At 70.7% G+C, this 55,766-nt stretch carries 53 protein-coding genes and 3 pseudogenes (1 of these 56 cut by a window edge); 32 read left to right on the forward strand and 24 right to left on the reverse strand.

The features are described from left to right. Positions 1-402 precede the first annotated feature (402 nt). Positions 403-1,359: a recombinase family protein gene (locus tag ACWEN6_RS24105; RefSeq protein ID WP_452572947.1), complete on the forward strand. Its 957-nt coding sequence runs from the start codon at positions 403-405 to the stop codon at positions 1,357-1,359. 393 nt (positions 1,360-1,752) lie between these two features. Here ACWEN6_RS24105 and ACWEN6_RS24110 read toward each other — a convergent pair whose 3' ends face one another. The 3 genes from ACWEN6_RS24110 to ACWEN6_RS24120 all read right to left on the reverse strand — a co-directional run bounded on the left by ACWEN6_RS24110 (position 1,753) and on the right by ACWEN6_RS24120 (position 4,899). Next, positions 1,753-2,568 (reverse strand): endonuclease domain-containing protein, encoded by an 816-nt coding sequence (locus ACWEN6_RS24110; protein ID WP_452572949.1) that lies wholly within the window; start codon positions 2,566-2,568, stop codon positions 1,753-1,755. An 85-nt stretch (positions 2,569-2,653) separates the two neighbouring features. Continuing rightward, on the reverse strand, positions 2,654-3,499 hold the full coding sequence (locus ACWEN6_RS24115; RefSeq protein ID WP_452572951.1) for a hypothetical protein: 846 nt from the start codon (positions 3,497-3,499) through the stop codon (positions 2,654-2,656). 344 nt (positions 3,500-3,843) lie between these two features. Continuing rightward, positions 3,844-4,899: a LacI family DNA-binding transcriptional regulator gene (locus ACWEN6_RS24120; RefSeq protein WP_452572953.1), complete on the reverse strand. Its 1,056-nt coding sequence runs from the start codon at positions 4,897-4,899 to the stop codon at positions 3,844-3,846. An 83-nt stretch (positions 4,900-4,982) separates the two neighbouring features. On the opposite strand from ACWEN6_RS24120, the gene ACWEN6_RS24125 reads away from it, so the two are divergent. From ACWEN6_RS24125 to ACWEN6_RS24135, 3 genes are all read left to right on the forward strand, one after another. Continuing rightward, complete coding sequence (locus ACWEN6_RS24125; RefSeq protein ID WP_452572955.1) at positions 4,983-6,179, forward strand: MFS transporter; 1,197 nt, start codon at positions 4,983-4,985, stop codon at positions 6,177-6,179. 400 nt (positions 6,180-6,579) lie between these two features. Then, a complete protein-coding gene (locus ACWEN6_RS24130; protein WP_452572957.1) occupies positions 6,580-7,179 on the forward strand; it encodes a hypothetical protein in 600 nt (199 codons plus the stop codon). Positions 7,180-7,272: 93 nt separating this feature from the next. After that, entirely contained in the window at positions 7,273-7,497 is a 225-nt protein-coding gene (locus tag ACWEN6_RS24135) for a hypothetical protein (protein WP_452572959.1), read from the forward strand. A gap of 404 nt (positions 7,498-7,901) precedes the next feature. On the opposite strand, the gene ACWEN6_RS24140 is transcribed toward ACWEN6_RS24135, so the two are convergent. The 3 genes from ACWEN6_RS24140 to ACWEN6_RS24150 form a co-directional block, all read right to left on the reverse strand. After that, positions 7,902-8,513 (reverse strand): CGNR zinc finger domain-containing protein, encoded by a 612-nt coding sequence (locus tag ACWEN6_RS24140; protein WP_452572961.1) that lies wholly within the window; start codon positions 8,511-8,513, stop codon positions 7,902-7,904. 181 nt (positions 8,514-8,694) lie between these two features. Next, positions 8,695-9,684 carry a quinone oxidoreductase family protein gene (locus tag ACWEN6_RS24145; RefSeq protein ID WP_204060250.1) on the reverse strand — a complete coding sequence of 330 codons (990 nt, stop codon included), beginning with the start codon at positions 9,682-9,684 and terminating at the stop codon, positions 8,695-8,697. Between the two features lie 637 nt (positions 9,685-10,321). Beyond that, the gene (locus ACWEN6_RS24150) at positions 10,322-10,657 is read right to left on the reverse strand and encodes a hypothetical protein (protein WP_452572963.1); all 336 of its coding nucleotides are present in this window, start codon (positions 10,655-10,657) and stop codon (positions 10,322-10,324) included. Positions 10,658-11,056: 399 nt separating this feature from the next. On the opposite strand from ACWEN6_RS24150, the gene ACWEN6_RS24155 reads away from it, so the two are divergent. The 7 genes from ACWEN6_RS24155 (at position 11,057) to ACWEN6_RS24185 (ending at position 18,055) form a co-directional block, all read left to right on the forward strand. After that, complete coding sequence (locus ACWEN6_RS24155; RefSeq protein WP_452572965.1) at positions 11,057-14,662, forward strand: hypothetical protein; 3,606 nt, start codon at positions 11,057-11,059, stop codon at positions 14,660-14,662. Between the two features lie 280 nt (positions 14,663-14,942). Beyond that, positions 14,943-15,326 carry a DUF6313 family protein gene (locus tag ACWEN6_RS24160; protein ID WP_452572967.1) on the forward strand — a complete coding sequence of 128 codons (384 nt, stop codon included), beginning with the start codon at positions 14,943-14,945 and terminating at the stop codon, positions 15,324-15,326. An 11-nt stretch (positions 15,327-15,337) separates the two neighbouring features. After that, a complete protein-coding gene (locus ACWEN6_RS24165; RefSeq protein WP_452572969.1) occupies positions 15,338-15,607 on the forward strand; it encodes a DUF6313 family protein in 270 nt (89 codons plus the stop codon). Positions 15,608-15,745: 138 nt separating this feature from the next. Next, a complete protein-coding gene (locus ACWEN6_RS24170) occupies positions 15,746-15,979 on the forward strand; it encodes a helix-turn-helix domain-containing protein (protein WP_452573122.1) in 234 nt (77 codons plus the stop codon). Positions 15,980-16,176: 197 nt separating this feature from the next. Next, on the forward strand, positions 16,177-16,578 hold the full coding sequence (locus ACWEN6_RS24175; protein ID WP_452572971.1) for a hypothetical protein: 402 nt from the start codon (positions 16,177-16,179) through the stop codon (positions 16,576-16,578). Between the two features lie 254 nt (positions 16,579-16,832). Continuing rightward, positions 16,833-17,054 carry a helix-turn-helix domain-containing protein gene (locus ACWEN6_RS24180; RefSeq protein WP_452572973.1) on the forward strand — a complete coding sequence of 74 codons (222 nt, stop codon included), beginning with the start codon at positions 16,833-16,835 and terminating at the stop codon, positions 17,052-17,054. A gap of 191 nt (positions 17,055-17,245) precedes the next feature. Continuing rightward, on the forward strand, positions 17,246-18,055 hold the full coding sequence (locus tag ACWEN6_RS24185; RefSeq protein WP_452572975.1) for an aminoglycoside phosphotransferase family protein: 810 nt from the start codon (positions 17,246-17,248) through the stop codon (positions 18,053-18,055). A 45-nt stretch (positions 18,056-18,100) separates the two neighbouring features. On the opposite strand, the gene istB is transcribed toward ACWEN6_RS24185, so the two are convergent. Next, positions 18,101-18,826 (reverse strand): IS21-like element helper ATPase IstB, encoded by a 726-nt coding sequence (istB, locus tag ACWEN6_RS24190; protein WP_452572977.1) that lies wholly within the window; start codon positions 18,824-18,826, stop codon positions 18,101-18,103. A 65-nt stretch (positions 18,827-18,891) separates the two neighbouring features. Next, positions 18,892-19,161 (reverse strand): hypothetical protein, encoded by a 270-nt coding sequence (locus ACWEN6_RS24195; RefSeq protein ID WP_452572979.1) that lies wholly within the window; start codon positions 19,159-19,161, stop codon positions 18,892-18,894. A 144-nt stretch (positions 19,162-19,305) separates the two neighbouring features. On the opposite strand from ACWEN6_RS24195, the gene ACWEN6_RS24200 reads away from it, so the two are divergent. The 5 genes and pseudogenes from ACWEN6_RS24200 to ACWEN6_RS24220 all read left to right on the forward strand — a co-directional run bounded on the left by ACWEN6_RS24200 (position 19,306) and on the right by ACWEN6_RS24220 (position 24,093). Further along, positions 19,306-20,211: a hypothetical protein gene (locus ACWEN6_RS24200; RefSeq protein WP_452572981.1), complete on the forward strand. Its 906-nt coding sequence runs from the start codon at positions 19,306-19,308 to the stop codon at positions 20,209-20,211. A 327-nt stretch (positions 20,212-20,538) separates the two neighbouring features. Further along, positions 20,539-21,908: pseudogene (locus ACWEN6_RS24205) on the forward strand (transposase). 695 nt (positions 21,909-22,603) lie between these two features. After that, a complete protein-coding gene (locus ACWEN6_RS24210) occupies positions 22,604-23,395 on the forward strand; it encodes a carbon-nitrogen hydrolase family protein (protein ID WP_452572983.1) in 792 nt (263 codons plus the stop codon). A 265-nt stretch (positions 23,396-23,660) separates the two neighbouring features. Continuing rightward, on the forward strand, positions 23,661-23,807 hold the full coding sequence (locus ACWEN6_RS24215) for a hypothetical protein (protein WP_452572985.1): 147 nt from the start codon (positions 23,661-23,663) through the stop codon (positions 23,805-23,807). Then, the gene (locus tag ACWEN6_RS24220; protein WP_452572987.1) at positions 23,800-24,093 is read left to right on the forward strand and encodes a hypothetical protein; all 294 of its coding nucleotides are present in this window, start codon (positions 23,800-23,802) and stop codon (positions 24,091-24,093) included. Before ACWEN6_RS24215 ends, ACWEN6_RS24220 begins: the two co-directional genes overlap by 8 nt. Before the next feature lie 283 nt (positions 24,094-24,376). Here the strand turns inward: ACWEN6_RS24220 and ACWEN6_RS24225 are convergent, their stop codons facing one another. After that, positions 24,377-25,207: a PHP domain-containing protein gene (locus tag ACWEN6_RS24225; protein WP_452573124.1), complete on the reverse strand. Its 831-nt coding sequence runs from the start codon at positions 25,205-25,207 to the stop codon at positions 24,377-24,379. A gap of 173 nt (positions 25,208-25,380) precedes the next feature. Then, a pseudogene (locus tag ACWEN6_RS24230) lies at positions 25,381-26,501 on the reverse strand (DUF4158 domain-containing protein). A gap of 278 nt (positions 26,502-26,779) precedes the next feature. On the opposite strand from ACWEN6_RS24230, the gene ACWEN6_RS24235 reads away from it, so the two are divergent. Continuing rightward, entirely contained in the window at positions 26,780-28,027 is a 1,248-nt protein-coding gene (locus ACWEN6_RS24235) for a glycosyltransferase (RefSeq protein WP_452572989.1), read from the forward strand. A gap of 122 nt (positions 28,028-28,149) precedes the next feature. Here ACWEN6_RS24235 and pdxR read toward each other — a convergent pair whose 3' ends face one another. The 3 genes from pdxR to ACWEN6_RS24250 form a co-directional block, all read right to left on the reverse strand. Then, positions 28,150-29,700: a MocR-like pyridoxine biosynthesis transcription factor PdxR gene (pdxR, locus tag ACWEN6_RS24240; RefSeq protein WP_452572991.1), complete on the reverse strand. Its 1,551-nt coding sequence runs from the start codon at positions 29,698-29,700 to the stop codon at positions 28,150-28,152. Between the two features lie 133 nt (positions 29,701-29,833). Further along, the gene (locus ACWEN6_RS24245) at positions 29,834-30,733 is read right to left on the reverse strand and encodes a LysR family transcriptional regulator (protein ID WP_452572993.1); all 900 of its coding nucleotides are present in this window, start codon (positions 30,731-30,733) and stop codon (positions 29,834-29,836) included. A 56-nt stretch (positions 30,734-30,789) separates the two neighbouring features. Continuing rightward, positions 30,790-31,431, reverse strand: a complete 642-nt coding sequence (locus tag ACWEN6_RS24250) for an NAD(P)-dependent oxidoreductase (RefSeq protein ID WP_452572995.1) — start codon at positions 31,429-31,431, stop codon at positions 30,790-30,792. Between the two features lie 102 nt (positions 31,432-31,533). Here ACWEN6_RS24250 and ACWEN6_RS24255 point away from each other — a divergent pair, with 102 nt between their 5' ends. From ACWEN6_RS24255 to ACWEN6_RS24270, 4 genes are all read left to right on the forward strand, one after another. Beyond that, entirely contained in the window at positions 31,534-31,923 is a 390-nt protein-coding gene (locus tag ACWEN6_RS24255) for a winged helix-turn-helix transcriptional regulator (RefSeq protein ID WP_380828656.1), read from the forward strand. Between the two features lie 223 nt (positions 31,924-32,146). Continuing rightward, on the forward strand, positions 32,147-32,335 hold the full coding sequence (locus ACWEN6_RS24260) for a hypothetical protein (RefSeq protein WP_452572997.1): 189 nt from the start codon (positions 32,147-32,149) through the stop codon (positions 32,333-32,335). 261 nt (positions 32,336-32,596) lie between these two features. Further along, positions 32,597-33,193, forward strand: coding sequence for an RNA polymerase sigma factor (locus ACWEN6_RS24265; protein WP_452572999.1), 597 nt, complete (start codon positions 32,597-32,599; stop codon positions 33,191-33,193). After that, positions 33,190-34,149 carry a CU044_5270 family protein gene (locus ACWEN6_RS24270; protein ID WP_452573001.1) on the forward strand — a complete coding sequence of 320 codons (960 nt, stop codon included), beginning with the start codon at positions 33,190-33,192 and terminating at the stop codon, positions 34,147-34,149. The genes ACWEN6_RS24265 and ACWEN6_RS24270 overlap by 4 nt, the downstream gene beginning before the upstream one ends. Positions 34,150-34,485: 336 nt before the next feature. On the opposite strand, the gene ACWEN6_RS24275 is transcribed toward ACWEN6_RS24270, so the two are convergent. Next, positions 34,486-35,661: an MFS transporter gene (locus ACWEN6_RS24275; protein WP_452573003.1), complete on the reverse strand. Its 1,176-nt coding sequence runs from the start codon at positions 35,659-35,661 to the stop codon at positions 34,486-34,488. 55 nt (positions 35,662-35,716) lie between these two features. Here ACWEN6_RS24275 and ACWEN6_RS24280 point away from each other — a divergent pair, with 55 nt between their 5' ends. Further along, positions 35,717-36,460 (forward strand): AraC family transcriptional regulator, encoded by a 744-nt coding sequence (locus ACWEN6_RS24280; RefSeq protein WP_452573005.1) that lies wholly within the window; start codon positions 35,717-35,719, stop codon positions 36,458-36,460. A gap of 82 nt (positions 36,461-36,542) precedes the next feature. On the opposite strand, the pseudogene ACWEN6_RS24285 reads toward ACWEN6_RS24280, so the two are convergent. Beyond that, positions 36,543-36,967: pseudogene (locus ACWEN6_RS24285) on the reverse strand (Tn3 family transposase); the annotation flags it as partial. A gap of 331 nt (positions 36,968-37,298) precedes the next feature. After that, positions 37,299-37,673, reverse strand: coding sequence for a hypothetical protein (locus ACWEN6_RS24290; RefSeq protein WP_452573007.1), 375 nt, complete (start codon positions 37,671-37,673; stop codon positions 37,299-37,301). Between the two features lie 519 nt (positions 37,674-38,192). Here ACWEN6_RS24290 and metE point away from each other — a divergent pair. Continuing rightward, complete coding sequence (gene metE / locus ACWEN6_RS24295; protein ID WP_452573009.1) at positions 38,193-40,532, forward strand: 5-methyltetrahydropteroyltriglutamate--homocysteine S-methyltransferase; 2,340 nt, start codon at positions 38,193-38,195, stop codon at positions 40,530-40,532. 170 nt (positions 40,533-40,702) lie between these two features. On the opposite strand, the gene ACWEN6_RS24300 is transcribed toward metE, so the two are convergent. After that, positions 40,703-41,224, reverse strand: coding sequence for an N-acetyltransferase family protein (locus ACWEN6_RS24300; RefSeq protein WP_452573011.1), 522 nt, complete (start codon positions 41,222-41,224; stop codon positions 40,703-40,705). Between the two features lie 303 nt (positions 41,225-41,527). After that, the gene (locus tag ACWEN6_RS24305; RefSeq protein WP_452573013.1) at positions 41,528-43,768 is read right to left on the reverse strand and encodes a BTAD domain-containing putative transcriptional regulator; all 2,241 of its coding nucleotides are present in this window, start codon (positions 43,766-43,768) and stop codon (positions 41,528-41,530) included. 333 nt (positions 43,769-44,101) lie between these two features. Here ACWEN6_RS24305 and ACWEN6_RS24310 point away from each other — a divergent pair, with 333 nt between their 5' ends. Then, entirely contained in the window at positions 44,102-44,980 is an 879-nt protein-coding gene (locus ACWEN6_RS24310; protein ID WP_452573015.1) for an alpha/beta fold hydrolase, read from the forward strand. A gap of 63 nt (positions 44,981-45,043) precedes the next feature. Here ACWEN6_RS24310 and ACWEN6_RS24315 read toward each other — a convergent pair whose 3' ends face one another. Beyond that, positions 45,044-45,898, reverse strand: coding sequence for an SDR family oxidoreductase (locus tag ACWEN6_RS24315; RefSeq protein ID WP_452573017.1), 855 nt, complete (start codon positions 45,896-45,898; stop codon positions 45,044-45,046). Between the two features lie 273 nt (positions 45,899-46,171). On the opposite strand from ACWEN6_RS24315, the gene ACWEN6_RS24320 reads away from it, so the two are divergent. The 3 genes from ACWEN6_RS24320 to ACWEN6_RS24330 all read left to right on the forward strand — a co-directional run bounded on the left by ACWEN6_RS24320 (position 46,172) and on the right by ACWEN6_RS24330 (position 48,489). After that, on the forward strand, positions 46,172-46,888 hold the full coding sequence (locus ACWEN6_RS24320) for an ABC transporter permease (RefSeq protein WP_452573019.1): 717 nt from the start codon (positions 46,172-46,174) through the stop codon (positions 46,886-46,888). Next, a complete protein-coding gene (locus ACWEN6_RS24325; RefSeq protein ID WP_452573021.1) occupies positions 46,872-47,018 on the forward strand; it encodes a winged helix-turn-helix domain-containing protein in 147 nt (48 codons plus the stop codon). Before ACWEN6_RS24320 ends, ACWEN6_RS24325 begins: the two co-directional genes overlap by 17 nt. A gap of 286 nt (positions 47,019-47,304) precedes the next feature. Next, on the forward strand, positions 47,305-48,489 hold the full coding sequence (locus ACWEN6_RS24330) for an AbrB family transcriptional regulator (protein WP_452573023.1): 1,185 nt from the start codon (positions 47,305-47,307) through the stop codon (positions 48,487-48,489). A gap of 51 nt (positions 48,490-48,540) precedes the next feature. On the opposite strand, the gene ACWEN6_RS24335 is transcribed toward ACWEN6_RS24330, so the two are convergent. Next, positions 48,541-49,254, reverse strand: a complete 714-nt coding sequence (locus ACWEN6_RS24335; protein ID WP_452573025.1) for a FadR/GntR family transcriptional regulator — start codon at positions 49,252-49,254, stop codon at positions 48,541-48,543. A gap of 206 nt (positions 49,255-49,460) precedes the next feature. On the opposite strand from ACWEN6_RS24335, the gene ACWEN6_RS24340 reads away from it, so the two are divergent. The 4 genes from ACWEN6_RS24340 (at position 49,461) to ACWEN6_RS24355 (ending at position 53,233) form a co-directional block, all read left to right on the forward strand. Further along, positions 49,461-50,000, forward strand: coding sequence for a gluconokinase (locus ACWEN6_RS24340; protein WP_452573126.1), 540 nt, complete (start codon positions 49,461-49,463; stop codon positions 49,998-50,000). Beyond that, complete coding sequence (locus ACWEN6_RS24345) at positions 49,997-51,376, forward strand: GntP family permease (RefSeq protein WP_452573027.1); 1,380 nt, start codon at positions 49,997-49,999, stop codon at positions 51,374-51,376. The genes ACWEN6_RS24340 and ACWEN6_RS24345 overlap by 4 nt, the downstream gene beginning before the upstream one ends. Before the next feature lie 207 nt (positions 51,377-51,583). After that, entirely contained in the window at positions 51,584-52,066 is a 483-nt protein-coding gene (locus tag ACWEN6_RS24350; RefSeq protein WP_452573029.1) for a cation:proton antiporter regulatory subunit, read from the forward strand. Positions 52,067-52,072: 6 nt separating this feature from the next. Then, positions 52,073-53,233, forward strand: coding sequence for a cation:proton antiporter (locus tag ACWEN6_RS24355; RefSeq protein WP_354926361.1), 1,161 nt, complete (start codon positions 52,073-52,075; stop codon positions 53,231-53,233). Between the two features lie 40 nt (positions 53,234-53,273). On the opposite strand, the gene ACWEN6_RS24360 is transcribed toward ACWEN6_RS24355, so the two are convergent. From ACWEN6_RS24360 to ACWEN6_RS24375, 4 genes are all read right to left on the reverse strand, one after another. Next, on the reverse strand, positions 53,274-54,509 hold the full coding sequence (locus tag ACWEN6_RS24360; RefSeq protein ID WP_452573031.1) for an RNA polymerase sigma factor: 1,236 nt from the start codon (positions 54,507-54,509) through the stop codon (positions 53,274-53,276). Next, a complete protein-coding gene (locus ACWEN6_RS24365) occupies positions 54,506-54,829 on the reverse strand; it encodes a YciI family protein (protein WP_452573033.1) in 324 nt (107 codons plus the stop codon). Before ACWEN6_RS24365 ends, ACWEN6_RS24360 begins: the two co-directional genes overlap by 4 nt. A gap of 53 nt (positions 54,830-54,882) precedes the next feature. Next, on the reverse strand, positions 54,883-55,158 hold the full coding sequence (locus ACWEN6_RS24370) for a dihydrofolate reductase family protein (RefSeq protein WP_452573128.1): 276 nt from the start codon (positions 55,156-55,158) through the stop codon (positions 54,883-54,885). A 244-nt stretch (positions 55,159-55,402) separates the two neighbouring features. Next, positions 55,403-55,681 carry a helix-turn-helix domain-containing protein gene (locus ACWEN6_RS24375; protein WP_452573035.1) on the reverse strand — a complete coding sequence of 93 codons (279 nt, stop codon included), beginning with the start codon at positions 55,679-55,681 and terminating at the stop codon, positions 55,403-55,405. A 69-nt stretch (positions 55,682-55,750) separates the two neighbouring features. Here ACWEN6_RS24375 and map point away from each other — a divergent pair, with 69 nt between their 5' ends. Next, positions 55,751-55,766 carry the start of a type I methionyl aminopeptidase gene (gene map, locus ACWEN6_RS24380; RefSeq protein WP_452573037.1) on the forward strand. Its footprint extends 752 nt past the window's final position, so the window shows 16 of its 768 coding nt (coding positions 1-16); its start codon is at positions 55,751-55,753; its stop codon lies off the right edge, out of view.

Consider the following 55,766-nt stretch of genomic DNA (forward strand, 5'->3'; position numbering starts at 1 on the left):
TCGGGGACCTCCTGCACCGCTACAACAGCGGCGACAGCGGTTACGTCTTCACCGCCGAACTCGGGCGACCGTTGCGCCCACAACGCGTCGGCGACCAGTTTTCCTGCTCGCCTGCCAGGCAGGGCTCCCGCCTACGGCATGTGGAGTTCGACCGCACGCCGGGCTATGCGTTGACCGCCGTACGTGAAGCCCGGATCGTAATGCGAGAACTTCCGTGATCATGGCTCGATGGTTGCTGCGTCTTCGTCGTAGGAGTATTGGTCTCGTAAACGGCCCATTCTGAGAGAAAGATCAACATGGCGTCGCTGGCGGGCGGCAGGCACCGGATCTCTTCTCAGAACCCGTTCTCACCCAACAACCGGCGCAAGCTGTTCTGCGAGATGTTTGTGAGAAGATCTCGGCATGAGCAAGCCGGGACCCGCCGCCATGTCCGACGCCGATGAGGTGGAACGGCACCCGTGCCCGCGCTGCGCGGTCGAGCCCGGCTCGCCGTGCCGGTCGCGCTCCGGCACGGTCGCCGGGACTTACCACACCGGCCGGTTCACCAAGGTGCCGCGGCTGGCGAAACTGCTGCGCGTGCCGACCCCGGCCGACCGCGGGCCAGGACAGCTATGGCGGCCGGGCACCCCACCGCCGGCGCCGATCGCCACCGACACCCCGGCCACCGACATCCGCGTCGGCTACGCCCGCTGCTCCCACCTCACCCAAGAACTCCAGTCCCAGCTCGACGCCTTGGCCGCACACGGGATCCCCCGCGAGAAGATCTTCGCCGAGAAGGTCTCCACCCGCGTACGGGTACGGCCTCAGTTCGAGGCCGCTCTGGAGGCGTGCCGCCAGGTCAAGGCCCATGCCCCGCACTGCCGGGTCATCCTCACCGTGTACGAGATGAAACGCCTGGGCCGCGACTCAGCCGAACTCACCGCGCTGGCCGACCACCTCACCGCGCACGGCATCGCCCTAGAAATGCTCGCCGGCCCGCTGACCGGCATCTACGACCCGACCGGCACCGGGCGGGTGCTGTTCGCGTTCTTCGCCGCGATGGCCGAGACCGAACGCGAGAATATCCGCGAAGCCACCCTCGAAGGACTCAACGCCGCCGCACGCAAGGGACACCACGGCGGCCGGCCACCGGTCATCACCGACGACATGCTGCACACCGTGCTGCGCCGCCGCGCAAGCGGCGAGTCGGTAGAGGACATCCGCCCCGACCTGATCATCCCCACCGGCAAGCGCAGAGGAAAGAACCCGAGCCTGGCCAGCATCTACCGCGCCCTCGCCGAGCACGCCAAGACGCAGGCTTACCCCGAAGCCGTCGACCAGGCCCACGCCGAGTTCACCACGCTCCCGACCAGAACCTGACACAAGCTCACCGCAGGTCAGCGGTATCCGCCCGATTTCCGGCGAGTACTACGGCGACCCCTCTATGGCTCACCCGGCTGAGCTGCACAAACATGCTCGTTTGGGCTTGATGACACGTTTCTTACCGACACCCCTACAAGTCCCCCGACCCGGCCGACCTGCACCGCCTGCCCCCAGGGCAGCACATCGGCGCGCGGTTCCACCCCGAGGGTGACGCCGAGCTCGACCGGCTTGAGTACGGTAGGTACGACGATGTTCCCCGTCCGGCACAAGCCTGATGATCTTCTCGGTGGGAGCGGCTTGTAGGTAATCGCCCACTGCGGCGCGCGTCAGTTGATCCTCGCCGGTACTCGCCTTGGCGATGGCGCACCGCTCATTCACTGGCACCGGACTTCACCGAGTTGGTCGGCTGATCGATCCGCTGGCTATTCGGCTCACGGCTGCCCGTGGATAGCGCAGGCCCAGTGGCGCGGCCGGTGGATTGTTGAGGTAGTCACCCCACCGGCACCCGGTGAGGTGTGGGCATTCCTCCAGATGGGTGTTGCAATGGCGGCAGACCAGCCCGCGGACCAGCATCGTGGCCGGGTCATGGTCGACGAAGACGCCGAGTGCTGCCCTGCACGCCTGGCAGGTCGCACCCAGTGCTGTGGTGAGGGCATCAACGATGGGCGCCAGGAGGGCGCCGTGATAGGGCGGCCAGTCACCGTGGGCCTCCCGGCTGGGGCAGCGCCGGCGTTTGGGCACCAATGCGGGGTCGCTGGGATCTCCGATGGGCACGACCGCCCAGCGGACCTCGGGCGATCCGTGGTGTCCGGTGTCCATCTCGACCTCCCGAGGCGGATTGACCCGGTAGTGGTGCCCATCAGCGGTCCACCAGGAGCACCACTGTCGGTGGGGTACCGCTGCGGCGGCGGGTCGACGACGTCCGGGCCAGGGATCTGCGCAGATGAATCGTCCTGCCACCTGCAGGTGGAAGCGGCCGTCGTCACCGGGGACGGCCAGGCGATCGGATGTGACCTCGACGCCGGCGGCTGCCATCATGCAGGGGCGCGTACAACGCGCTGCTACCAGTGCGGCCAGTGCGGCCAGTGCCACCGGATCCTCGGTCTGCGCCTGCCACGCATAGCGCCTCAACAGCGGCCCACGCCGCAGCTCGGGGAAGTCTTGCGCGCCCAGCCAGGGAATCACCTTCGCGCCCTTCGTGTCCATGGCCCAGTGCAGAACTTCCGGCCCTGGTCGCATGACGCCATCCCGTCATACTCAAGAGTTCTCCCGGCATGCCCATACCGACCGATCAGCTCCTCACCTTGGGGCAATCCGGCACGGCAACCGGCGGAGTCCCGGCAGGAAGCGGAATCTGATCAAGCTGCACCATGAGCTGATCTCCATCCGGGCCGGGAAGCAAGAAACGCCGATCCTTCGTGGGGGTCTCATGTTCTGGCAGGTCACGTACGGCCTCAACCAGGGCGGCAACCCGCTTGTGCGGGATCAACCGGACGCGTTCCTCAGGCAGAGAGCTGACCAGGATGCTGACTACCGCTGAAGCTACGTTGACACCACGGCGGCGGTAGCTCGCCGCGCTGGCGCGCGGCACCGGGTGATCCAGTAGGACGGCGGTTGTTTGCTCCGGTGCCAGCGTGTAGGTCAGCCGCAGGTTGCCACGCTTGACCACGATATGTTCCGGCGCGCCGTCCCCACGGCGCCTACTGATGGCATCGGCGACGATCGGCCCCTCCTGCAGGACGGCGATCTCGCTGAACTGCTCGGCAGTGACGTCGACCAGATGCCTCAGAGTCGGCAGCCACACCACGGTGTGCCCGTGGATCATGTCATCTTCCCATCGCGGGATCAGGCTGCCATGGGTGACGCTGGACTTGTTCACGGTGTCGGTGACGACGAGTTCCGCCGCCCGTACCTGCGCCGGGATGGCGAACTGGGCGTAGGCGTGCAGCAGAATCATGCAGTCGTCCAGGCACCGTTCGGCCGGTGCCAGCCACTCGGCCGCAGCCACGTCCATGAACAACGGCAACAGAGTCGGGACCTGCATCGGGTCAGAGGGCGCCCGGTAGGCCACCACCCCGCCAATGCGCGCCGCCGCACGCTCGACCCGGTCGCTGTGCTCGGCAACCTTCTGCGCCATCGCGCGGCGTCGAGGGTCACCGGACCGGCTGACGCCAGGGGTACTCGGCCGGGATCTGCGGCCCCGGTACTTCGCCACTGCAAAACGGTACCCCGCCCAGAGCCGCCGGGTCAGCTCATGGACTTGTGCGGCGGCAACTCCAGGCCGACACAGCGAGTGCGGTGCGTGGCCCGCAGACGGAACGGCCGGTGGCGGAGCAGGCAATCGACGTCCTCCCGGCACGGCACCGAGCTAAAGGCCTTCGGGGAGGATCAGACCGGACTTTGGCGCTATCACTGCAGCCGCCAGAGGAAGCCGGACCCGGTCGGGCCAGGTCCCCTGCTCGGAGCGCGCGCTGACCGTGGTCATCGCCGGGTGGAGTCGCGCAGGACCAGGCGCCATTCGATCGGATCGGTCTCAGCTGCCGCTTCCTCGCCTAGGACCAACTGCGCGCAGCGGGCTCCCTGGGCGCGCAGGTCCTGCGCGACGGTCGTCAGCCCGGCGGCGGCGGCCGCGTCGGTGCCGTCCCAGCCGGTGACGGCGAGGTCGCCGGGGATGGCGAGACCGGCATGGGCGGCCGCTCGCATCAGGCCCAGGGCGAGCTCATCGCTCATGGCCATGACAGCGTCCGGCGCGTCCGCCCCCTTTAGGAACGCCGTGGCCAGGGAGTCGGCCTCGCGCGCGCTGTTGCGTGCGCACACCGCGACCCGCACCTGCGGCCAGCGGCCGCCAACCGCCTCCCAGGCGTCACGGACTCCGCGCAGGCGCTCACGGGTCACGCGGAAAGTCGCCTCGGCCGGATCCAGCCCGTTGTGGACCCCCGGCGTCCTGGCGCGATCGAGCGGGAAACTGAGCACCATCGGCCGCCGGGCGCCGGCGAGGGCCTCGGTGGCGACGGCGCGGGCTGCGGCACGGTCGTCGATGGCCACGATCGGCAGGTCCCGGTGGTGTGGTCCGCCGTGCACGACGGCGGGGAGACCGGTGGCGGCCACCGCTGGCAGCACGGGGTCGTCGTCGCTGGTCGTCCAGACGACGAAACCGTCCACCGCGGCCTCGGCGACCCGGTCGGTGTCCGAGGGCGCCCCGGTGATGGGCACGATCGTGAGCCCCAGGCCGTGACTGACGCAGACCTCGGCGACGCCGGCCAGGAACCGGGTGGCCTGGGGGTCCTCGAAGGCGTAGGTGAGGTGCTCGCCAAGCACCACCCCGAGGCTGCCGGTCCGTCCCCGGCGCAGCCAGCGGGCCCCCGGATGAGGGCCGGGGTATCCCAAGCGGGCAGCGGCTTCGCGGACCCTGGCCCGGGTGCGTTCGGAGACGCGATCAGGCTGGGCGTAGGTGTAGGAGACGGTCATCACCGAGACCTTCGCCGCGCGGGCCACCTCCGCCATGGTCGGCCGGGGCTGAGAAGGGTCTTTGGCCATGCCTCACCCTATCTTGTGTATCGTTACACTGCATGTGTATCGATACACGAGTAGGCACCGATCGCGGTCACATCCGAGCCTGGGTGCCGTACGCGGGATTCACTGTCTTCGGCGCGTTCTGGGGCGTGTGGGGTGCGTCCGTGCCTGCCATCCGCGACCAGGCCGGGCTGACTGATGGCCAACTCGGCACGGCGCTGCTGTTCATCGCCGTCGGCGCCCTGCCCGCAATGCCTCTTGCGGGCAGGGCCGTAGACCGGTGGGGGCATCGCGTCACGGCGATCACGCTCACGTCGCTCGGCATCGCCGGCATCGCCGTGGCCGTCACCGCTCGCGACCTGCTTGCCTTATCCGTGGGACTGGCGGTTCTCGGCGCGTCGTCCGGCGCTGCGGACGTGACGATCAACGCGGCGGCCGGCTCCGTCGAACGGGCCAATGGCCGTCCGGTCATCACCAGGGCGCACGGCTTCTTCTCCTTGGCCGTGGTCGCGACGAGCCTCATCACCGGGCTGCTGAACGCCGCCGGCCTGCCCGTGGTCGTGCCGTACTTGCTGGTCCTGCTCGCCGCCAGCGCTGTGAGCGCCGCCATCGTCACCGACGATCGCACGCAGGCCGATTCCGGCCGTCACGATCACGACCGTACCTCAACCGCGCACAGCCGACCGGGTCTGCGCGCTCATCTGCCGCTCCTGCTTGTCGCGGGCGGACTCGGTGCGCTTGGATTCGCAGTCGAGAACGCTCACCAGAGCTGGAGCGCCGTCTACCTCGCCGATACCGTGCACGCTGGACCCGCGCTGGTCGGCGCCGGACCTGCGGTCTTCGCACTTGCCGTCTCGCTCACCCGCTTCGCGATCAGCGCGGTGAAGACCCGGCGCGCCTGGATCGTCCTCACCGCCGGCGCGGTGATCTCCGCGGCGGGGACGTCCCTGCTCGCCCTCACCGCGTCTCTCCCTCTGGCTCTGCTCGGGCTGGCCCTGGCCGCCGTCGGCACCGCCGTGCTCTTCCCCACCGTGCTCGCCCTGGCCACCGCCAACGTCCCCGCCGCGGCCCGCGGTGCCGCCACCTCGGTCGTGTCCACCTTGGCCTATCTCGGCTACCTCGCCGGGCCGGTGTATGTGGGGCACTGGGCGCAGGCGACCGGGCTGCCGGGCGCCATGCTGGCCGTGGCGGCACTCGCCGCGGCCTTGGCGCTGCTGGCGTGGCCCACGCTCAGAGCCGTCGTTCCCTCCCCCGCACGGCGCGGCACCGCCGAAGCAGGAGCGACGGGCAGGCCGCGCACGTAACGGCACAGCTCGTCGCGGGCGAGGTCGGACTTCCTGGCTGGCTCGCCGCCGAGCGAGACCCTAAGCGGGCCCGCCGGGCTCCTTAACGTCACTGGCCGCTCGGTTGCTGCTCATGCCCCGACACACCTGCCACCTGGCGTGCGGGCCGTGACTTCCCCAGTCACGGTGCGCACGCTTTTGCGCGCCCTCGACCGTCCAGGCCCTCGACGCCCCCGGGCGGTGGCGCAACTCCTTGCCGGCCGCCTCGGCCCGCACATCCCTCGTGCAGATGACCGAATAGACCCGGCGACTGTTATGCGGCGGGTGCCGCTCGGCAAGGGCGGGCGGGGAACAGCGGGCCTGCGAGCCGCTATCGTGATCCGGATCAGGACTTGCCCTCCAGGCGAAACGGGGATTGACGGTGGCCGGCCGAAGTAGGGGACGTCCCGGCTGGTTACATGTCGGCCCGCTGGAGAACCGGCTTACCCGCGCGTGGGCCTCGGATACCTTCCCTCCCGCGGAAGCACTGCTGGCGGTGATGACGCTCGCCGCGGTTCCGCAGGCACTGGCGACCCGGCTGGCGGTTCATCTCACCGGGGGGATCGTGATCGGTGTTGGTTCGGTGCCGGACCTTTCCGGGTTTGAGGCGCTGCGGCAGGTCTCGCTGCCGGTGCAAGAGGGGCTATGGGAGCGCAGCGCCGGTGTGTACGACCCCGACCGGCGGCGGATCGGCGTCGGCACTGTGCCCTCGCCCAGCGTGAGCGTGACGGGGCATGAGCTTGGGCACGCTACCGACCATATGGATGGTCTTCCTTCGCGCACCAGGTTCTGGTTGGACCTGCATCGCGAGCGCCGTGCCGAGTTGTCGCGGCCTTACCGCGATGATGTGGGTGAGCTGTTCGCCGAGTGTTTCGCGTGCGTGCTGACCAGGCGGGTGAGTCGTCTGATCGCGCTGCTGGGAGACGAATTGGCCGCTGAACAGGTCTACCGTTGGCTTTCTCGCAGCTATGAGATCGGCTGAGGGGCCGGAGATGAGCGACAGCGCTGGGTGTTGCGCAGCGACAACGCTATGCTCGAGACGGGACGTGAGGGTTCGCGTCAGCAGGGAGCGTATATGAGCGTGATCATGCTGCCGGGTGGCGTGCTCCGCGTGCCCTGGGCGAAGACGGTCGACGGTCTCTGTGTCGACGGCACCCGCGATGTGCGCCCCACCGACCCTGACTATGAGCAATGGCTGCCCTTCGCGGTCACTGAGGACCGTCTGCTGGCCGATCAGGCCGATGAGGCCGGCCGTGACGCGGAAATCCTGGCGCGCTGGCGCGGCCGGATGAGCGCCTGAGCTCGCGCGCCTGCGCCGACTCTCTTCGTCCGCTGCATAATCTGCATGGCTAGAGCACGCCCTGCGAGTCTGGATTTCGGACGGCGACCTAAGCCACGGCAGCGCCCTGACGGCGGTGATCCGCGGCGCCGCCCGAAGCGCACGAGCGGGGGCGGCGGTTGGACGCGGGGCGGTTGCGGCCGGCTCGGCTCTCCGTGCCCGGCCAGAGCACCGGAACCCGGCAAACCCGGATGCGGACGACCACCAGGGGTGAGAACCGGGGGCCAGCACCTCACTACGGCGCAGGCGAAATCACCAGACGCGACCTCGCCGTGTCCGCACACCAAGATCGGAAAAGGGGGAGAACAAGCTCGGCCGGCAGGCGCCCCGTTGCTCGGCGGCCGATGGCAGGGGTGGCGCGAGGGTCACTCGCCGGAGGCGGCCTGTTCCCGCTTGCGGGCGCGGTAGGCGCGCAGGTTTGCGGCGTTACCGCAGAACCGTACGTCGTGCCAGACGCCGCTGTTGTTGCGTGAACGGTCGTAGAACGCACACTGGCAGCGCTCGTTGCGGCATATCTTCAGTCGCCGCCGCTGGTCGGTCTGCTGGGCCTGGAGGCATTCGATCAGCACGAGCGATGCGACCCTCCGCCATCCGGTACCCGAAGGTTCTGCGACGACGGTGCCACGCTCGTCGACCTGCATCGAGACGGACAGTGTGGGAAGGGCGGCCAGTACCTGCGCGGACACGGCCTCGGCGCCGTCGCTCTGATCGGAGAGAAGCCTGCGGAGAGCCCATCTCAGATCCCGCAGCGCCTCGCAGTCACGATCGGTGAGGTCCACAGCAGGAGCGGGCCGACCGGAAGCCGCGCTCCACCGGGCGAGCGCCTCGTTCAACCACGTCTGCGCGGCGCTGGGGTCGTCGAGCCAGTCAGCATGGCGCGGCCTGCCGGCGGGCGAGGTGTTGAGCAGGTCCTGGACGAACGCGAGACCGCCGGGAGCAGTTTCCAAGGCATAGCGCTCCGTGGCCGGCCACGTCATCGCGTTGTCCTTTCTCCGGGGACACGACATCCCCAGGCGTCACGTAGCACCGACATGGTGTGTCCGCGGATCCTAACGGACATGTCCGCGCTGCCGACGGGCCCGTCAGGTCCTCCCTTGGCGCTGTGGCATACGCCCCGTGTCACCCTGTTGCGGCGTCACCCTGTTGCGGCGCGCTGGGTCACAGAGCGAGCAGGATGCGGCCGAAGGGGCCGCCCTCAGCCAGGAGGCGCTGTGCCTCGGAAGCCTTCTCCAGCGGGAGGACCTGCGCCACCTTCGGGTGGAGCTCACCCTGCGAGACCAGGTCGAGCAGGGCCGCGTTGGCGGCGTTGACCTGCTCGGGGGTGAACAAGGCGAACCTGAATCCGTGGATGTGGGCGTTCTTCCATATCAGGTCGGTCACGTTGATCTCGGCACGCACTCCAGCCGCGTAACCGATGCTGACGAGGGTGCCGCCCACGGCCAACGAGCCGAGTGCCTCCCCGGTGACCGAACCCCCGACGCCGTCCAGCACGACGTCCACGCCCTTACCGTCGGTCAGCCGCGCCACCCCTTCACGCAGCGACTCGTGCGTGAGGTCGATGACCTCATACCCTGCGGACCGGCCCAGCTCCGCCTTCTCGGTGGTGGTGGCCGTGGTGATGGCCTGCGACGCGCCCAGGACACGGGCGACCTCCACGCCGCCCTGACCGACCGCACCGCCGACGCCCGGCGCCAGTACGCTCCGGCCGCCGCGGAAGCCCGCCAACTCTTTCAGCGCCAGGTAAGCGGTCAGGTAACCGGCGCCGGTGGTCAGCGCGGCGGCGGTCTCGTCGTCGACGCCGTCCGGGATCGGCACCAGATGGGCCGCGTCAACCGCGATGTAGTCGGCCCACGAACCGTCGGTGCTCACCCCGTACCGTCCTCCGCTCAGCACGACACGGTCACCTGCGGCCAATCCCGAGGCGCCGGGCTCCTCGACCCGCCCCACACCGAAGCCACCCGGCCGGATCGGCAGTGGCTTGTGCAGGGCGGGTGCGAGTTTTCCCGAACGCACCGTCTCGTCCAGTGGGTTGACCCCGGCCACCGACATCCTGACGAGCACCTGCCCCTCGGTGGGCACCGGCAGGCGCCTCTCCCGCAACTCCAGTACGTCATAGCTGCCGAACCGGTCGTATTCAATCGCGCGCATGGCTCGTTCCTCACCTCGGCCCCGCCGATCGGTCGGACGACCGATGGCTCATGGCATGAAAGAAGCTTAAGCAGATTGGTTATGTCCGTCCAGTGGCTGGGTCGGGCTCTGCCCTCAAGTCGACTTCGCCATACGTCCCAGGTGGCCGACCGAAGTGGTCCCGCAGGGCTTCGAGCCCGACCGACCGAATCAACATATGTGACAACTTCACGGCTATGTCTTGCTGAGAGTCGACCGCGAGCTGGGATGCCGCCGTGTCCGGGGCGGGACGCACCGGCGCCGCTCGAGGGCCGGACAGTCGATCCAAGGCCTCGGCGACAACCTGCACGACAGGTCAGGGCCGTCGCGCGAGAACGGAGCCGACTCGGCTGTGACGCTCCACCATGGCTGCCAAACCTGTGTCGATGTAACTCAGGCATTCCAGGATCGCCTCATGGTCGGCGGCCAGGTGACGGTGGTGAATCGTGCAGTGATGCGCGATCTTGTTGCGCAGGACGCGTAGATAGTCGAACCGGCGGTGCAGTTCACGACGCCGCCCGCGGAAGCCGGGGAAAGCCCGGTACAGCGCGGGGCGCCACAGCCGCTGGTCGTAGTTGTTGCCGTGCCCGAGCAGGGATACATAGAAGCCGAAGGGTAGTTAGTCGCTGACCTGCTGGGGATCGGCGGGCAACCCTGAGCGGGTGAGCTGGTCGGTCGCCTCGCCGATCTTGCGCAGCGCGCCGTAGTGCAGGTCCGCGCGAGGGCTGGCCCACCAGTCTCGCTGTCCGAACAGGGCGGTCAGCTCCTGGGTCATGACGCTGCGCATCGACACCTCGAGGTACTGCAGGGGCCCGTAGAAGGCTTCGCAGATTTCGGTGTTCCAGCAATGCAGCCGCAGCGCAGCCACCGGATCGCCGGCGCAGCGCAATTCGTACTCGGCCAGACGGGAGGCTGACAGCAGGCCGCACAACCGTCTCGCCTCGGCTTCCTGCATCCTGACCTTCTCTCCGATGCCGTGATACTGTCGCCTCATAAGCCCCGGTGATGCCTCTGCTCAGCACGCAGCCGGGGCACAGCCTTTTCTACGTCCTGTCCCGCCTCGCATGCCGAGCGTGCGCGTTCACTCTAGGACTCGCTGCGCGTCCACCGTCGCTTCTGGCGACGCCGAAACGGTCGACAGGGCAGCGGGTCACGTCAGCGAGGAGTCCAGCGGAAAGCCGCCGACGCTGACCACCCGGGGCGCTCTCTGGCCACGGCATCGCTGGAAGATCTCGCCGGCTTCTGTAATTGCCGCGCTGCGGCGGGTGATGGCTCCCACGCTGGCGGGATGTCCCCCGCAGGAGAGGCGACTTCGATGACCACCCCGCTCCCCCAGCCTGCTTCCGCTGAGCGGTTGAGGATCTTGGATCGGGCGTTGACCGGGTTCTCCAGCGATTCGCTGCTGACCGTGCTGAGTGCCGCCCTCGATTCCCCCGGCTGCGCGCGTTTCCATGACCACTTACTGCTGGCGTGGACCCGGGTGCTGAGCCGCCCGCGCCGCCCGGGGCCGGCCGCGACGGCCGCTGACCTGCCCGCACTGCTGGCTGCCGCGCTGCGTGCGGCACCTGGCCGCGGGGTGATGACCGAGCGGGAGCCGAACGATGTGCGCGCGCGGGTCCGCGTCGCCTTCGCCGGGCAGCGGTGGTTGCTGCATCCCGGCGAAGCCGACCATCCCCTGGTCTTCCTGCGCGCGTTGCGGGCCACCGCGCGCGCCGTCGACGACGAACGCGCCGGCTTCACTCTCGGTGATGTCTTGGAGCTGGTTCTCCGCCATACCGATCACACCGTGTCCGCTCTGCTGCCCATCTGGTCCCCCTCGGTCGAGGGGCCACCGGAAGGGGAGTTGGCATGCACGCTGACCGACGCGGAGGTCACCGCGGCCGGTGCGCTCGGGCTTGACCACCTCACCCCGGCCGGTCCGCGCCGCGAACACCTCACCCAAGCCCTGGCCCACCTGACAGCTGACATTCGCGCTCTGCCGCTGCGCTACACCCCCGGTACGCCGCTGCTCGGGCCGGTGCTGGTCGTGGTCGCGCACGGCCGGCGGGTGCCGGTACCCGCCGCGGTGGCGGTGAACAGCTTGGCGGCCGCAGCCGCCGATCTCCTGGCCGCCGTGGCCACCGATCCAGAGGCCGAGATGCGTCTTCACCGGCAGACCGTCGAGCATGTCGCCTGGCTGCTCGGTCTGAGACAGGCGCCGGTGCGGCCCGAGAGGGTGTGCCGGGTTCAGTCCCTCTCCCACCGCCTGGAATTGGCTGTGGTCGCCACGCTGGGCGATGACCTGCCCGCGTGGATCGAGCGGGCCCGCGCCGACCTCGCCGAGACCGCGGCGCCTGGTGCGGGGCGGCTGGTGGTCTACGGTGGTCCGCGAGTCCTCGGACCCGAGGTGATCACCGACACCGTGTACCTGCATGTGGAGGAGCTCGCCGAGATCCTCGCCGACGCCGGCGGTGACCTGGCCACCGTGTTCTGGTGGGTGTTGGAGATGACAGAGCACCCTGGTGTGGAGGCGATCGCCTACTGCGACGTCTTGCATGCCTGGGCGGCCTGGCGCCGGCAGGGGACGCTGCTGCCGCCCGGTCCACCGGTCGAAGGCGTGGCCCTGGTGCCACCCGACGGCGGCGACCTGTCCTGGGAGCGTGCCGCCGCGTGGGCGCCGACCGACGATGTGCTCGCCGGCGCCGGCCTACCGCCGGGCTTGGGCTGGCGTGCCGCCCGCCTGGAGGTCCCCGGGAGCGGCCGCGGGCAGTGGGCCGACCTGTTCGACCCCGGCGACGACACCGGGGTGCTGGTCGCCTGCGTGAGCACCAGCCCGCCGGTCGTGATCGTCGCCACTCCCCTGGCGCATGAGCGTGCGCTGCTGGATACGGCGACGCTCGCTGCCCTCGCCGACGGCATCCGCGCCACCCTGGCCGGCCATCCCGCGCTCGCTGCGCACTTCACCCTTCCCGACCGGGCGGCGTGGCTGCTGCACCTGACCGAGACCCTCGAACCCCACCCGATCCCACCGTCCGAGCAGATGCTGGGACTGCGCGTTGGTATGGACGCCGACCATGCCCAGATCAGCATCGAACTGGACCCGGCGTTTGTGGCCCGCTTCACCGACGACGGGCACCATATCCTCGGCCGGCTGCTGCACCACTGCGCGGCCCACATCCGCCGCGCCCGCAAAGCCGATGAAGCGACCACCCTTGAGGCGTTCACCGCGGCGTGGGATGCGGTCTCCCCCGTGCTGGCCTGGTGGTCCGGCGGCGGCTACCAGCCCGCCCCCGCGCCGCCGTACACCGTGCCTGCTTCCCGTCACCTGCACCTGCGGGCGCTGCGCACCGCGGCCGCCGCCGTTCGCCGCGCCGGCGTCCCGGTCGGCGTCTACACCGGCTCGCACGCTCTACGCCCGGGTAAGCCCGCCGAACAGTTGCTCACTGCTCTGGAGCAGGAGCTGGCCGAGCAGATCCGCGCCCACCACCCCGACCTGGTCACCGTGCTGGCCCGCCAGCTCAACGCCGCGCTGTGCGCCCGCATCCGCGGCCGCCGGCAAGCGGCTGGGAATCTCGCCGCAGGAGGCGCTGAGGCGTGGGTCGAACAGGCTCGGCGAGGTGAGGCCGATGGAGCGGCGACCACGACCGCCCTGCAACTGCTCCTGCACCAGGCGATCACCACACCACCTACCGGCCGGCGGCCCGCCGACATCCTGGCCGTCGCCGACCTGCTCGCATTTGCCCAACTGCTGCTGCGCACCGGCCTGACCACGGCCACCGGCAGGCGGCGCCTGCACCACCTGCGCCTGCAGGTCCACGACACCGGCCTGTTCACCCTCACCGACTCCCCCGACCCCGGCATCGCCGACTCCATCACCGGCTCGGGCGAGCCGAGTCATGTGAACTTCGACCATGACGCCTACCACCACGCCCAGCAGCAGCGCTGGATCAGCCGTGCCCGCGCCGCCACCCCCGCCCCGCTCACCCCGGACGCCCTGTTCGCTCTGCACCGGCGCATCCCGGTGCCGTTCACGCCCCTGGCTCCGCCACCGGGCAGCCAGCTGGCCCGCGCCGACCGGGTCCTGCACCAGCAGTGGGGATGTGGTCTGGACGCACTGGCCGCCGTGCTGGCCACCGCGGTGGACTGGCCCACCGGCCTGGACGGCATCGCGACCACCACCGAGACCGCGCTCGCCGGCGAAGCCGCCGCCTGGTCACGTCTTCCCGAGCCCGACTTGCGCGCCGCCATCGCCCGCCTGATCCTTGACACGGGCAACGCCGCCGGCGACCGCGCCCACCCCTACACCGAGGTGGAACGCCGTATCCGCCTGACCACCCACCCGCTGATCGCCCACCACGGCCAGATCCTGGTGCTGCCCTGGCTCGTCCACACCTCCCAGCAGCTGTACGCCGCCTACCTGGCCGACGCGCGCCTGCCCCGCCCGGACGTGCCCGCCAAAGCCGGCCAGCACCTGGACCGGCACCGCCAGCAACACAACGACCAGCTCGAACGAGACCTCAAAGCCATCGCCCAGCGCATCGGACTGCCACACCACGCCCACCTGGACGTTGGACCCGCCGCCCACCTCGGCATCCCCGGCCTGCCCGGCGAAATCGACCTGCTGATCGCCGACGAGCAGCATCAGCGGCTGTGGGTCGTCGAAGCCAAAAACCCGCACGGCGCCACCGCCCCGCACAACCTTGCCCAGCACCTGCACCGGTTCGACATCTACCGCACCAAACTCCTGGCCAAGACCGCGGTGATAGCCGCCCACCCCGGCCCGGCCGCCCGCGCCTGCGGCCTCCCGGCCGATGGTTGCTGGCGTGTGATACCCCTGCTCGTCACCCGCGACCTGGAGCCGGCCGCCTTCACCGCCGATCCCAAGGTGCCTTTCGCCACCGCCGACCAACTCGCACAGATTCTGACCAGCGAAGACGACCCATCCCCGGGATGGAACGCCACATCCCAGGTCGAACGATGAGCTGAGCTCGCAGCCGCCGTGCCCCGCATCCAGGCGGCCTATCCCCCGCCCAGTGCTCGCCTGCTGGCAGCCCACTACCGCCCTGGGAACGCGGCCGGGCCTGCTCCTACTGCCCGACCGCCCGCCGCTCACCGCCCTCGTCCAGGGCGGCGCCCCCGGCCCGGCACGCTGAATCTCTCCCCAAGCGGTGGCGACGATGCGCTGCCGGTCTTGCATGAGCTGGTCAAACCATTACCTTCGAGTCATGACGCCAGCGACACCGCGGCCCCCTACTCAGACTGTGCTCCTGGCGTGGTGCCGTCGTCTGCTGCGATCGCTGGCAGGCCTTAACAAGACGCGTTACTGGTTGCTCACGCGCGCGATGTGGCTGGTCGCCGCGTTCGCGGTCGTCTTCGTCATCGATGGCTGGCTCATCGGCTGGTCCCGGGCCTATGAGGTCCTGATCGGCATCAAGTCCCCCGCCGAGGTGGGTGCTCCCTTGGCGAGCTGGACAGTTTCGATCGTCGGATGGCTGATGATTCCGGCGTTCGTAGGAGGCACTGTCGGCTATCTGCTCACCCGCCAGATCGATGCGCGCCGCACCGAGTCAGAGACTGATGTGATCAAGGACCTGCGCAGACGAGCCAGCTCCTTCTCCCAGCGCAGACAGGGAGGGGCGCGATGAGGTCCCTGTCGATGCTCCACAACGAGGACGGGGAAGCCAAGAGCTTCGTGGAGCTGTTCGTGCTGAAGGTACACCAGCGACGATGGGATCATGCTGAAGATCACTGGGAACGCACCGTGGTGGAGTTCCTGAACAGGGCGCGGGAGTTGGAGAAGCTCTCCGCCCGCAATGCCACCCGCCGCGCTGAAGATCTCGCGCAGTCCATTCTGTGGGTCACCGCGAAACGCGGACGGTGCCCGTGGTGCTCACCGGCTCATTCCCCAAGACCTGACGGCTTGTAGGTTGGAGACACCATGGCAGCCAAAGTGAGCACACGACAGGTCGCCGCAGATCTGCTCGCTCAGGCGTTCCCAGATGCCGGGCTACGCGCGATTCACACGACGGCGGACTCGATCGTCCTGCTCACCGGCACAGGTGCGATGGACGAGGCTGACGCAATCGTCCTGGCGGGCAGCCTGGTCAACGACCCCAGTGAGCTGAACTTCCTCACAGCAGCCGAGGTGGCCACGCTCATGCGTGTGTCAAAAATGACCGTGTACCGGCTGGTGCATTCCGGGCAGCTGCCTGCTCTCCGAGTAGGGCGTAGCTTCCACATCCCTGAACAGGCCGTCCACGACTACATCGCCCAGCAACAGCACCAGGCGATCAGCTGACACAACGTCACCGCTACCAGCTCAGCCCAGACGCCGAAGCGGGTGGTCGACGGTGGTTGATAGGGGCGCGGTGATGACCCGCCCGCCGTCACGATTCTCGCCGCGAGGCGGTGAGCCCCGAGGATGCGGTAAAGCAACTCCCCCATCCCGGAACGGTACGTGGTGACTCCGTTGACGTTGCCCTAAGGTGCCGCCGCATGACAGCTGTTAAGAGCGCTTCTCCAAAGAAGGCGACTCCTTCTGCTAGCAATGACTGTGCGGTGCCTAGCCAGGCAGATGCTCAAGCCACATCCCGCGTTGACGTTCACGGCGACTTGGGCATGCGCTCTGTGCGTGCAGCCCTGGAGCTCATTCACAGCAGTGACCAATGCCCAAAATGCCCGGCCACGTTCCAGCAACTATGGGACAAACTCGAGGAAGGGCCAGGCGCGCCACCCCTGTCGTTCGTCGTCGAGGTGCTGGCCTACATCGCTGCCACCATGGTCGACGACCTAGGCGAACTAGAGCTTCCGGAGGACCCCGCAGAGAAATTCGAGCGTGCCCGGATGAGGGTGTTGCATCGCTACGCGGGTGAATTCCTGCTTGATCTTCACCGCTGACACCTCCTGGCGGGGCAGCGGTCGGCAGGCGTAGGTGGCGGCACATCATCTTGGGAGCCGCCGTGGCGGATGCCCACCGCGTAGCCCCGCCGGCGGCCTGATCGCTCCCACTATGCACATCCTCGCTGTGAGGCCGGCTGCCCGGTCGATGGCCTGTCCATCCATCGGCCCGCCGGCATAGCAAATGCTGCGGCCTCGGTGTGTCCAGCACCGAGGCCGCAGTGAGTCGAGATCGTTGAAAGGAACTCTGACTCATGCGCATTGTCGCTGATGTGGCGGCCGTGTTCCGTGTCGACCCCAAGACCGTCGTCCGCTGCGCTCGTGAGGGTCGTATCGCGGGCATCCGTACCCCTGGCGGGCGGTTGATCCGGTACCGCGAGTCCGACGTGCGGGCCGCGCTCGAGGTCTCTGTGCGTATGCCGGAGTCCGCCGGTCAGGAGCTCGATGGCATCGCCGTGCTGGCGGTGAGTGCCTGATGACGCAGCTCTCGTTCTACTGACGGTGTCCTCTCTCGTTGACGACGGCGTTCGTCTGACTTCGTAGGTGGGAACCAACAGCAGTTGTCGGCGAGTTTGGGCAGCACTTGGTGATCAGGCAGTGTCGAAATGTTGGTGAGAACTGACAGCGCCCGGGGGGATCGAAGGCCTGCCATGCCTCTAGTAGGGTCATGATCTTCGACAGGATCGGAGAGTGCATGGGCACCCGGGCGAGCAAGCACACGATCGAAGTGCGATCCGATGTCGTGATCAAGAAATACCGACAGTTGGACTATGGCCAGCCTGAGCGGGAATGGCGAGCATTGGAGCTGCTCAACAAGTACGCGCCTGGACTTGCGCCCGCGCCGGTGACCGCTGATCTGGAGGCCGACCCGCCAACCGTGGTGATGTCTCGACTCGGCGGCGCCGCTGTGGTGGGACCGATCAACGGGCATCTGGCGGACGCGCTGGCCGTGGCCGTCACGGGAGTCCAGCAGACGATCCCTCAGTGTGTGTTGGAGCGGGTCCCCGCTCGGGCCGGGCATCCAGTGGAACTCCTCGAGCAAGTTCGATCATGGTGGGCGGCGGTGCTGCCTTCCCATGAGGAACTCACGGTCAGGGACGCGTTTTGCGAGGCTGGGCGCTGGATGGAGGAGCCGATGTTGGAGGGGCTGTTGGCGCAGCCGGGTACTCCGGTGTTCGGCACCGGTGATGGGAACCTGGCCAACTACCTGTGGGATGGAACCAACGTCGGTGTCGTTGACTTTGAGTACTCCGGTCGCAGCGATCGTGCCTTCGAACTCGCCGAGGTCGTCGAGCACATATCGGTGTGGCGCAACGATGCTGCTGGCATGACTGCGGTGCTGGAGAGGTTCGAGTTGACCGTTCACGAAGCCGCTAGGCTCACGGAGTGCCGCCGCCTTCTCGCGCTGTATTGGCTGTTACGAACTCGCGGAGAGATCAAGACGGCCCAGGCGGGGCGGCTGCTGGCGTTGCTATAGAGGGGCCAACTCGATGGAGATGAGCTCGGACGCGGTCTGTGGCCGCTAACGTGCGACGTATTTTTCGGCTCGCGCTTTGGTTTGAGCCAGGCGGTAGGACTCGGTGCCGGTTTCGATGATGTTGCCGCCGAAGGTGAGCCGGTCGACGATGGCCGCGCAGAGGCGGGGGTCGGTGAAGGTCTTGGTCCAGCCGCCGAAGCTCTCGTTGGAGGCGATGGCGACGCTGGCCTTCTCCTCGCGTTCGGTGAGGACCTGGAAGAGCAGTTCGGCGCCGCGGCGGTCCAGTTCCATGTAGCCCAGCTCGTCTATGCAGAGCAGGTCGACGCGGCCGTAGCGGGCGATGGTCCTGGCCAGTTGCTTGTCGTCGGCGGCCTCGACCAGCTCGTTGACCAGTTTGGTGGCCAGGGTATAGCGGACGCGGAAGCCTTTCATCGCGGCCTCGGTGCCCAGCGCGATGAGCAGGTAGGACTTGCCGGTTCCAGAGTCGCCGATGAGGCAGAGCGGCTGGCCCTTCTTGACCCATTCGCAGGTGGCCAGGGTGTGGATGACGGCGGGGTCGATGTTGGGGTTGGCGTCGAAGTCGTACTCGCGGAGCGACTTGTCGCGAGGGAAGGCGGCGGCCTTGATCCGGCGTTCGGAGCGGCGACGGGCGCGGTCGTCGCGCTCGGCCATCAGCAGTTCGGCGAGGAAGCCCAGGTAGCTCATCTGCTCGCGGGTGGCGGCGTCGGCCATCTCGCCGAACTGGCGGCGGATGGTCGGCAGCCGAAGCATCCGGCAGGCCGAATCGACGGCGGCCTGAGCGGCTGGCTCGGTCAATCCGCGATGACGGGGAAAGGTCATGAGGTGTCTCCCTGGGCGGAGGGCTGCGCGCCGGCTCGGCGATAACGCAGCAACTGGTCATAGGCAGCCACCGAGGGCATCGGCCGGCTATCGGGCGGCAGATGTGCCAGGCGCCGCTCGGTCAGGAAGGTCACCGTCGCCCCTGGAGATGATGAGTCAGCTGCGCTGGCCGGTTCGATGCTGGTGGCGTCGGCTTCGGCTGCCTTCCGCGCTTCCAGGGCCACGGCATCGGCGGTCAGGGCGCCGGCGCGGATGGCGGTGGCCATCCCGGTGACGACGTGCTCGGCCCTGTTCTCCCGAAGCTACGGCGAAGTGGCAAGTAGCTCTCTGTAGCGGATCCGGGGTGTACTTGTCAGCGTTTTGATCTTCTGGGGTCATCGAGGGCGGTGCTCGGCGAGGTTGGTCCGGTCATGACGACCGGAAGGAGCCTGGGGTGCGGCAGGAGTGGGAGCCACCGAGGAGGACCAGGCCAGCTCGCCGAGTGGCTGGCGGTCGAGCTGTGCGGGGTGGAGCTGAACCGGGACCGGCTCGCGGAGGCGGTGGTCGCCCGCTGCCGCAAGGACCGGCTGGAGCCGCCGGCCCCAGGACACATCGCCCGGCTGGTGGGCAAGGCGGTCAGCACCTTCGAGGAAAAGTTCTGCGCGGCCACCGTGGGCCGGCTGTCGGCGGCGACCCGGTCCCGGCTGGACGACCTGATCGCCGAGGACGCCGACGCGGACGCGGACAGCGCGGGCGGCGGGGGCACGTTCTTCACCGAGCTGAAGGCGGACCCGGGTGCGCTGGGGCTGGACAGCCTGCTGGCGGAGGTGAACAAGCTCCAGCGGGTGCGCGGGCTTCAGCTTCCGCCGGAGCTGTTCGGGGACGTGTCGGGGAAGCTGGTGGCGGCCTGGCGGGCGCGGGCGGCGAAGGAGTATCCCTCGGACCTGCGGGCGGCAGGCGGGCCGGTGCGGTACACGCTGCTGTCGACGCTGTGCCATGTGCGGGAGACGGAGATCACCGACTCGCTGGTGGAGCTGTTCATCCAGCTCGTGCAGAAGATCAACACGCGGGCGGAGAAGGAGGTCGAGGGCGAGTTCAACAAGGAGCTCAAGCGGGTCCGCGGCAAGGAGGGCATCCTGCTGCGGCTGGCGGAGGCGGCGGTCGCGGAGCCGGGCGGCACGGTCCGCAAGGTGATCTATCCGGTGGCCGGGGAGTCCACGCTGGAGGCGCTGGCGGCGGAGGCCGCGGCGAACAGGCGCGTTACCGGGCCCGGGTGCGCACGGTGCTGCGCTCGTCGTACTCCAACCACTGGCGGCGGATGCTCCCGCCGCTGCTGAACGCGCTGGAGCTGAAGTGCAACAACACCGCCTACCGGCCGGTGATGGACGCGATCGACCTGCTCAAGCGGTACCTGGACCAGCCCATCGCGAAGGAGGGGGCGTTCTTCGACGAGGCGGAGAAGATCCCGCTGGCCGGGGTGGTGCGCGAGGAGTGGCGCAAGGCGGTGGTGGATGAGCGCGGTCGGGTCGAGCGCATCCCGTACGAGCTGTGCGTGCTCGTGGCGCTGCGGGACGCGCTGCGGCGGCGGGAGATCTGGGTGCCGGGCGCGAACCGGTGGCAGAACCCGGAGGACGATCTGCCACCGGACTTCGAGGACAACCGCGATGTGCACTACGGCGCGATCCGCCAGCCACAGGACCCGGAGGAGTTCATCGAGGCCCTGGAGAAGAGGCTGCGCGAGGCCCCTGAACCGCTTCGACACGGCGCTGGAGCTGGGCACCACGGGCGGGGTGGACATCATCAAAAGGCACGGCGAGCCGTGGATCAAGGTCTCGCCGCTGGGCAAGCAGGAGGAGCCGGAGAACCTCGTGGCGCTGAAGGCGGAGATCGAGCGCCGCTGGGGCACCATCGACCTGATCGACATCCTCAAGGAGGCCGAGTTCGCCACCGGCTTCACGGGCGATTTCACCTCGGTCGCCACCAGGGAGAACGCCACCTTCGCCGCCCGCGATCAGGCGTGGTGGGGCGAGGGCACCGCCTGCGCGAGCGACTCCAAGAAGTTCGGCTCCTGGAGCTCGAACTTCATGACCGAGTGGCACCAGCGGTACCGCGGGCCCGGCGTGATGATCTACTGGCACGTCGAGAAGAAGTCGCTGTGCGTCTACAGCCAGCTCCAGTCCTGCTCGGCCTCCGAGGTCGCCGCGATGATCGAGGCGTGCTGCGGCACTGCACGGACGTGGAGATCGACCGGCAGTACACCGACACGCACGGCGCCTCCATCGTCGGGTTCACCTTCGCCCACATGCTCGGCTTCAACCTGCTGCCCAGGCTGAAGATCGTCGGCTCCGCGCGCCTGTACCGGCCGGCGGCCGGGGAGGACGAGAAGTGGCCGCACCTGGCGTCAGTGCTGTCGACCAAGACGATCGACTGGGACCTGATCCGCCAGCAGTACGACGAGATCGTGAAGTACACCACCGCCCTGCGCCTGGGCACCGCGGAGGCCGAGCAGGTCCTGCGGCGCTTCACCCACGGCGGGCGGAAGCATCCGACGTACCGGGCGATCGAGGAACTCGGGCGTGCGGTACGTACGGCGTTCATTTGCGACTACCTCGCCGACGCGGACCTGCGGCGCGAGATCAACGACGGGCTCCAGGTCGTGGAGAACTGGAACTCCGCCAACCACGACCTGTTCTACGGCAAGGACGGCGACCTGACCGGCTCCGACAAGGAGTCCCAGGAGATCTCGATGCTCGCCCTGCACCTGCTCCAGTCGGCGTGGGTGCACGTCAACACGCTGCTCCTCCAGGAGATCCTGAGCGAGGAGAAGTGGCAGAAGCGGCTCACCGATGCCGACCGGCGGGCCCTGTCCCCGCTGTTCTGGACCCACGTGAACCCCTACGGCCGGTTCGAGTTGGACATGAACTCCCACCTCGCCCTCGCTGCCGCGGCGTCCATGGTGCGCGACCCCCGTACCGCGCCCGATACGCAGACTGGCGAACCGGCGGCGGAGGGTGCGGCCGGGTGGGCATCCTGAAGACCCGTCCTTCCCGCCGGCGTCGCTTCCCGGACGGCTGGATCGTTGACCGGGTGAGGCGCCGGGCCGGGGAGGGTCTGGCCAAGCGCGAGGAGGGGTGTTGTGGCGGGTTCGTTAGGTGTGTCGCTGGCCGAGGCGTATCCGAAGGTCGCCGCGACGTGGTTGCAGGAGCGCAACGGAGGGCTGACGCCGCAGAAGGCGACGCCGAAGATGCAGGTGGTGGTGTACGGCGGGGCACGAGTGGGAGGAGAACATCTCCACCAGCACCACGCTGTCGAAGTGGAAGAAGGGGGATGTCGCGGCCTGCCGGGAGTGCGTCGGGTACAAGGTCTCCTACACCTATCCCAACTGCGGGCACACCGCGATGGTGACGCAGGAGGCGGCGGCGAAGAGGCGGGCGCGGTGCTGGAAGTGTGCCCAGGCGTGGTGGCAGGCCAACGAGAAGCGGATGAAGGCGGAGCTGTCCGCCGCGGCGAAGGCCGCCGCCGGCCGCGCGGCTGAACTGCTGGACGCTGTGCCCGTGGCCGCCGACGTCCCGGCGCGCTGGTGCGATCCAGGTCCCCCAGGGCTGTGTCAGCCCCTGGAACTAGCATTCACCTGTGAGCCCTGGACCCCCTCGGCGCACCCAGTGTCGGTTGTCGAATGAGTTGCGAATCGTGTTCGACACGACCAGCTTGTGCAGCACAATGAGTCGCATGACAAGCCTGCGTATCGCGCTCGCCAACCTCGAAATTCCTGAGAGTCCAGAAGACTCCGTGGTGCGAGCCGAGCGCGCGGTCAGAGCCGCTGCTGCTGCCGACGCGCGTATCGTCTGCTTCCCGGAAGCCTACGTACCGGGCTACCCATGGCCGCCGCACTCGCGTAAGGCCGTGAGCGCCAACTTCTTGGAAGCCGCGCACGAGCGTATCGCCCAGGCCGCGCGGGAGAGCCACATCTACGTGGTTCTCGGTACGGAGCGGTACGTCTCGGATAAGCCACGTCTAACCACGCTCGTACTTCGACCCGACGGCGATCGAGCGGGCTATCAGGACAAGGTGCAGCTCGACCCAGCAGAAGATTCCACATACCAGGCAGGCAACGACCGCCGGATATTCGAAGTCGACGGCGTCCGCTTCGGCATCGTGATTTGCCACGAGGGCTTTCGCTATCCGGAGACGGTACGCTTGGCCGTTCGCAACGGCGCCCAGTTGGTGTTCCACCCGCACTATAGTGAAGCAGATCCCGGCGCGTTTCAGCCGACCGAATTCGCCGACCCGAGAAATTCCTTCCACGAGAAGGCGTTTCTATGTCGCGCCGCCGAGAACAATTGCTACGTCGCCGCCGTCAACTGCGCAAGCCCGGGGTCGCCCACGACATCCGCCGTAGTACGGCCGGACGGCACGCTGCTCAGCCATCAGCCCTACGGAAGGCCGGGGTTGTTGGTCTGCGATATCGATTCCGCCGAAGCCACGCCACTGCTCTCGCAACGCCTAAGAACTCGCTCTTGAGTTGGAAACCGCTCATTGTGTGATCAACTCCGGACTGGACCGTGCAGGCAACTGCGATCTTGTCGTGTCCAGTCAATCCGGTGCTGACTGTCGTGACGGAGGCGGGCGAAGCCGACTTGCCTCGCAGCGTGAGTGCCGCATGGCCCACATCTACCGAGGTCTCGATGAACGGGGCATCCGAGGGGGCTGGGCCAGTCTGACGGGGAACGATCACCCACCTCAGGGGAAACGATCTTCGGAGACCAGAAACGGTGCCGTACGCGGTGTGGCGCGGACTGACGCCGCATGCGACCGGCTGATGGAGCCGCTGATGGCGCGGATCGCCGACCCGTCCGAGCGGCCGGAAGGGGCCCGGCCCGTCCTGCTGACCACCCTTCTGGTTCCGCTCCCGACCACCGGCACCGGTGACTGACGCCATGGACGCCACCCTGCCGGGAGGGAAAGCGGTGGGGGAGGCCACGAGCGCTCCGGAGAAGTCGACAGGGGAGGCGCCGGGCGGGATCCGGGGCCTGCTCGGGGGAAACCAGAACTACCGGCGGCTGCTCTCGTCCGGGTTGATCTCACAGACCGGTGACTGGGTCATCAGCACCGGCCTGGCGTATCACGTCTACGTACTCACCGGGTCCACACTGTCCAGCGCCGCCAGGCTGCTGGCCGGCCGCCTGCAGCCTGGGGTTGGTGCGCCTGCGCCGCGGTAGTGGCAGTGCCTTCACGTGCCGCCAGAATCGGTACCGATCCCCTCCCGATTACGGTTGGTGGTGTCACCTGGTGCCCTTCAACCCCACCCCTTGATCACTGTCGGTTGCAGATAAAGCTGTCGGTGTCCGCGTGTTGTTGTCGGTGCTCGTGTCGGTGTTCAGCTTGAGATGTCGGCCGTCGATACCTGGCAAAGCCAACGCACCACAAGCCGGTTCACCGACAACAGACCTGACGACGCCACGGGGCTGCCGACGCTGTGTTTGAGATTCCAGACACTTACCGTCAGTCCACACGCGCCCAGAAATCGTACGGGTCCTGCCCAGGGCGGAATCCGTGCGCCTCTGCCATGTCTGCCGCCTCTCGGAACTTGTGAGCGACGAGGGATGGGTCGTGGGCGTCGCTGCCGAAGCTGACCGCCGGTCCGCCCTCCTGGTGCCACCATCGCAGGATCACCGGTGACAGCGGCAACCTCGTGTTGATCTCCAGGGCCCGCCCCGACGAGGCGGTCGCCCGCAGCGCATGCCGGAACTCCTCCTCGAAGGCCAGCGGATCGAAAGGCATGACCTCCGTAGGCCAGGACCGCACTGGGTAGTCGATGTGGGCAAGCACGGAGAACACATCGCTCCCTGCCGCCAGTCCGGCAACCTCGGCCAGGTACTCCCGGATGACCTCGGCCGCAACCCGGTGATCGTATAGCCCCCACGGTTCCGCGAACCCGTCGCCGTCGGGCAGGCAGTGCAGAGAGCCGAGAATCCTGTCGAACCGCCCGGCCGCGAGTACCTTCGCCACGGCCTCGGCGTGCCAGTGCGGCTCCCCGACCTCCAGCCCACTCAGGATCCGTAGCCCGGGGAAGCGCTCGCGACACCGCTCGATCGAGTCCAGATACCCATCCACGTCGAACGCCGGAGGGCTCAACACCCCCTCCGGCGAACTCAGCGACAGCAGATGAGCGTCATCCGCGGAACCAATGTTCAACGACGTGTGGTCAAGGTGTTCGGTGAAGGCGATCGCCGGGAGCCCAAGCTCCACCGCCCGCGCGCAAGCGTTCTCCATCGAGGCATTCGGGGCGTCCCAGGACCACTCGCTGTGCACGTGACCGTCTACAGGCAACATCACAAAAGCACCGTAGTGGACGATCGCGGGAAGTGGCCTTGAAGGGGAGGAGACGCCGATCGTCAGTTCACCGACAACAAGACCTGAACGACTCCACCGAACCTGTCTGCATCAACATGTCGGACTACGGGTCATGCGTGTCCGCTTCGACAAGGCCAGGTGAGTGCGCTGTCCTATGTCACCGAGGTCAGCCAGGTGGTCCAGGCACGCTCGTTGGCATAGACCTCGGGAGAGATGCCGAGGGCGCTCAACGCCCCTGGGTAGGCGCGGTTGTAGGTGGCGGCCCATGCGGTGGCTTGCTTAGGTGCGGCCAGCAGCCAGATCGCGGCGGCCTCGTCCAGGCGCACCGCGCCGACATCGCCCGGCGAGCTGCCCGCCAGGGTCTCCTCCAGGTCGGAGAGGGCCTGGTGCAGTTCGTCCTTGGCCTGCGCGAGCGCGTCGGCCGCTTCGGCCGGTTTGCGGACCAGCCGGCAGAACTCCGCCCGCCGCCCCTCCCACTGCTCCGGGGAGAACAGGTAGGTGCCCGGGTCGGCGTACCGGCGCGACCCGGAAACGAACACATCCCCCGAGCGCAGCCCGTCGCGCAGGGCCAAGATGGTGCACAGCTCCCAGTAGTGGCGAAACGCGGTGTCATCGCCAGATCTGCGGGCCTTGGCCAGGTAGTCGGCGTACCGGGCCGACACAAACGACGTCGGCGCCCCAGCCGGGACCCTCATCCCCAGTTCCGTGTCGTGGACCAGCAGAGCGTCCAGGTCTCCGCGCATCTGCCTGGTCAGCAGATGGTCGACCTTCTCCGAGGTCAATGCGCCCGCGCCCGGTCGCGGGGTCGCGACCATCTCCATCAACGTGACCACGCCCGGCCGCGTCACCTGCGCGCTGATCAGGAACTCAGCCGCCGGATGGAACAACAGCGACGGCGTGTCGTGCTCCATCGCCCGGTCCAGCAGGAACTGTTCCAACTCCTTCAACGGCTCCCCACCAAACGGGACCGGTTTCCAGTCCAGGTACTTCAGCACCAGCTTCCGATGATCGCTTCGGTCTGCGCCCGCCGCCCGTACTGCTGCAGCACCCTGGGGTACACCGCCAGCTGGTTCGCCAACCGCAGCATCGCCGCCTGCGGCACCGACCAGATGTCATCGGGTACGCACCGCAGCCACGGCACCATGCACAACTGTGCCGCCAGGCCCCGCCGCGCCGCCGGACCCCGCCCGCCGCTGCGGCCCTGGTTATCGATGAACCCCAAGTCCTTCCGCGTCAGCGTGAAGAGCGGGGCGCTCCTCCCCCGGCCGCGCATCTGCCGGGGTGATCATCGAGGACGCCCTCGGAGGGCTCGCCGGGGCGCGCGGACACCGCGGCGGTCGCCCAGCGGTGCCGGACGCGCGCCGGTCTCCCGGCTCGATGTAAGGGGCCGCCTGCTGCGTGGGTGTGAGTGGCGGAAAAGGACGGGAAGGAGGAATGCCCACTCCTTGCATTTCCAAGCTATAGCGCATGGGGGGCCTTGCCACAAGGCCGCGGTCGTGCCGCACAATCACCCCTCGACGCCGGAACACACCGAAAACGGGGGGTCGTGGAATGCGGGTCGTATTGGAGACCTACGGGTCACGCGGGGACGTCGAGCCGATGACGGCGCTGGCGCTGCGGCTGAAGGCTCACGGCGCCGACGTGCGGGTGTGCGCGCCGCCGGACTTCGCGGAACTGCTGGACGGCATCGACGTGCCGCTGACCCCGCTCGGCTGGCCGATCCGCGCGCTGGCGACCGGGGCGGTCCCCGGGATGGGGCAGCCGCGTCTGTCCGACATCGCCGCCGAGCTGACCGCCATGGCCTATGAGGCGGTCGCGGGGGTGGCGGAGGGGTGTGCCGCGGTGGTGGCCACCGGGTCGTTCCCGGCGGTGGCCGGTGCGCGGGCGGCGGCCGAGAAGCTGGGCGTGCCCTATGCGTTCGCCTCCTTCTCCCCCAGTTACCTGCCGTCGCCGCACCATGCGCCTCGTCCCTGGCCGGGTCAGGTGGTACCGGCGGAGGTGACCGGCAACCGGGCGCTGTGGGATCTCAACGCCGCGCACATGGACGCGTTGTTCGGTGAGGCGATCAACGCTCACCGGGCCTCGGTCGGGCTGGCGCCGGTGGACGGCGTTCGTGATCATGTCTTCACTCGCCGCCCGTTCCTGGCGGCGGACCCGGTCCTTGGTCCGTGGCAGGAGACCTCGGAGCTGGACGTGGCGCAGACCGGTGCGTGGATCCGGCCGGACGGGCGCCCGCTCCCGGCCGATCTGGAGGCGTTTCTCGCGGCCGGCGCGGAGCCGGTGTACGTGGGGTTCGGGAGCATGCTCGTGCGGGGGGCGAGCGCGCGGGAGGTCTCGCGGGCCGTCATCGACGGGGTGCGGTCGCAGGGCCGTCGCGTGGTGCTGGGGAGCGGCTGGGCCGATTTGGCGTTGGTCGATGATCGGGACGACTGTTTCGTGGTGGGCGAGGTGAACCAGCAGGAGTTGTTCGGCCGGGTGGCGGCGGTCGTGCACCATGGTGGTGCGGGTACGACGGTGACGGCGGCCCGTGCCGGGGCGCCGCAGGTGATCGTGCCGCAGGTGGCCGATCAGCCGTACTGGGCGGGGCGGGTGAGCGAGCTGGGCGTCGGGACGGGGCACGAGGGTTCGACGCCGGCGGCCGGGTCCCTGTCGGCCGCGCTGGAGGTGGCCCTTGCCGCTGAGACCGTTGCCCGTGCGGCCGTTGTGGCCGAGACGGTTCGCGTGGACGGGGCCGAGGTGGCCGCCGGGCTTGTGCTGGACATGGCCGGCGAGGGCGGCGGGGGCGGGTCCGCGGGCTGATCCCCCGGCGGCGGCCCGCGTGGACGGCGGCCGTGCCTGTCCGCGGGGGCCGCCGCCGGGGGCTGGTCATCTGCGGTGGGGGTCGTTCGCCGCGTGGCGGTTCTTGGTCTTGGGTGCGGTGTTCAGGACGGGTGAGGCAGCAGGCCGGCGATCACGGTGATGCCTTCGGTGATGTCGCCGGGGGCGGTGGCGGCGTATCCGAGGACCAGGCCCGGGGGGCCGGGGCGGTGGCGGTGCCATGACAGGGGCTGGACCTTGACTCCGCGTTCCAGGCAGGCCGCGGCGAGGGCGGTGTCGCTGACGCCCTCGGGGAGGGTGATCATGAGGTGCAGGCCGGCGGCGGCGCCGTGCACGGTGGCCTGCGGCAGGTGGGCGGTGATGGCGTCGATCATGGTGTCGCGGCGGCGGCGGTGGCGTCTGCGGATGTAGCGGAGGTGGCGTTCCATCTCCCCCGAGGCCATGACGTGGGCGAGGACGAGCTGGGTGAGGACGGCGTTGCCGAGGTCGGCGTTGCGTTTGGCGGTGATGAGGGCGTCGCGGTGCTCGGGCGGGGCGAGCAGCCATCCGACGCGCAGGGCGGGGGCGAGGAGCTTGGAGACGCTGCCGGCGTAGAAGACGTGGTCGCCGAGCATCGATCGCAGGGCGGGAACGGGCGGGCGGTCGTAGCGGTGTTCGGCGTCGTAGTCGTCTTCGATGATGAGGCCGCCGTCGGCGGCCCAGCGCATGAGGTCGCGGCGCCGGTGGCCGGACAGGACGACGCCGGTCGGGAACTGGTGGGCGGGGGTGAGCAGGACGGCGGGTGCGGTGGTGGCGGTGAGGTCGGTGACGCGCAGGCCGTCGGCGTCGACGGGGATGGGTGGGGTGGTGAGGCCCCAGTTGCGTAGTTGCTGGGCGGCGCCGAGGGATCCGGGGTCTTCGACGGCGATCTGGTCGATGCCGCGGTCGCGGAGGGTCTGGGCGATGAGGGCGAGGGCTTGGGCGACGCCGGCGACGATGAGGACGTGGGCGGGGTCGGTTCTGATGCCGCGGTTGCGGGCGAGCCAGTTGGCGACGGCCAGGCGCAGGGCGGAGGTGCCGCGGGGGTCTCCGTAGCCGAGTTGGGTGGCCGACAGGCCGGCCAGGATGGTGCGTTCGGCGCGGAGCCAGGCGGTGCGGGGGAAGGCGGCGAGGTCGGGGACGCCGGGTGATAGGTCGATGCGGGCGGGGGCGGCGCGCAGGGCGTCGAAGACGGTCTGGCCGGGTGTGGTGTCGAACAGGCCGGTGGGGTGGCCGTGGTGGCGGGGGCCGGGGGGTGGGGTGGGTGGGCGGGGTGCGGTGATGGGGGCGGCGACGACGATGGTTCCGGCTCGTCCTCGTCCGGCGATGTGGCCGTCGTCGATGAGTCGCTGGTAGGCGGCGGTGATCAGGCCGCGGGAGACGCGCAGTTCGGTGGCCAGGACGCGGGTGGCGGGCAGGCGGGTGCCGATGGGCAGGCGGCCGTCGGAGATGGCGTGCCGTAGTTGGGTGGCGAGCCATTCGGAGCGGCCGCGTGGGGGTGCGTCGGTGATGGTGAGTTGCAGGAAGTCCGAGCCGTGCGGGTCTTGCGGGTCCTGCGGCAGGGGCCGGTGGGGTGGCGGGTCGCCGGAGGGCAGGGTTGTGGACCGGTTGCCGGTGGCGGGGGTGGTCCTGTTCATCGGGCCATTGTGCCGTGGTGTGGTGGGCGTGTCGGCGAGGCGGCCGGCCCGTGCGTTAGCACCGCAGGGCGGCGGGAGGATCGTGACGGTCGAGGCCGCGCGCCCGGCCGCGGCGTTGTCGCGGGCGGGGAGGTCATCGGGTCCACAGGGACTCCTGGACGGCGTGGACCACGGTCATCAGCTCAGGGGTGGCGCGGTCGGGCGGCCAGGCCAGGCCGTAGGTCAGGCGCAGCCGTCCGGCCGCCAGGGGGACGAAGCCGATGTCGGGCCGCCGGATGGAGGAGGCCACCAGGTGGGGTACCGGCAGCAGGCCGGCGCCGGCGGCCACCTGGTCGAGCAGGGCGGCGAAGTCGTCGATCTCCTCCCCCACGATGTGGTGCTGGTGGGGGCCGTGCAGGGCGGCGGCCAGTTGTGCCCACATGCCGCCGCGCGGCCGGTGGGCGGGCATGAGGATCTTGTGGGAGGCGAGTTGGGCGGGGCGGACGGCGGGGGCCGCGGCCAGGGGGTCGCCGGCCGGTACGGCCAGGTGGGCGACGGCGACGCTGAAACGGGCGCCGGTGGTGTAGCCGGTGGGGAACGGCGCGCCGAGGACGGCGGCCGCCACTTCGCCCGCGGCCAGGGCCGCCATGGCGGCGCGGCGGCCGGCGGGGCGCAGTTGGAGCTGAACGGCGGGGCGGCGGCGGGCCAGTCGCCGGGCGGCTTGGGCGACCAGGGCGCCGGCCGGGGGTGCGTAGGCCAGGGTGATGAGCGTCCGGGGTGGCGCGGCCTGGCGGGCCGCCTCGGCGCGCAGGGCGGAGGCGGTCTCCAGCAGCGCTTCGGCGTAGGGCAGCAGGGCCGTGCCGGCCGGTGACAGGCGCACGTCGCGGCTGGTGCGTTCGAACAGTCGCACGCCGAGCGCCCGTTCGGCCCTGCCGATGGCCTGGCTGATCGCCGGTTGGGACAGTCCGAGGTCGGTGGCGGCACGCGAGAAGCTGAGGGTCTGGGCCACGCGGGCGAAGCAGCCGATCTCGCGCAGCGTCGGTGCCGGTTCCACCGCCCCAGTATGGCCGCCGTGCGCGGGTGGGGTGGTCAGGGCTGGTGAACCGTCGTTCAGGCTTGCTGGACGGTGATGGCGGCGCGGTGGCAGCGGGGTGTGTCGATCTCGTCGAGCAGCGCGATGGCGAAGTCGGCGTAGGTGATCCGGCCGGCGGGGTCGGCGTGCTCGGTGATCCGGTAGTGGCCGGTGGGGGTGCCGTGGTGGTCGAAGTCGCCGGTGGGGGCGACGTAGGCCCAGTCGAGGTCGCTGTTTCGCAGTTCGTGGAGGCCGGCGGCGTGGCCGAGGTAGAAGGAGCGGTACTCGTTGGGGTAGCCGGGTTGGTCCATGAGGGGGGCGCCGGAGGCTCCGGGCAGGATGGAGGCCAGGCCGACGATCACCAGGCGGCGCACGCCGGTGTGGGCGGCCGCCGTGGTCAGGGCGCGGGTGGCGGTGGTGAAGAAGTCGTGGGCGGGGGCCGACAGGTCCACCGCGGCGTTGATGGCGGCGTCGTGCCCGGCGGCGGCGCGTTCGACGCTCGCCTGGTCGGTGACGTCGCCCGCCACCAGGTGTGCCTGGCGCAGGTCGGGGTGACGGTGCAGGTCGGGGTGACGGTGCGGATCGCGTACGACGGCGGTGACGTGGTGGCCGCGGCGGGTGGCCTCGGCGACGGCCCGCCGTCCGGCTCGGCCGCCTGCTCCGAAGATCACGATTTTCATGGGATGCGCCCTTTCACCAGGGCCGGGCGGTTGTGCCCGGCGGGTTTCGTGGACGCTATCGGGGGGCCCGGTTTCCTCGGGGATACCGGTTATCGTGGGGCCATGAGGCAACCCCTGCCCGCCGACATGTTCGACGAGCTGTGCCCGTCCTCGCTCAATCCGATCCGGTTCGGGTTCGGTGACAAGTGGGCGGCGCTGGTGATCCGCTGTCTGCAGGACGGGCCGCGCCGGTTCTCGGAGTTGCGCGTGCCGCTCGGCCGGGTCACCGCCAAGGGTTTGACGCGGTCGCTGCGGTCGTTGGAGCGGGGCGGCCTGGTCCGGCGCACCGTTGTCGCCGGGGCGGGGTCGCGTGTGGAGTACGAGTTGACGCCGCTGGGCCGCAGCATGCTGGCGCCGATGGCGGTGGCGTGCGCGTGGGCCGAGGATCACTGGGATGAGCTGCTGGAGGCGCGCGAGTCCCATGACGCCGCTTCTCTGGACCGGGCCGGCTGATCTCGCTTTCCGGGGCGGGTGTGGCCGTCCTTGGGGCGGCCGGATCACGCCCGGAAAGAGATCACGCCGTGTGACGGTCAGGCCGGGGCGTACACCAGTTCGAGCATTCCGGACGGGAAGGCCGTGCTCTTCACCAAGCGCAGCTTCACGGCCTGATCCAGCTCAGGGAACATTCGGATACAAACGCGGCCTCACACTCCTCAACGCAGTGAATGATCAAGTGATGGGGATCGGGCAGATGGTCGTGCCCGGCACGCCACGCGACTCGCTGTACATCCTGGACACCCTGATCAACATCGACGCCGGCCCACAGCCCAAGGTCGTCACCACCGACCATCTCCTCCTCCGCCCCGGCCAAGGGCCTGCGGCAGCTTGGCGAAATCCCGGACCTCCCCAACATCGGCGTGGATGAGCAGGGGGTGCAGACCGTCTGGCCAGGCTCTGAAGAGAGGCGGGCCAGGACACGGGTGCGGCCTTTGAGTAGGCGAAGGAGCAGCCAGCAGGCGCCGGCATCCCAGTAGACGGTCTCCAGCACGAAGTCCTCCCCGCGCCTGGCCACGGTGACGGGTCTTCGCGCGGGCGCCCTTGGCCTTCACCGAGCCTGCCGGGCGGTCGCCGGCGTCCCGTGAACTCGATCCCTGACTCGTGTGAAAGACGGGCGACACTCCTTTTCTTGAAGAGGCCCAACCACATGCCGCTCAGTACGACCCTGTCTGACGCCGCCCTGATCGAACGGTCGTGGCGAGACCCCGAGGATTTCGCCTTGCTGTTCGACAGGCACGCAGGACACATCCACCGTTATGTGGCCCGCCGGCTCGGCGACGACACGGCCGACGACGTCGTCTCCGAGACGTTCCTCGCCGCGTTCAGGCAGCGCCGCCACTACGACATCGCTCGTCCAGAAGCCCTCCCCTGGTTGTACGGCTTCGCGACCAACTTCATCCGCCGGCATCAGCGCGCCGAGATACACCGCTACAAGGCGTACTTGAAAGCGGGCGTGCTTCCCGACGCCGACGACGCCGCGGAACAAGCTCTTGAGCGGGCGAGCGCGCAGGCCGTACGCCGCCCTCTCGCCCAGGCGCTCGCCTCGCTCAAGGGCCGCGACCGTGACGTCCTCTTACTCGTGGCCTGGGCCGACCTCACCTACGAGGAGGTCGCAGGCGCCCTGTCCATCCCGATCGGAACAGTCCGTTCCCGCCTCAACCGCGCGCGGGCCATCGTCCGCAACGCCCTTGGCAGCACCAACCCCACGACGGAGCAGACCTCATGAACGAACGGACCGACCTGACCGAACTCCGCGACCTGTTCGCCGACAAGCCGCACCCCACGGCGGACCGCCTCGCCCCCGCCCGTACCGCGCTCCTGGCCGAAGCCCGCACGAAGCGGCGGGCCCTGGCCCGGCCGGCCGGGTTGCGGCGTGTGATGCTGGCGGGCGGCCTGGTCGCGGCGATGACCGCAGGAGCGATCACCGTCCAGACGTTCAACTCCTCCGCGCCCGCGAGTGCCGCCGAGGTCCTGAGGCTGGCGGCCGACGCCGCGAGCGCCACCTCGTGGCCGCAACCCCGCGACGACCAGTACCTCCACTACGAGCGGATCGCGGAGACTCGCAGCGAGAAGGGGGTTCCCAACGTCGGTCCGCGCCACATCACGGGCGAGGTCTGGGAGTCTGTCGACGGCTCCCGCCCAGGACTCCTCTGGCACAAGCCGTCGAAATCCAGGCCACAGGACCCCGAGTACAAGGAACTCCTGGCCCGGTGCCCCGAACGTGGCGCGGGGCGCCCCGCCTACGCCGACCTGCGAGAGTGGCCGACCGATCAGGAGCAGCTCCGGCACAAGCTGGGCGAACGCGGTAACGAAATGGTCCCCAACACGGACACAGCGACCCGGACCTGGAACGGCGTCCTCAACATCCTCAGCAGCCCGGTCCCACCCAAGCAGCAGGCAGCCATCTTCAAGATCGCCGCGACGCTGCCGGGCATCGAGACGGAAAAGCTCAAAGACGCCACTGGCAAATCGGGTATTGCCGTGACCCGGGTGGACAACCGAGCACCCGGGGGTGCCATCTCCCGCGAGTCCCTCATCTTCGACAAGACCTCCTACGCCCTCCTGGGCGGCCAGGAACTCGTGCCGGGGCAAGGGCGTGAACTCTGGTCCATCACCCGTCCGCAGATCACCGAGGTACTCCCGGCCTGGTCCAAGTCCTTGAATCGGAGAGGCTGCGTCTGAGCCTGCATCCACCGGACGACAGGCGGGCCGCGCCGGCCGCCCGCCTGCCATGATCTAGCAACCGGCCAGCGCCGCCCTCAGCACCACCCCTAAGCCGAACGCCTTGTGCAAGATCAGCGACGGAATCGGCGCCATGGCCCTGTATTCGCTGGCGCGCAAAAGCACCGCTCTGGCATCTCCAGGCCGACGGCCGCATGTTATGGGGCTTGATCGACAACGGAACGGTCAGCGGCGTTAGCGAGCCGACGCGGGCGGAGTTACCGCCAACCACCGTTCCAATGTCGTTGGGCTCGATGTCCGTGCGGACCATGTGCATAGTCACTGGTCCGTGCAGGTCTACGCGTCTTGCCGTGCGGGTGCGGCGGCTTGGGGCTTGGGGGCGGTGGGTTCGGGCAGGGCGCGGAAGAGGAGCGAGCTTAGGGCGGGCATGGCGATCAGGGGAGTGAGGGCCGTCTTCAGGGAGGTGGAATCGGCCAGGTGTCCCAGCAGGGGGCTGATGAGGCCGCCGATGCTGACGGTGAGGCCGAGGGTGACGCCGCTGGCGGTGCCAATGCGGGAGGGCAGGTAGTCCTGGCCGAGGGTGACCTGGAGGGAGAAGGGGACGTACAGGCCGGTGGAGGTGAGGGCCACGAAGAGGAACATGCTCGGGCCGGGTGTGTAGATCACTCCGGTGACGGCGGCGATGGAGAGCAGGTAGGACCAGCGGGAGACGCGGACGCGGTCGTAGCGGTTGGCCAGGGCCCCGCCAAGCACCGAGCCGACGGCGCCGCCTAGGAACAGCAGGAATAGGGCGACGGTCCCCGCGGTGGTGCTGCCCTGCATGCGCTGCTGGGCGTAGAGGGAGATGAAGGTGCTCAGGCCGGTGAAGACGATGGAGCGAAAGACGACCGCCAGGGACAGCTTCACGAACGAGGCCACATCATCGGCGCCCCGCAGGGTCTCCGTCTTGGACGTACCGGACTCGGGCCGGGCGAGCATCCGGAGCACAGTCGCACACAGGGCGGCGCCGGCGAGCGCCGGGAGGACGAGGACGGGGGTCCAGCGCAGGGAGCCGTGCCCGATCGCGGCCGACACCATGAGCGGGGCGAGCGCGAAGCCGATGTTGCCGCCGAGAGAGAACCAGCTCATCGCGCTGTGGCTGCCTTTGCTGGCCAGCCGGGCCACGCGGGCGGACTCCGGGTGGTAGGCGGCTACCCCGATGCCGGAGACGGCGACGAAGAACAGGGTGAGCCCGTAGGAATTGTACAGGCCGCTGAGCGCGATGCCCACGCCGCCCAGCAGGGTGCTGACCGGCAGCAGCCACGGCATCGCCCACCGGTCGGTGAGCGCCCCGAACACCGGCTGGGCGACCGAGGACAGCAGGGAAGCGGCTAGCACGATGCCGGAGGCGACCGCGTAGGTGTAGTCCCGTTCGGCCACGAAAAACGGGATCAGCGCCGCGACGGCGCCCTGGTAGATGTCGACGCAGGCGTGCCCCACGGCCAGCAGCAAGATCGATGTATTCCTTCGCACCCCTCCCATGCTGGGAGAACCACCGAGTGTCGCGCTTTCGATAGATTGACAGGTGATGCAGAGAATCCGCCACGCCTCTGTCGCGCCGACCCGGACCCAGCGCCTGGCGTCCGGCGGCGAGATCGACGCGCACCGCCACGACGACCACCAGATCGCCTACGCCAGCCGGGGCACCATCGCGGTGACCACCGACGCCGGCTCCTGGGTCGCCCCCGCCACCCGCGCGCTCTGGATCCCCGCCGGCACCGTCCACCAGCACCAGGCCCACGGCGAACTCGACCTCCACCTCGTCGGCCTGCCCGCCACCGAGAACCCCCTCGGCCTCGACAAACCCGCCGTCCTCGCCGTCAGCCCCCTCCTGCGCGAACTCATCGTCGCCTACACCCGCGACCCCGACAACGACAGCCCACCCCACCTACGCCTGCGGGCCGTCATGCTCGACCAGCTCACCATCTCCCCCGAGCAACCTCTGCACCTGCCGACCTCCACCGACCCCCTGCTCCGGGAACTGCACGACATCCTGCGCTCCGACCCGGCCGACAACCGCTCCCTCGACGACCTCGGACGCCAGATCGGCGCCAGCGCCCGCACCCTCTCCCGCCGCCTCCGGGACGACCTCGGCCTTACCTACCCACAGTGGCGCACCCAGATCAGGCTCCACCACGCCCTGATCCTCCTGGCCGACGACGCCCCCGTCACCGCTGTCGCCCACCGATGCGGCTGGTCATCCGCCAGCACCTTCATCGACGTCTTCCGCCGCACCTTCGGCCACACCCCCGGCACTCGCCCCACCACCTGACGCAGGACCCGGTCGGCGGACGGACGGTCTGAAACATCCGGCAACCAAGGTCCTCGTCCTGCCCGCCCCCGTCGTCGTCCTCGTCCAGCTCCGGTGCGTCTGGGTCGCGCAGCGGGCGCAGGGAGCCAGCGGCCGGGACCCTGGCGGTGAAGCTGTAGCGACCGAGCAGGTTCAGGTTCTTGTGCTCGAGCGGGGAGAGCCGGGCGATGTCCTCCTCCCGGATCTCGTGGCCCTCGGCCTGAGCTGGGCGACGGCGGCGTCGATGTACCGCGTCGTCCAGAGCACGACGGCGTTGAGGACCAGGCCGAGCGCGCCAAGCTGGTCCTCCATGCTGTCGCGATACGCCTGGTGGATGGTGCCGCGCTTGCCGTGGCACACGTCCCGGGCCGGCTTGTGGCGGGACTCCTGCACGGTGAGCTGCCGGTTCATCTGACGGCGGTAGGTGTCGTCCACCGGGTCGACCACGCGCAGCAGGTGCTCGGTCTCGGCGATCCGCCCGTACTCCGCACAGCGATCAAAGCGTTACAAGATCCGTGCCGGTTCGGCGCCTGCCGACATTGGAACGGTGGATGGCGGTAACTCCGCTCACGTCGGCTCGCTAACGCCACTGACCGTTCCGTTGTCGATCAGGTCCCGTTATGGCGGTGTTCCGTAAGGGGATCCCCCCCGTGGAAGGCCGGTCGCGCGTTTCGCGCCGGTGCCACGGCGGCCGACGCGAGCCCACCGCCGTGGCAGGCCTCCATCGAACCGGCTGCCACGGCCGCCGTGCCACCGCACAAGGTCGCATGCCGTGGCAACCGAAGTTGCGACTTGGGCAACGCGGACGGCAGGGGCGCGGTCAAGTCGCGCCGGTCGCGCCGGTCGCGCGGGTGCGGCGGCCGGACCAGGCCTGGCTGAGCTGGACGAGGCTGACCCCGAACATCAGCGCGCCGAGCGGGACGTGCAGGGTTTTCACGTGCGCGATACCGAGCGCCACCTGCGCCAGCGTGAGGCAGAGGAACCCGGCCGTCTGCAGGATGGGCCGAGGTGAGCCGCCGCCGGGCCGCCAGGCCAAAATCGTGCCGGCCACGTTGATGACCGCCACGGTGAACATGGTGTACGCCCCGGCGCTGTGGAAGGTGTGGCCGCCGGGCAAGGACAGCAACAGCCCGGCGGTGATCGTCTGGACGAACAGGACCAGCGTTTGCAGGGTGATCGCGACACGCACGAACATGGGTGGCTCCTTGACGGCTGCGGACGGGCGAGACGGCGGCGATCGGCGCGCGCAATGGTGTCTCAATGGCCCGACGACACAACCCCCGAGAATGTGAGGTGCCGCCACGCCGCGGGGTCAGGTCCGCGGGTTCGGTCGTAGGTCCGCGGGTTCGGTCGGTCCTGGCGGCGGGATCGGCGCCGCCGGGGCGGGAAGAGCCGGTGGTACCGGCCGACGAGCCAGGCGACCCGGCTGGGCCATGACCTCGATCACGCCGGAACTCCGGGATACGTGACCGGTTGCCGAGGCGGTCCGCGGTCAGATTGATAAGGCCCATGAATAGGGTCCTTCGGAGTGCTTCGGGTCTTCACCGGGCGACTCGCCCAGGCGGCGCGGGCGTGCCGGCCCTCCCCCACCATCCGGGCCGGCGGCCTACGCGTCCACAAGATCTATAAGTGTTGTCGATTGATCTGGCCGCGCCGGGAGTGGGGTGGGCAGGATGCCGGAGGTCGTGCCGGACTCGTGAACCAGGAGCCACCAATGACAGCCCCCTTCCCCGCCTCCACCGTGCTCGGGTATCCCCGCATCGGCCCGGACCGGGAGCTCAAACGCGCCCTGGAGGCGTACTGGCGGCAGGACATCGGCCTGCGGGAGCTGCGCGCCACGGGCGCGGGCCTGCGCGAGCGGACCTGGCTGCGCCTGGCCGAGCTCGGCCTGGCCGCCCTGCCCTCCAACACCTTCTCCTTCTACGACCACGTCCTGGACACCGCGATCATGGTCGACGCGGTGCCCGGCCGCCATCGCCGCCCGCAGGCCGAGGACACCGCCTTCGCCATGGCGCGCGGCGACGAGCACGCCACCCCGCTGCGCATGACCAAGTGGTTCGACACCAACTACCACTACATCGTCCCGGAGATCGGCCCGGACACCGTCTTCCGCGCCGTGTGCGACAAGCCGGTGGCCGAGGTCCGCCAGGCCCGCGCTCTGGGCCTCACCACCCGGCCCGTCCTGCTCGGCCCGGTCACCTTCCTGCTGCTGTCACAGCCCGGGCCCGGCGCCCCGGCCGGGTTCCGCCCGCTGGAGCGCCTGCGGGACCTGCTGGAGGTCTACGAGCGGGTGCTGTCGGCGCTGGCGGCCGAAGGCGTCCCATGGGTGCAGCTGGACGAACCGGCGCTGGTGGCCGACCGCACCCCCGCCGAACTGGCCGCCACCGGAGAGGCCTACCAGCGGCTCGGCGCCCTCACCGACCGCCCCGCGCTGCTGGTCGCCTCCGCCTACGGAGAGCTCGGCGCGGCGCTGCCCGTCCTGGCCGGCACCCCGGTCGAGGCGATCGGCCTGGACCTGGTGCGCGGAGCCGCCGGCCTGGACGCCGCGCTGCGGACGCCCGGACTGGCCGCCAAGACCGTGGTGGCCGGAGTGGTCGGCGGGCGCGAGGTGTGGCGCACCGACCAGCGGCGGGCCCTTGCCGCCCTGCTGGCCCTGCGCCCCGCCGCCGCCCAGGTCGTGGTCGCCACGTCCTGCTCGCTGCTGCACCTGCCCTACGACGTCGAACGGGAAGACGGGCTGGACCCCCGGCTGCGCGCCCGCCTGGCCTTCGCCGAGCAGAAGGTCTCCGAGGTGGTCGAACTCGCCGGGCGCCTGGCCGGCGTCCCCGCCGGCGCCCTCGCTCCCGACCGGCACGACCCCGCGTCCCGGCAGGCCGCGGCCGTCCCCTCCCCCGTCCCTGCGGCGCCCGCCCGCAGCCCCTACCCGGTGCGCGCGGCGGCCCAGCAGGCCCACCTGGGACTGCCGCCGCTGGCGACCACGACCATCGGCTCCTTCCCTCAGACCGGTGAACTGCGCGCGGCCCGCGCCGCGCTGGCCGCTGGACGCCTGAGCGTCGAGGACTACGAGGAGCGGGTGCGGCGGGAGATCCGCCAGGTGATCGGGCTGCAGGAGCGGCTCGGCCTGGACGTGCTGGTGCACGGCGAGCCCGAACGCAACGACATGGTGCAGTACTTCGCCGAGCACCTGGAGGGGTTCGCCGTCACCCGGCACGGCTGGGTCCAGTCCTACGGCTCGCGGTGCACGCGCCCGCCGATCTTGCACGGCGACGTGCGCCGTCCCGAGCCGATCACCGTGCGCTGGACCCGCTACGCCCAGTCGCTGACCACCCGGCCGGTCAAGGGCATGCTCACCGGCCCGGTCACCATCGCCGCCTGGTCGTTCGTCCGCGAGGACCTGCCGCTGCCCCGGGTGGTCGCCCAGATCGCCGACGCCGTCCGCCAGGAGGTGGCCGACCTGGAGGCCGCCGGCACCGCCGTCATCCAGGTCGACGAGCCCGCCCTGCGCGAGCTGATGCCGCTGCGCGCCGCAGGGCAGGCCGCCTACCTCGCGTGGGCCGTCGGCGCCTACCGGCGGGCGACCGGCGGCGCCGGTGACCGCACCCAGATCCACACCCATCTGTGCTACTCCGACGCCGGGCAGATCCTGCAGGCGATCGACGCGCTGGACGCCGACGTCACCACCGTGGAGTCGGCCCGCTCCCACGGGCGGCTGCTCGACGAACCGGCCGTGGCCGCCTTCGCCCGCGGCCTGGGGCCGGGGGTGTACGACATCCACTCTCCGCGGGTGCCGGACGCCGCGGAGGTGGCCGGTGGGATCGAGGCGGCGCTGCGCGCGCTGCCGGCCGCCCAGGTGTGGGTCAATCCCGACTGCGGGCTGAAGACCCGCACCTACCGGCAGGTGGAGTCCGCGCTGGCCGCCATGGTCGACGCCGCCCGCCAGGTCCGCGCCGCCGTCGTGCCGCCGTCGCGGGCGGTGATCGGCGCGACGGCGGCCGGTCGGTCCGGGGCGGCGGCCCGGCCGCCTGCGGCGGGGGCCGGCGCCGAGCGCCGCTGACAGAGCCGGTGGCCTCGCGTGCGACCTGACGGGGCAGGGTGGTCGTGCTCGCCGGCGTCCCGGTCCCCCGTGCGGGCAGGGTTCGACCGGAGGTGAGGGGACCCGGCGGCCGGCCATGCGAACGGGCGGGCGGGCCGGCCAGGCGGGGTGCCGGCGTCCGGCAGGGCCGGTCAGTCGCCGGTGGGGGTCAGGGCGCGCTGCATCAGCACGGTGTCGATCCAGCGGCCGTGCTTGCGGCCGACCTCCTTCAGCACCCCCGCCCGGGTGAACCCGAACGCCTCGTGCAGGGCGATCGAGCCGGGGTCGCCGGTGTCGGCGATGACGGCCACCATCTGGCGGGCGCCCGCCCGGGCGCACCCGGACAGCAGCGGGCCCATCAGCGCCCGGCCGAGCCCTCGCCCGGTGTGGCCGGGGGCCAGGTAGATGCTGTCCTCGACGGTGTGCCGGTAGGCGGGCTTGGGCCGGAACGGCCCGGCGTAGGCGTACCCGGCCACGGTCCCGTCCAGCTCGGCCACCAGGAACGGCAGCGCGCGCCCGGCCAGGTCGTCCAGGCGCCGCCGCCAGTCCTCAAGGCCCGGCGGCGTCTCCTCGAAGGTGGCGACGCCGCCCAGGACGTAGTGGGTGTAGATGGCCGCGACGGCCGGAAGGTCGCCGGGCGTCGCCGCCCGGATCGTCGCGTGTACCTCGGGCACGGCGCTCCCGCTCCTCGCTTGACCGGACATCACAAACATGCACCGATATAGCACACGCACGCGGGCCGGCCCGCGTGCCGCACGACCGAAGGGCTCTTGGCAGGGGTCACGGAGGGCGGCCCGGCTCGCCGGCAAGTGCGGCCCGCACGGCCTGGAGCCGGCGGCACATCCGCTCCCGTTCGAGTTCGGCGCCGGGTGGTTCCAGCGCTTCCGGTGAAGGACGCAGGGCTCGGGTCGGCCGGCGCGGCATGTGGCGGCGCGCACGGTGCTTTCGTCGGTCTCGGCGAGAGAGGCGTGGCAGGTTCACCCCGTTCGGTCAGGGTGATGGTGGGGGCGGCGGGCATCGTGCGCCAGGGCGGTGGTCAGGTCGGCGAGGTGCCCGGAGACCGGGCCCAGGGTGAGCAGCCCGCTGCCCGCGCCGGCCGACTCGGCCGCCGCCGGGGTGAGCTCGGCGATGGCGCGGCGCATCAACGGCCGATCATCCACGGCGGCGGCCGCGCGTGCGGCCAGGCACCACAGGGCCTCGAACAGCAGGTCGCGGGGCGGGTCGGGCATCTCGCGCAACGCCGCGGCGGCCTCCTGGCCCCGGCCCTCGGCCACCAGGACCACCGGACGGGCCCAGGGAGCGTACGGGCCCCAGCCGGCGCGTTCGCCGGCGGCCACAGGCGGCAGCCCATGTCGCACGCGCAGGCACAGAAGCGCCAACGGCAGCAGTCCCCGCTCCAGCCCCGGCATCCCCGCGCCCTCCAGCCGGGTGGCGGCCCGCAGGTAGGCCGCCTCCACCTCGGCCACCGGCGCCTGCCCGGTCACATCCAGCCGCAGCGCCCGGTACCACTCGGTGAACACGCCCAGCAGCGGCAGTTCGTGGCGTTCGGCCAGGCGGTCCGCGGCGCGAGCGTGGGCGTCGGCCGCCGCGAAGTCGGCGAGCGCGCACCGGGCCTGCAGGCGGATGAGGTGCCCGAGCACCTCGTAGGTGACCAGGCCGTGCCGGGCCGCCAGGGTGACCAGTTCGGCGCCGATCTCGTCGCGGCGCGGTGCCAGCCCGGCACGCGCGAAACTCTGCATGAACGCGCCGTTGAGCGCGAAGGCCAGCAGGGCGGGATCGTCCATACGGCGGGCGATCTGCTCGGCCTGGCGCGCGGCCTCGGGGCCCCGCGCCGCGCGGGTGCCGCGTGACTCCAGCGCGATCGTGGCCAGCAGACGGGCCCGGGCCGCCTCGTGCGCTCCTTGCGGCAGGGCGGCCAGTGTGCGCTCGGCCGCCGCCACGACCCGCGCCGCCTGCGGCGGGTCGTCCAGACGGGTCCAGATGGCCGGGACGTCGTAGGCGCCTATGACCCGGGCGGTCAGCTCGGGGTCGCCCAGTTCCTCCGCCGCCGTCACGGCGGCCACCCGGTGCCTGCGGGCGGCCTGGAGGCCGCCGCCTCCGGTGACCGCGAGGCTGCGCAGCAGGCTCACCGTCGACTCCAGGCGGGCCCGGGCGCCGGAGGGCACAGCGCGGTCGTACACCGCGGCCGTCCGCGCCCACACCTCCGCCGCCGAACCGGACACTCCCGGGGGATCGGGCGGCTCGGCCGGACCGGCGGCACCAACGGCCGCCCCGTCGGTCATCGCATCGGTCATCGCGATCGCATCGGACGCCGCGTCAGGTGCCGCATGGAGGACCGGATCGGTGATCGCCGCAGGCGCCGCGCCGGGGACCGCGTCGAAGGGCTCGTCCGGGGCCGAGGGCGGCTCTTGCGGCGAACCGGGCGCTGGAGGCCGCGCCACGTTCAAGGCAGGTGGTGCGGGAGTGAGGTGGTCGGCCTGGTGGAGGATGTCGGCTTCGAGCCGGCGGAGCGCGGGGCCCGGGTCCACGCCGAGTTGCTCGACCAGCAGTGTGCGTGCCCGCCGTAGGACGGCCAGGGCGTCGCCTTGCCGGCCGGCGCGGTACAGCGCCAGGGCCAGCAGGCGCCAGGCGTCCTCGCGCCAGGGGTGCTCGGTCACGTGGGCGTCCAGATCGGGCACCGCCGCGGCGGCCGGCCCCAGCGCCAGGCGGGTCTCGGCCTGGCGTTCCACGGCGTGCAGCCGCAGCTCGGCCAGGCGGGCACGCTCGGCGCGGGCCCAGTGCTCGGCGGTGAAGTCGGCGTAGGCGGGGCCACGCCACCAGCCGAGCGCCTCCTCCAGCCGGACGAGAGCCTGCGTGGGGGGCAGCGTGGCGGCGGCGGCCACCGCCTGTTCGAAGCGCCAGGCGTCCACCGAACCGGGATCGGCGCGCAGCGCGTACCCCGGGCCCTCGGTGACCAGCAGGCGGGAGGGCGCGCGGGGCGGGCGTTCGGGCTCAAGGGCGCGGCGCAACGCGGCGACGAACGTGCGCACGGCGCCGACCGCGCCCGCGGGCGGGTCCTCCCACAGGTCGTCGACCAGATGGGTGACCGGGACGACGCGGCGGCGGGCGACGACCAGCCGGGCCAGCACCGCGCGGTGCCGGGGACCCTTCAGGGCGATCGCGGACCCAGCGCCGTCCCAGGCCGTCACCGGCCCGAGCACCCCGAACACGACCCGCACCTGCCGACCGTCCTTCCTTGGACATCCACCTGGCCTGGAATCTCCCGTCCTTCCAGGCGTCCGGCCCCCTCCGGGGTGTCGCCCCCTGGCCACGGTAGCGCGCTGACCGGATGCTCATCCGGGCCCGGCACGCTGGTCAGTGCCGGTCCCCCGGGGTGCGATCAGCCGAACGGGGTCCATCCCTCCGCGGATCGACCGGCACCCGTTCCACCCGGCGGCGGCCATCGCCCTCGCAGGCCGATCGGCAGCGGGCCGATCGGCGGCTGCCGCGTGGACACGGCGTCCACCGCTCACCCCGACCGGCACCGGTCGTCAACAGAGAAGGGCTCGATCATGGCCCCTGTCATCTCCGGTTTCGACTGCCAGCGCGTCCCCGTCGCCGACGGCGTCCATCTCAACGTCGCCGTCGGCGGCTCGGGCAGTCCTGTCGTGCTGCTGCACGGCTTCCCGCAGACCCATCTGATGTGGCGGCACGTCGCCGCCGACCTGGCGGCCGGGCACACCGTGATCTGTCCCGACCTGCGAGGTTACGGCGCCAGCGACAAGCCCGCCGAGACCGGCCCGGCCGTCTACGCCAAGCGCACCATGGCCGCCGACATCGTCGCCCTGGCCCGCGCGCTCGGTCACGAGCGTTTCGCGCTGGCCGGGCACGACCGCGGGGCGTTGGTCGCCTTCCGCGCCGGGCTCGACCACCCTCAGGCGATCACGCACCTGGCCTGCCTGGACGTGCTGCCGACCTTGGACATGTGGGAGGCGATGCACGGCGTCGGCGCCGCCGTCGGCTTCCACCTCTATCTGATGTCCCAGCCGCCCGGCCTGCCGGAGCGGATGATCGCCGGTGCCGCGGACGCGTTCTTCGGCCACTTTCTCGACATCTGGGCCGGCGACCCGGGGGCGATCCCGGCCGAGGTCCGCGCGGCCTACCTGGAGGCGTCCCGGGGCGCCGTCGACTCGATCGTGGCCGACTACCGCGCCTCCGCCGGCATCGATGTCGTCCATGACCAGGCCGATCGGGACGCCGGTCGCCGGCTGGGGATGCCGGTCGCCGTGCTTCAGCAGGACTGGGGGGCCGCGCTGGGGTTCGACGCGGCGGCCCTGTGGAGCGCCTGGGCCGCCGACCTGCGGCACAGCACGGTCGGCTGGGGCCACTTCATGGCCGAGGAGGCCCCCGCCGGCGTCGCCGGGGCGCTGCGCGATCTGCTGTCGCGCTGACCGGCGGGACCGGTTCGCGCGCGCGGCGGCGAGGACGGGGGCGGGACGGCGGTGCCCGGCCGGTCAGCCGGTGAAGTCGGCCACGTGGTCGCCCACCCAGGTGGCGAAGGTGCGAGGGGTGTGGCCGGTGAGCCGTTCGACGGCGTCGGTGAGGGGGACGGGACGGCCGTCGTAGGAGCGCCAGAAGTTGACCAGGGCGTCGGCGTAGGGGCCGGGGATGTGCTCGGACATCTCACGCTTCCACTCTTGGGGACTGACGTGCGCGATCGTGGCGGACCGGCCGGTGATCGCGCCGATCATGTCGAGTTGCCGGCGGAAGGTGAGCGACTGCGGGCCGGTCAGGTGGAAGTGCCCGCCCCGGTGGCGCGGGTCGGTGAGCACCGTGCGGGCGGCCTCGGCCAGGTCGCGTTCGTGCAGAGGGTCGGTGTGGGCGTCGGGGTAGGGCAGGCTGACCGGGCGGCCGGCCCTGATGGGCCAGGACCACGCGGCGGCGTTGGAGGCGAACGAGCCCGGGCGCAGGAGCGTGGTGGCGATCGGCGCGGCCAGCAGGGCGGTCTCCACGTCCAGGTGCGCCCTCGCCAGCGGGTCGCCGGCGGCGCCCGCTCCGAGGACCGACGCGGAGGACAGCAGGACGATGTGCTGGACGCCGGCGGTGACGGCGGCGTCGACGAACTCGCCGATGCGGGCGGCCTCGGCGTACAGGAAGACCGCGCCGACGCCGGACAGTGCGGCGGGGAAGGTGGCCGGATCCCGCAGGTCGCAGGCGACGGCCGGGACTCCGGCGGGGACCCGCAGCCGTTCGGGGGCGCGGGAGGCGACGCGCACGGGGTGCCCGCCGGCGTGCAGCAGGGCCAGCAGGTGGGTGGCGACCGCGCCGCGGCCGCCGGTGAGAAGGATCGTGGAGGTGTTCTCGGACATGACGAAGCACGCTCTCTCGTGAGAGATCAGACGGCCCGTCAAAGGGAGCCGCCGTGCCGGCCGGATGTCCCGACACGCCCGCGAACGGGCGCCGCACCTTACGCGGCAGAACCTACCACGCCCCGCCCCTCGCCACCCGGGGCCGGCCCGGCGGCCGCCTGTGCATGCGGGAGGTGCTCTCTGGGTCAAGGTGCTGTGGGCACCGCCGCGGCGGTCGCCGAGGTGGTGGACCACGGCACACTACCTGCTGTGCGTTCCTCTGCGTTGATCTCTGTGACCCCTCTCCTGCCGGTGGTTCTGATCGCCCTGGTCGTGACGGGCGCCCTGGCGGCCTGGCTCGGCCGGCTCGGACATGGACGAGCGGTCCTCACCGCCTGCCTGCGGGCGGCCGCCCAACTCGGCGCGGTATCGGTGCTGATCGCCTGGGTGGTCGCCTCCTTCACGGCCGCGGTGGGGTTCGTCGTGCTCATGTATGGCGTGGCCGCATTCACCGCGGGCCAGCGCATCACTCGCGGCCGGAAGGCATGGTGGGCGGCGGTGCCGATCGCGGCGGGCGCCGCGCCGGTGCTGTCGATGCTCGCCGCGAGCGGGACGATCTCCATGGACGGCATCGTGGTGATCCCGATCGCGGGGATCGTGCTGGGTGGCTGTCTGACCGCTACCTCCCTCGCCGGACGCCGAGCCGTGGAGGAGCTGGTCCAGCGAAGGGGAGAAGTGGAGGCGGCGCTGGCGCTGGGCTTCCTCCCCAGGGAGGCGGCGGTGGAGATCTGCCGCCCGGCGGCGGCCCAGGCGCTGCTACCCGCGCTGGATCAGACCCGGACTGTGGGGCTGGTCACTCTTCCTGGCGCCTTCGTGGGGGTGCTGCTCGGTGGGGCGAGCCCGGTCGAGGCCGGAGTCGTGCAACTCGTTGTCCTGGTGGCTCTGCTGGCCGCCGAGGCGGTGGCGATCCTGGTGACGACCGAGATGGTCGCGCGTGGGTGCTTTACGTGAGCCACCCGCCTCTCGCGTCCTCGCCAACACCCTCGACTCCTACCTGGTGCGCATCCGCCGAAAACTCGCCGAAATCGGACAACCCTCGGCGATCGTCACGGTCCGCGGCGTGGGCTACACGGCCACGTGATCCGCCGCAAACTGATCGCTGCGGCGACCGTCACCCTCGCCGTGGCGCTGCTGACTCTGACGGCGCGACGGTGGCCTGGTCGAACTGCGCCTCCCCGCCGCCTGACCGTCTGTACGCGTCCTCCTTGCGGATCCGTGCGGCGACGGCCACCTGGTTTCAGGCGCGCATCGACCGCCGAAGCGCACGACGATCCTGACGGCGACCGGACACGATGGACGGCCGGAGAGCCGGCTCCGCGGCGATCGCGTGGCGTGACGGATTGACTACCGTAAGTAGTATCGCTGCCATGGGAACGGTTCTCGGCATTCTGAGCCGCCGATCCGGCGCTCGTCTTCAGTGGCGCTGGGTCGGCTGGCTGGGGCTCATTCTCGGCGCGTGCGCCGCCGGGGAGGTGGCCGAGCCGATACTGCCCGCGCCTCATCTGCTGGTCCCGTTGCTGGCCGGGCTGGCTCTGGCCGTCAGCGGGCTCACCGCCGACCAGGTTCCCGGCCGTCTCAACCGCGGCTGCCAAGCCGTCCTCGGGGTACTGATGGGCGGCTATCTCGACCCCCACACCGCACCTCAGGCCGCGGCCGAGGTCCTTCCGCTGGCCGCTGTCACCATGGTCACCATCGGGCTCAGCCTGGCCGCCGCCGCGATCATGGCGCGTACGGGCCGCATCGACCGCGCGAGCGCGACTCTCGGCATGGTCGCCGGCGGCTCGGCCGCAGTGATCTCCAGCGCGGCCGACTTCGACGCCGATCCGCGGATCGTCGCATTCCTGCAGTATCTGCGCGTCGCTCTGGTCGCCACCACCGCCCCTGTCCTGGTGCACTGGTTGCTCGCCCCCCACCCGGCGGCAGGCACCGCCGCAGTGGCCCATCCGTCGGCCTGGAGCCTGGTCACCGGCAATGATCAAGGCATCGGGCTGGTTCTGCTGGCCGCCGTCGCACTCACCGGCACCCTGACCGGCCGCGGCCTTCGCCTGCCGAGCCCCGCCCTGCTCGGCCCGATGCTTTTGACCGCCGCCATCACCGCCAGCGGCGCCCTCAGCGGTTTCACCCCGACCGGCCCTCTGCGAACCGCTGTGTTCACCATTGTCGGCCTGGACATCGGCCTGCGATTCACCCGTCCCACCCTGGCACACATGCGGCGCCTGCTGCCGCTGGCCTTGGCCTGCACCATGTCGATCATGGCGGTCTGCGCCGTTCTGGCCTGGCTGCTCTCGGTGATGGCACACATCCCCTTCACCGACGCCTACCTCGCCACCACCCCCGGCGGCATCAACGCCGTCCTCACCACCGCCGCCGCCACCCACGCCGACGTCTCCCTGATCTCGGGCGTGCAGAGCCTGCGGCTGTTCGCCATGGTCCTGCTCGCGCCCCTGTTCATCCGCCTGACCATCTCTCGGCCGCCCCGCCCCGGGCCCACCACCGGACATCGGCATGCCGGTAACCGACGGACCGGTGGATCCGGTCATCCCACCGGCTGAAGTCAGGGGCCGGTCGAAGATCCAAGCGCGACGCGGCGGGTGTGACTCCCCTCAGGCGGGTGGGGCGGCGAGCATGGCGTGGGTGGCCTCTTCGACGATCTGGCGCATGAACCGCTCGGCGGTGGCGGCGTCGCCCGCCTGCACCGCCTGGGCGACCTCGGCGTGCCGGCGGATCGCCGCCGGCTCGGGGTGGGCGGGCATCAGGTGGTGGTGGGTGCGGCCGGCGAGCACCTCGGCGACCACGTCGGCGAGGGCCGCGAGCATCTCGTTGCCGCAGGCCTCCAGCAGGGTGCGGTGGAACAGGATGTCGGCCCGCAGGTAGGACTCCAGGTCGCCGGACCTGCCGTGCACGGCCATGCTCATGACCGCGCCGGTGAGCAGCCCGCACTGCTCGGGGGTGGCGTTGCGGGCGGCCAGCGCGGCGGCCAGCGGTTCGACGCCGCGGCGCAGCTCGCCCAGGGAGCGCAGCTGCCCGTCGCGGTCGCCGCCGGACAGCCGCCAGCGGATGATGCGCGGGTCGAACAGGTTCCAGCGGGCGCGCGGGGCGACGGTGACCCCGACGCGGCGCCGGCTGGACACAAGGCCCATCGACTCCAGCACCCGGATGGCCTCGCGGACCACCGATCGGGAGACCCCGAAGCGGTGTTCGAGCTGCTCGATGCGCAGCACGTGGCCGGCGGGGAGCGCGCCGGAGGTGATCTGGACGCCGAGGCCGTCCAGGACGCTGCCGTGCAGACCGCTATTGGTCTGGTCTTTGGCTCCCACGGCCGCCAATCCTCCCATGGGAAGGCCTCTGGGCCGCACCACCGCCAGTAAAGTATGACTAATTAGCACGTGACTCTTGATAAAGGATGATTATTCGTGACAGGCTGTGCGACAGCCCGTTCGAGAGGCCCGTCATGAACCCCACAGATCCTCCGCCCCCGACTTCCCCCGGCCCCGCGGCGCAAACCCCGCCGCTGCTGGTCGTCATGGGGGTCACCGGCTCGGGCAAGACGACCGTCGGCGCCGCGCTGGCCCAGCGCCTGCGGGTGCCGTTCGCCGACGCCGACGACTTCCACAGCCCCGCCAGCATCGCCAAGATGTCGGCGGGCATCCCGTTGGACGACGACGACCGGCTGCCCTGGCTGCGCTCGATCGGCGCCTGGCTGGCCGCGCACGCCGCCGGCGGCGGCGTGGTGAGCTGCTCGGCGCTCAAGCGCTCCTACCGCGACGTGCTTCGCGAGGCGGCGCCGCAGGTCTGCTTCGTCCACCTGGCCGGAGACCAGCAGGTCGTGAGCCGGCGGGTGGCCGGGCGGCCCGGGCACTTCATGCCCGCCTCCCTGGTCGCCTCCCAGTTCGCGACCCTGGAGCCGCTGCGGCCCGACGAGCACGGTGTCGTGCTCGACCTGACCCACGACGTCGACCGGCTCGTGGAGGACTACCTCGCCGCCGCCTCCCCCGGCGGCGCGCCACCGCCCGCCGATCCCGCCGATCCCGGTGGTGCCGCGGGCCGCGGAGAACGGTCATGAACGCCACGCTGCTCGCGCTGGCCCCCGCCGGCGGCGCCGCGGTGCCGGCCGGGCGCCTGCTGCCGGCCGCGCTGATCGGCATCGCCGTGATCGTGCTGCTGATCACGCGCTTCAAGCTGCACCCGTTCCTCAGCCTGACCATCGGCTCGCTGGTCGTGGGCGCCGTCGCCGGCCTCGCCATGTCGGATGTGATCACCAGTTTCACCGACGGCTTCGGCAGCACGGCGGCCGGCGTCGGCACGCTGATCGCGCTGGGGGCGATGTTCGGCCGGCTGCTGGCCGACTCCGGCGGCGCCGACGAGATCGTCGACACCATCGTCGGCCGCTCCAGCCCCCGCACCCTGCCCTGGGCGATGGCGGCGGTGGGCGCCATCATCGGCCTGCCGATGTTCTTCGAGATCGGGCTCGTGCTGCTGATGCCGGTGATCTTCCTGGTGTCGCGCCGCTCGGGCCTGCCGCTGATCAGGGTCGGCATCCCGGCCCTTGCCGGACTGTCGGTGATGCACGGCCTGGTGCCGCCGCACCCGGGGCCGCTGGTCGCCATCGACGCGCTCAAGGCCGACCTCGGCCTGACCCTGGGTCTCGGCGTGCTGGTCGCCCTGCCCACCGTGGCCATCGCCGGCCCGCTGCTGGCCCGCTACGCCTCCCGCTGGGTGCAGGTGCCGGCGCCGGAGCTGTACGACGCGCGGGAGCAGGAGCCGTCCGCGCGGCGGCCCTCGTTCGGGGTGACCGTGGCCACCGTGCTGCTGCCGGTGGTGCTGATGATGGGCAAGGCCGTCGCCGACCTGCTGGCCGCCAAGGGCACCGCGGTACGCACCGCGCTGGACTTTTTGGGCACGCCGCTGGTCGCGTTGCTCATCGCGGTCATCGTGGCGATCTTCACGCTGGGGCGCGGCGGCGCCATGGACCGCAAGGCGATCACCGCGTCGCTGGAGGCCTCGCTGCCGCCGATCGCCGGCATCCTGCTCATCGTCGCGGCCGGTGGCGGGTTCAAGCAGACGCTGGTCGACACCGGCATCGGCAAGCTGGTGGCCGACTGGGTGCAGCACAGCGGCCTTTCGGTGCTGCTGCTGGCCTGGCTGGTCGCGGTGCTGATCCGCCTTGCCACCGGGTCGGCGACGGTGGCGACCGTCACCGCCTCGGGCATCCTGGCCCCGCTGGTCACCACGCTGGGCGCCGGGCAGACCTCGCTGCTGGTGCTGGCGATCGGGGCGGGGTCGCTGTTCTTCTCCCACGTCAACGACGCCGGATTCTGGCTGGTGAAGGAGTACTTCGGGCTGAGCGTCGGCCAGAACCTCAAGACCTGGTCGGCGATGGAGACGGTGATCTCGGTGGTCGGCCTGCTGCTGGTGCTGGCCCTGGACCTGGTCGTGTGACCGCGGCGTCGCCGGCCCCCCGCGTCCGCGGCGAGGGGGGGACGGCGGCCGTCGCGCCCGGGCGGTGCGGGGGCGGCGAGCGCCGCTCGGGTGGGCCCGGCACCTGCTAGCCTCACAGGCGTTCGCCTCCTTTTATGAACATTCGTCCTGTTCGTAGAGGGGCGGATCGTAGTCAGGTGACGGACGGCTGATAGGGGCGAGAAGCCGGTGGAGATCGAGCAGACCGCACTCCCGGGGATAGGGCTCAAACACGAGTTCACCACCCAGCACGGCCGCAGGATCGCGGTGGTGTCCCACCGCGGCGGCCGCCGGGATCTGGTCATCTACGACCGGCACGACCCCGACCGGGCGTGTGAGGCCATCCAGCTCAACGACGAGGAGGCCGACGCCCTGGTCGAGCTGCTCGGCGCCCCGCGCATCGTCCAGCGGCTCAACGCCCTGCACCGCGAGGTCGAAGGGCTGGTCAGCGTCCAGCTTCCCCTGGCCGAGGACTCCCCCTACGCGGGACGGCCGATGGGACAGGCGCGCGTGCGCACCCGCACCGGCGCCTCCATCGTGGCGGTCGTGCGGGGCGGGCAGGTGCACACCAGCCCCACCCCCGACTTCCCGCTCGCCGGCGGCGACGTGGTCGTCGTCGTCGGAGACCTGGAGAGCACCGCCGCCGTCGCCGACATCCTCGCCGGCGGATAGGCCGGCGTGCACACCGCGAGCCTTTTCATCGAACTCGGCGGCACCGTACTTGTCCTCGGCGTGCTCGGCGCCCTTGCGCTGCGCGCCGGCATCTCCCCCATTCCGCTGTACCTTCTGGCCGGGCTGGCGTTCGGCCAGGGCGGCATCCTGCCCCTGGCCACCAGCGAGGACTTCATCGCCGTCGGCGCCGAGATCGGCGTGGTCCTGCTACTGCTCACCCTCGGCCTTGAGTACAACGCCGACGAGCTGATGGCCAGCCTGCGCGGCAACGCCCGCGGCGGGCTGTTCGACCTGGTGCTCAACGCCGCCCCGGGCGCGGTGGTCGCGCTGCTGCTGGGCTGGGGCCCGGTGGCGGCCGTGGCGATGGCCGGGGTCACCTACGCCACCTCCTCGGGCATCACCGCCAAAGTGCTGTCCGACCTCGGCTGGATCGGCAACCGGGAGACCCCCGTGGTGCTGTCGCTGCTGGTGTTCGAGGATCTGACGATGGCGTTGTACCTGCCGGTGCTGACCGCCATCCTGGCCGGGGTGAGCCTGGCCGCCGGCGCGGTCACCGTGGCGATCGCCCTGGGCACGGCCGGGGTGGTGCTGCTGGTGGCCCTGCGCTTCGGCCGTCTCATCGAGACCTTCGTCGCCAGCCCCAACTCCGAGGTACTGCTGCTGAAGGTGATGGGCCTGGCGCTGCTGGTCGCCGGCGTCGCCCAGCAGCTCCAGGTGTCGGCGGCGGTCGGGGCGTTCCTGGTCGGAATCGCGCTGTCGGGCGAGCTGGCCCACGAGGCGCGGGCGCTGCTGATCCCGCTGCGCGACCTGTTCGCCGCGGTGTTCTTCGTGTTCTTCGGGCTGCAGACCGACCCGGCGGCGATCTGGCCGATGGCCGGGCTGGCGGCCCTGCTGGCCGTGGTCAGCATGGCCACCAAGCTGGCCACCGGCGCCTACGCCGCCCGGCGGGCCGGCGTCGCCAGGGCCGGGCAGGCCCGGGCCGGGATCGCGCTGATCCCGCGCGGGGAGTTCAACATCGTCATCGCCGGCCTTGCGGTGGCGGCCGGCGCCCACCGCGACCTCGGGCCGCTGGCGGCCGGGTACGTGCTCATCCTGGCGGCCTTCGGCCCGCTGGCCGCGCGCCTGCTCCAGCCCCTCATCAGCGCCATCGCCCGCCGCGCCGCCTGAACACCCGCCGCTGCGCGCGCGGGGTTCTCCGGCGCGGGCGCTACCGCAGTTGGGCGCGGCGGCGGGTGAGGTAGGCGATCTCGCCGGTGTTGCCGGCCAGCTCGATGGCGCGGTCGTAGGCCTTGCGTGACTGGTGGCTTCGGCCGAGCCGGCGTAGCAGGTCGGCGCGGGTGGCGTGGTAGGCGTGGTAGTCGGCCAGCGCCTCGGCGAGGCGGTCGACGATGGCCAGCGCCACCTCCGGCCCGTCGAGCTCGGCCACGGCGATGGCCCGGTTGAGGGCGACGATCGGCGAGGGGTCGAGGCGGGCGAGCTGGTCGTAGAGGGCCAGGACCTGCGACCAGTCGGTGTCGCGGATGTCGCGGGCGGAGGTGTGCACCGCGTTGATCGCCGCGAGGATCTGATAGCGACCCGGAGCCGCCCCGGCCGCAGCGGCGACCAGGCGCTCGCGCACCAGCCGGTGACCCTCGGCGATCAGCGCCGCGTCCCAGGCTCCGCGGTCCTGCTCGTGAAGGGCGACCAGTTCGCCGCCGGCCGAGACCCGGGCGGGGCGGCGGGCCTCGGTGAGCAGCATCAGCGCCAGCAGCCCGGCCACTTCCCCGTCCTGCGGCAGCAGCGCGCGGATCAGGCGGGTGAGCCGGATCGCCTCGGTGGTCAGGTCGTGTCGCAGGGGATCGGTGTCAGGGCCGCTGGCCAGGTAGCCCTCGTTGAAGACGAGGAACAGCACGGCCAGGACGCCGGAGACACGCGCCGGCAGGTCGTCGGCGGACGGCATCCGGTAGGGGATGCCGGCCGCCTTGATCTTGGCCTTCGCGCGGGTGATGCGCTGTTCCATGGTGGCCGGCCGCACCAGGAAGGCACGGGCGATCTCGGGCACGGTGAGACCGCCGACCATGCGCAGCGTCAACGCCACCCGCGCTTCCACCGCCAGCGCCGGGTGACAGCAGGTGAAGATCAGCCGGAGCCGGTCGTCGTCGATGGCGCCAAGCGGCTCGGGTGGGATGTCGTCGTGCAGCATCTGAGCCTCCTTGTGCTTGTCGCCGCGTTTGTTCTCCCGCCGGATCCGGTCGATGGCCTTGCGGTTGGCGGTGGTGGTCAGCCACGCCCCCGGGTTGGGTGGCGGGCCGTCGGCCCGCCACCGCTCGACGGCGGTGGTGAACGCCTCGGCCGCCGCCTCCTCGGCGATGTCGAGGTCGCCGAAGCGCCTGGTCAAAGCGGCCACCACCCGCGCCCACTCGTCGTGGTGGGCCCGGGTCATCACCTCGTCGACGTCGCTCACTGGAACGGCCGAACCTCGATCTTGCGGTCGCAGACCTTCGAGGCTTCGGCGGCGAGCTTGAGCGCCACATCCAGATCGGGGGCCTCCCACACCCACACGCCGGCGAGGTACTCCTTGGACTCAAGGAAAGGCCCGTCGCTGAACACCGCCTGCTCGCCCCGGCTGTCGACGACCGTGGCCGCGTCCGGGTCGGCGAGTCCGCCCGAGAAGACCCAGTAGCCCTCGGTGATCAGTCGTTCGTTGAACGCGCTGATGGCCGGCTGCCTGTCGGTGCTGCCCGGATCGCTCTTGTCGTCGATCACGGAAACCAGGTATCGCATCTGAGGGTCATCTCCTGTGGTGTCAAGACGGCGTGGTTCGGTGGTCAGGGACTTCAGGTCGTCGCATACCGCGGGCGCCCGGCCGGCCGGTAAATCTGAATGGTCACGCCCTGCGAGTCGACCCGCGACTCCAGGAGGTCGAGCGCGAGGTCCGGACCGGTCTCGGGGAACAGTCTCGCGCCCTGGCCGAGGATCACGGGGATCACGATCAAGATGATCTCGCCGACCAGGTCGTTCTTCAGCAGCCACCGGGTCAGGATGCCGCTGCCGTGCACCTGCAGCTCGCCCCCGGGCTTGGCCTTCAGCTCACCGATGGCGGCGGCGAGGATCGATGGTGACCTGGGTCACGGTCGTCAGCTTCATGGTCGCGCTTCCTTCGCCTTGGCGCCGCCCCTTGCGGGTGGCCTCACCCGTGCCACGAACACCACCGCCTCGATCCGACACCGCCTCCCGGACTTTCTTCGAGAACTTATCCGGGACGCCGGTCGCTCAAGGCGGCAGGATCGGGCCGACAGGGTCAGGCCGACAAGGTCAGGCCGACAAGGTCAGGCCGACAAGGTCAGGCCGACAAGGTCAGGCCGACAAGGCGCGGCCGTCGCCGGGGGCCTCCTGCTCGGCGCAGGCGGCGGCCAGCTCGTCCAACGAGACCCCAAGGGCGGTGGCCAGGGCGACCACGGTGAAGAACGCCGGGGTCGGCGCCCGGCCGGTCTCGATCTTGCGGAGCGTCTCGGCCGACACCCCGGCCGCCGCGGCGACCTCGACCATGCTGCGCTCGCCGCGGGCCCGGCGCAGCAGAGCGCCGAACCGCTCTCCGCGCCGCCGTTCCCAGGGGGCCAAAGGAGTCCTCACCATGACCGTGATACTAATACCGGTATAAGTATTGGCGCGCATCGGGGCGCCCGCGACACGGGAGCGGTAGGGATGGTCGAGATCAAAA

This window comes from Sphaerisporangium sp. NPDC004334 (genome assembly GCF_053602655.1).

Bases quoted from the DNA above. Each gene is read 5' to 3' on its own strand.
- ACWEN6_RS24105 (WP_452572947.1), top strand. From the start codon at position 403: ATGAGCAAGCCGGGACCCGCCGCCATGTCCGACGCCGATGAGGTGGAA.
- ACWEN6_RS24110 (WP_452572949.1), bottom strand. From the start codon at position 2,568: ATGGACACGAAGGGCGCGAAGGTGATTCCCTGGCTGGGCGCGCAAGAC.
- ACWEN6_RS24115 (WP_452572951.1), bottom strand. From the start codon at position 3,499: ATGGCGCAGAAGGTTGCCGAGCACAGCGACCGGGTCGAGCGTGCGGCG.
- ACWEN6_RS24120 (WP_452572953.1), bottom strand. From the start codon at position 4,899: ATGGCCAAAGACCCTTCTCAGCCCCGGCCGACCATGGCGGAGGTGGCC.
- ACWEN6_RS24135 (WP_452572959.1), top strand. From the start codon at position 7,273: ATGAGCGTGATCATGCTGCCGGGTGGCGTGCTCCGCGTGCCCTGGGCG.
- ACWEN6_RS24140 (WP_452572961.1), bottom strand. From the start codon at position 8,513: ATGACGTGGCCGGCCACGGAGCGCTATGCCTTGGAAACTGCTCCCGGC.
- ACWEN6_RS24145 (WP_204060250.1), bottom strand. From the start codon at position 9,684: ATGCGCGCGATTGAATACGACCGGTTCGGCAGCTATGACGTACTGGAG.
- ACWEN6_RS24150 (WP_452572963.1), bottom strand. From the start codon at position 10,657: ATGCAGGAAGCCGAGGCGAGACGGTTGTGCGGCCTGCTGTCAGCCTCC.
- ACWEN6_RS24165 (WP_452572969.1), top strand. From the start codon at position 15,338: ATGCTCCACAACGAGGACGGGGAAGCCAAGAGCTTCGTGGAGCTGTTC.
- ACWEN6_RS24170 (WP_452573122.1), top strand. From the start codon at position 15,746: ATGGACGAGGCTGACGCAATCGTCCTGGCGGGCAGCCTGGTCAACGAC.
- ACWEN6_RS24175 (WP_452572971.1), top strand. From the start codon at position 16,177: ATGACAGCTGTTAAGAGCGCTTCTCCAAAGAAGGCGACTCCTTCTGCT.
- ACWEN6_RS24180 (WP_452572973.1), top strand. From the start codon at position 16,833: ATGCGCATTGTCGCTGATGTGGCGGCCGTGTTCCGTGTCGACCCCAAG.
- ACWEN6_RS24185 (WP_452572975.1), top strand. From the start codon at position 17,246: ATGATCTTCGACAGGATCGGAGAGTGCATGGGCACCCGGGCGAGCAAG.
- istB (WP_452572977.1), bottom strand. From the start codon at position 18,826: ATGCTTCGGCTGCCGACCATCCGCCGCCAGTTCGGCGAGATGGCCGAC.
- ACWEN6_RS24195 (WP_452572979.1), bottom strand. From the start codon at position 19,161: ATGGCCACCGCCATCCGCGCCGGCGCCCTGACCGCCGATGCCGTGGCC.
- ACWEN6_RS24200 (WP_452572981.1), top strand. From the start codon at position 19,306: ATGACGACCGGAAGGAGCCTGGGGTGCGGCAGGAGTGGGAGCCACCGA.
- ACWEN6_RS24210 (WP_452572983.1), top strand. From the start codon at position 22,604: ATGACAAGCCTGCGTATCGCGCTCGCCAACCTCGAAATTCCTGAGAGT.
- ACWEN6_RS24225 (WP_452573124.1), bottom strand. From the start codon at position 25,207: ATGTTGCCTGTAGACGGTCACGTGCACAGCGAGTGGTCCTGGGACGCC.
- ACWEN6_RS24235 (WP_452572989.1), top strand. From the start codon at position 26,780: ATGCGGGTCGTATTGGAGACCTACGGGTCACGCGGGGACGTCGAGCCG.
- pdxR (WP_452572991.1), bottom strand. From the start codon at position 29,700: ATGAACAGGACCACCCCCGCCACCGGCAACCGGTCCACAACCCTGCCC.
- ACWEN6_RS24250 (WP_452572995.1), bottom strand. From the start codon at position 31,431: ATGAAAATCGTGATCTTCGGAGCAGGCGGCCGAGCCGGACGGCGGGCC.
- ACWEN6_RS24255 (WP_380828656.1), top strand. From the start codon at position 31,534: ATGAGGCAACCCCTGCCCGCCGACATGTTCGACGAGCTGTGCCCGTCC.
- ACWEN6_RS24260 (WP_452572997.1), top strand. From the start codon at position 32,147: ATGGGGATCGGGCAGATGGTCGTGCCCGGCACGCCACGCGACTCGCTG.
- ACWEN6_RS24270 (WP_452573001.1), top strand. From the start codon at position 33,190: ATGAACGAACGGACCGACCTGACCGAACTCCGCGACCTGTTCGCCGAC.
- ACWEN6_RS24280 (WP_452573005.1), top strand. From the start codon at position 35,717: ATGCAGAGAATCCGCCACGCCTCTGTCGCGCCGACCCGGACCCAGCGC.
- ACWEN6_RS24290 (WP_452573007.1), bottom strand. From the start codon at position 37,673: ATGTTCGTGCGTGTCGCGATCACCCTGCAAACGCTGGTCCTGTTCGTC.
- metE (WP_452573009.1), top strand. From the start codon at position 38,193: ATGACAGCCCCCTTCCCCGCCTCCACCGTGCTCGGGTATCCCCGCATC.
- ACWEN6_RS24310 (WP_452573015.1), top strand. From the start codon at position 44,102: ATGGCCCCTGTCATCTCCGGTTTCGACTGCCAGCGCGTCCCCGTCGCC.
- ACWEN6_RS24315 (WP_452573017.1), bottom strand. From the start codon at position 45,898: ATGTCCGAGAACACCTCCACGATCCTTCTCACCGGCGGCCGCGGCGCG.
- ACWEN6_RS24330 (WP_452573023.1), top strand. From the start codon at position 47,305: ATGGGAACGGTTCTCGGCATTCTGAGCCGCCGATCCGGCGCTCGTCTT.
- ACWEN6_RS24340 (WP_452573126.1), top strand. From the start codon at position 49,461: ATGGGGGTCACCGGCTCGGGCAAGACGACCGTCGGCGCCGCGCTGGCC.
- ACWEN6_RS24345 (WP_452573027.1), top strand. From the start codon at position 49,997: ATGAACGCCACGCTGCTCGCGCTGGCCCCCGCCGGCGGCGCCGCGGTG.
- ACWEN6_RS24365 (WP_452573033.1), bottom strand. From the start codon at position 54,829: ATGCGATACCTGGTTTCCGTGATCGACGACAAGAGCGATCCGGGCAGC.
- ACWEN6_RS24375 (WP_452573035.1), bottom strand. From the start codon at position 55,681: ATGGTGAGGACTCCTTTGGCCCCCTGGGAACGGCGGCGCGGAGAGCGG.